This is a genomic window from Peptoniphilus sp. Marseille-Q6390 (assembly GCF_965119475.1).
Genome location: NZ_CBCPLS010000002.1, coordinates 1 through 57,671 on the forward strand (window position 1 = coordinate 1; position 57,671 = coordinate 57,671).

Below are 57,671 nucleotides of genomic sequence, written 5' to 3' on the forward strand. Positions count from 1 at the left end.
AAGTACAGATAGTAAAGACCAACTTGAATCATATAAATCGCAAGTTGATTATTACACAAATCTAATAAAAAATAATAAGAACTGGACTCTGGCTGGTATATATGCAGATGAAGCAACAACAGGAACAACTGCTACTAAAAGAGCAGATTTCATGAGGTTAATAAGTGATTGTCAAAATGGAGATATAGACATGATAATTACTAAATCTATATCAAGATTTGCTAGAAACACATTAGATACTTTGAAATATGTAAGGCTTCTAAAGGAAAATAACGTTGGTGTAGTATTTGAAGAAGAAAATATAGATACTTTGACAATGGATGGAGAGTTACTATTAACAATATTAAGTTCAGTAGCTCAACAAGAAGTAGAAAATACCTCAGCCCATGTGAAAAAAGGACTGAAAATGAAAATGGAAAAAGGGGAACTTATTGGCTTTCAAGGTTGCCTTGGATACGATTATGACCCCATAACAAAAAGCATCTCTATAAATGAAGAAGAAGCTAAAATTGTCAGATACATCTTTAAAAGATATTTAGAGGGCAATGGTGGCTCAGTCATTGGTAGAGAACTAGAAGAGCAAGGATATCCCACTCCTAGAGGTAAAACAAAATGGTCTGATACTACAGTGTTAGGAATAATTAAGAATGAAAAGTATATTGGCGATATACTAATGGGAAAGACCTTTACAGTTGATCCCATAACAAAAAGAAGATTAGCAAATTTTGGAGAATCTGATAAATATCACATTGAAAATCATCACGAGCCAATTATATCAAGAGAAGATTTTGAAAAGGCACAGGAGATTAGACTTAGGAGAGCACAAAACAGAAACACCATAGCTAACAAGGATAGAAAAAGAGAAAAACTATCAAGACAATATGCTTTTTCAAGTATGCTTGAATGTGGATTTTGTGGAGAAATACTTTCAAGAAGAACTTGGCATACAAGTTCAATTTACAAAAAAATAAACTGGCAATGTGTAAAATCAACTAAAAAAGGTAAAAAATATTGCCCTCATTCAAAGGGAATACAAGAAGCAGCAATAGAAAAAGCATTTGTTGAAAGCTATAGGCAATTATGCCATGCAGATTCAACAGTAATAGATGACTTTTTAAAGATTGTTGAAGAAGAAATAAATGATGAATCTTTAGCCAAGGATCTGAAAAAGATAGAAAATCATTTAAATAGAATCATTATTCAAGAAAGAAAGTTAGTTGATCTTCATTTAGAAGATAGTATAGACGAAGAAGTTTATGCTAAAAAGTATAAAAAACTTACAAAACAAAAAGAAGAATTACTTGATGAAAAGAAAACGCTGGAGCTAACTATCAAAGATGAAAACTCTATTAAAGAAAGACTAAAGCAATTTAAAAAGGTCTTAGAAAATAAAGAAATTATAGAGGAATTTAATAGAACAGTATTTGAAAGCATAGTTGATAAAGTCGTAGTGGGTAGAATTGATAAAGACGGAACAGTTCATCCTTATGACTTAACATTTTACTTCAAAACAGGAGTTAAAGATAGTCAAGATTCTAATAATTACAAAGATAAAAGAAAAAATGCCAAAGACAATGACAGTGATAAATTGTGCTCCCACAAAAATGACGAGGATAAAAAATTATGTTCCCAAGCAAAAGACAACGCACGCGGAATGTATTACTTTAATTTCTAGGATAGATTAACCAACTACAAAAATTTTTATTAATTAGGAAGTGAATATGGAAGGCAATTTTTTAGAAAATGTATGGATAGATTCAAAGATTATTGAAGATTGTATTATTGGTAGGGTTATGAATGTTGGTAAAATTTATGGGCTAAATAGTGCTTATGAAATATGGAATGAAGCAAATAATACTATATTAAATTGTAATGATAATAAAGAAAAGCTAAACCAGGGATTCTTATCTCTTAAAAGAGCCTTTAATGTAACGTCTATGGAGTTAAGAAAAAATTTAGGAATTGATAATATAAAATACAGCTCTAAAAAGAAAACTAAAGATTTTTTAGGAGATTTAGAATATTTTGAAATTATAAAAACGCTGACATTAAATAAGTATCTTAATCTTAGAAATCTTATAGAGCATGAAAATCATTCTCCACCTTCAGTTGAAGATTGCTTATCTTTATCAGAATATATATGGAATTATATTAGGAATACAGCTAATATTCTTAATCAATTTACAGAATATATTAGCATTACTAGAGATAATAATAAAATTTTATTTGAATATATTATAGAAGAAAAGAATAATATTTACTTTCCTCATTTGTATGTTACAGCTTTTGTAGAATCAAAATTTGTTTCATATCTCTTTAAAGAGAACTCAATAAATGTAGAAAAAATAAACTTGTTAAACAAATTTGATTTACAGAAAGAAATAGAGTTTGAAAAAGAATCTGAATATATAGACGATTTAAGGCATATTGCTATTAAAGGAGAAATTCTTGATCAAGATATCATTGCTGAGTACATTAAAGTATTGATTTTACCAGAATATGGAGGTTTAGATGACATATCAATCCAATCAATTTTCTGAAAAGTATGAGATAATTGATTTTGAAATTTTTTTAACGTCTGATTGTGAATATGATGATATTATGCTGGGAAGAATAGATTTTTTCGAATATTTATGGCAAGACGAGGTAGAAGTTAAAAAGTTTATAGCTAGTATAACCTTTTATATCTTTAATATTTATAATGTTGAAGATATGTTATTATTAGCCGATAGTATTTCTGGTGATTTAGAATATGTGGCAAGTGCTTATAACATTTACTGTAATGAAGTTGGAGGAATAGGATCCGTTGCTATAATAGATGATTTCAATCTAATAGATGATCCGAAAGATTTTTTTGAGAAAATACAAATGATTAAATACTTTTTAGAAAAAACAATAGAGAAATTACAAATAATAGGTACAGGGACATTGCTTTTTATGTCCAAGGCTTTGATTTTAGATCTTAACAAATCAGATAGAATATACTTAATAAATGAATTACTAGATATTAATTGCATACCAATATACCAAGATGAAAGTGATATTGTTTTAGCTAGGAATTTAGTTTAGACATTATAAGCTAAACAAATATTGATTAATGCTAGATATAGGGCTTAAAATAAAATTTATCATATAAAATTATCATATGAAGTGGAAAAAAGCTTAAATGCGAATATATTTCTATAAGATTAAGTTGGAATATAATTGGCAAACTTAAAGTAGCATGTAAATAATTAGGAGAAAAGATGACTAAAGAAATAAAAACAACAAAAGAAGAGATATATGATTATTGGTTTTCTAGAATTGATGAAAGCAATCTAAGTGTTGATGCATCGGAAGCATTAGAAAGATGTTGGAGATGTGGATCAAAAAGAAGACTGGAGAGATGTCATATAATTCCAAGATCTTTGGGTGGTGAAGATATTCCATCGAATTATGTCTTGCTTTGTAAAAGATGTCATTTAGAAAACCCTAATGTTTATGACCCTGAAATTATGTGGGATTGGCTTAAAGCATATAAGGAACCCTACTATGATACATTTTGGATAAACCGAGGCTTGGAAGAATATGAGAGAATCTATAAAAGTAAGTTTAAGGATGACATTGCCATATTTGATAAATTTATAACCGACAAGGAAGCTAAAGAAATTTTAGGGGAAGATATAGGTAGCTATGCTACTCATCATTTTGGACAAATGTATTTAAACTCTTCAACTATAGCTGGACTAATGAGGATTTTAATTAAAAAATTGAGAGAAAAGTATGAAATTGATTAAAATCCAATTTAAGTAGAAAAATTCCAGGGACTACTTTAGGAGTTCCTGGAATAAAATTTTTTAAAATTTGCTAATGGAAATTGTGAGATGAATATGATTAAGTATATAAAAAAACAGCCCACAATTTGTGAGCTGTTTTGAAAGTTTTAAATTTTTATAATCTTACATTAACTTTGAAACATTTCTTGCGTAGGCTATTGGGTCTTTTATTTCAAGTCCTGCAACAAGTCTTGCTCCATCGTATAGCATTTGTGTGTAAGTTTTGAATTCTTCTGAAGACTCGTCCATTTCCTTTAATTTTTTCACAGCAGGGTGGTTTGGATTTACTTCTAGGACCTTGTCTGCCTTAAAGCCTTGGTTGTTTGGCATGTGGCTAAGAGTTTTTTCCATTTCAATGGAGATTTCACCCTTGCTTGATAGGTAGGCTGCGTCATCTTTTAGATTTGGATTTTCTCTTATAGATGAAACTTCTCCCTTTAAGATGTCTTTCATCTTCTTTACATAGTCTTGTAAATTCTTTTCATCCTCTTCTTTGACTTCATCTGTTTCAGAAATAGACTTGAACTTCTTGTCGTCATATTCTTCTAGCATCTTGATGACAAACTCATCAATTGGATCTGTGAGGGCAAGGACTTCTATGTCCTTGTCAATAAAGTGTTTGATTTGTGGAAGGTCCTTAATAGCCTCGATTGATGAGCCATTTGCATAGTAGATGAAGTCTTGGTCTGGCAACATGTCCTTCCTGTACTCGTTAAAAGTAATATTTTCTCTTTTAGTAGTTGTGTAGATAAAGAGGTCCTTTAGCTTGTCCTTGTCTGCTCCATAATTTTCATATGCACCTGACTTTAGACTGACGCCAAAGTTTTTAAAGAATTCAGCGTACTTATCCCTATCGTTCTTAAGAATCTTTGCAAGTTCATCAAGGATTTTCTTTTCTATATTTTTCTTAATTAGTTGGAGTTCACGAGTTTTTTGTAGCATTTCACGTGAGATGTTAAGGGAAATATCCTCTGAGTCTACAACGCCCTTGATGAAGCTCAAGTAGTCTGGAAGTAGGTCTTCACATTTTTCCATAATTAAGACGCCGTTGGAGTAGAGTTCAAGTCCACCCTTCTTGTCTGGGTTTAAGAAGTCAAAAGGTCTCCTTGATGGAATGTATAAAATTGCCTTAAAGGAAATCATACCTTCTACAGAGATGTGGATGTGGGCAAGGGGATCTTCAAAGCCAAAGTGTCTTTGTCTGAAGAAGTTGTTGTAGTCCTCTTCCTTTAATTCATTTTTATTTTTTCTCCACATTGGGACAGAAGAGTTTAACACATCGTCTTCTCTGTAGGATTCAAACTTTGGATCATCTTCTGTTGAGTCGGCAGTTGGTCTTTTCTTTTCCACTTCCATCTTAATTGGATAGGAGATGTAGTTGGAGTAGTGGCTCACAAGTTCTCTTATCTTATATTCATCAAGATATTCATCATAATTTTCTTCTTTTGTGTTGTCTCTCAAGTGAAGAGTAATGATAGTACCGTGTTTGTCCTTTTCCGCATCTTCAATGGAATAGCCTTCTGCACCCTTGGACTTCCAAAGATGAGCTTTTTCTTCCTTGTAAGACCTAGTCAAGACAGAAATTTCATCTGCAACCATAAAGGCAGAGTAGAAACCAACACCAAACTGTCCAATGATTTCGTGGTCGGCATCTTTTTTGTTTAAGTTTTTAAAATCAAGGGATCCTGACTTAGCTATTGTTCCCAAGTTTTCTACAAGTTCTTCAGCAGTCATGCCAAGGCCACCGTCTTCTATTGTCAAAGTTCTCTTGTCCTTATCAGGAGTTATCCTAATGAAATAGTCTTCGTGGTTGAACTTAAGCTTGTCATCGTTTAAGGCGATGTAGTACATCTTGTCCATAGCATCTGATGCGTTGGAGATGAGTTCTCTTAGGAATATTTCTTTATTTGTGTAAATGGAATGAATCATCAAGTCCATTAATCTTTCTGTTTCGGCATTATATTTTTTATTTTGCATATTATCACCTTTCTTCATTAGCACTCGATATGTGCTTCTGCTAATAATATATATCTTTTTATTAAAATAGTCAAACCTTTGAAAATTATTTTGGGCTTATAGTTTTAAAATTTAAAGAGATAGAAATTTTTTTAATCTCGTGAAGTTTTTTTATTTTAAAATCAATATAAAAAAACTTCTTGACAAAATAAAATTGAAAGCCTATATTATATCTAAATAATAAACCGATAAAGAAGATTAGTAATTTTTATGGAGCTTTAAAGAGAGCGAGTCACATGGTGAGAGACTTGTAGGTGAAGTTTAAATGAATGGACTTCTGAGGGCGGGAAGAAATAAATCTTTGATTTAGAGTAATGCCCGACGGGACTTAGCCGTTAAAATAAGACCAATATGTTAGTATTGATGAGAGGGTGCTTTATGCAAATTTGGGTGGTACCGCAGAAGTTAAGACTTTTGTCCCATTAGGGATGGAAGTCTTTTTTTATTTCCATCCTTCTCTCATAGTGTGAGGAAAAGGAGAAAAAAATGAAAAAAATTTTAGTAGTATTGTCATTAGTTATGTTGTTAGTTGGATGTTCAAAGGGAAGCGGAGAAAAAACTTCTGATGGTGAGAAAGTTTATAAAATTGGAATTTTACAATTTGCCCAACATCCATCACTTGATAATTGTAGGGAAGGTTTCTTACAAGGACTTGAAGAAGAAGGATTTGTTGAAGGAAAGAATTTAGAAATTGATTACCAAAACGCCCAAGCAGATATAGGTATAGCAGCCCAAATAGCAAATGCCTTTGTGGGCAACAAGGTTGATATGGTAACAGCAATTGCCACACCAGCAGCCATGAGTGCCTACAACGCAACAATGAAAACAGACATACCAGTTGTCTACACAGCAATTACCGATCCTATTGTTGCTCAACTTGCAGATGAAAATAAAAAACCTCTTGGCAATGTAACAGGCACAAGTGACATCTTGCCAGTGGAAGCTCAATTAAAATTAATAAGAGAGATAATGCCGGAAGCAAAAAATCTTGGCATACTTCATACATCAAGTGAAGCAAACTCTGATTCAATGTTAAAAATCTACAAGGACCTTGCAGGCAAGTACGGCTTTACAATTGTTGACGAGGCTATAAACACTACAGCAGACATACCTCTAGCAACAGACAACTTACTTTCAAAAGTTGATGCAATTACAAATCTTTTGGATAACACAGTTGTGAATTCTCTTCCAACAATTTTAGACAAGGCCAATGCAAAGAAGATTCCAGTTTTTGGTTCTGAAGTTGAACAAGTAAATATGGGTTGCTTTGGTTCAGAAGGTATTGAATATGTTTCTCTTGGAAAGCAAACAGGTAAGATGGCTGCAAAAATTTTAAAAGGAGAAGCTAAGGCAAGTGAAATGCCTTTTGAAACTATTGAAAAGCCAAACCTATACTTAAACTCAAAGGTTGCTAAAGACCTTGGCATAGAAATACCAAAGGACCTACTTGATAGGGCAACAGAAAACATAACTGAAGTTATAATCCCTTCAGAAAAGTAGGTAAGCCATGGATATCTTAAGAGGAATAATTGAGCAGGGGCTGACTTATAGTTTCTTAGCCCTTGGTCTTTATATTGCTTACAGCATCTTGGACTTCCCAGACTTAACAGTTGACGGGTCCTTTCCGCTGGGAGCAGCAGTAACAGTCTTTGCAATCCTAAGGGGAGTGAATCCTGGCCTTGCCCTTGTAATGAGTTTCTTGGCTGGAGCTATTGCAGGTTCCTTGACAGGCCTTATACACATAAAGCTAAAGGTAGAAGACCTACTTGCAGGTCTTATTATGCAAACTGCCCTATGGACTATTAATTTAAAAATTGCAGGTAAAGCCAACGTGCCAATCTTTAATGAGGCAACAATTTTTTCTACTGGACTTGCAAGACTTGTGCCCGAAAATTTAAAAGATTTTGACTTGCTCCTTGTTATGATTCCTTTTGTTCTTGTGATGAAAATTATCTTAGATTATTTTTTAAAGACCAAGGCTGGATTTATTTTAAAGGCTTGTGGCGACAACGAAAGCCTCGTTAGGACCATGGCAGTTGACCCAGGCAGGGTAAAGATTTGTGGCCTTGCACTTTCCAATGGACTTGTGGCTTTAAGCGGGGCTATAGTTTGTCAAGAGCAAAGATTTTTTGAAGTTTCCATGGGAACTGGGTCCATGGTAATGGGTCTTGCGGCAGTGGTCCTTGGGATGAAACTCCTTGAGAGCCTGGACTTTATGAAGGACACAAGTAAGGTTTTAGTGGGATCAATTCTCTACAAGGCATCAATTGCCCTTGCAATTGCCCTTGGTTTTTCGGCAAATTCAATGAAACTTATAACAGCAGCAATCTTCCTTGTGATTTTAATCGCAGGAAGGGGAAAGAGAAAGAAGGTCCATCATGCTTGAGTTGAAATCAATTGACAAAACCTTTAACATTGGAACAGCTAATGAGAATAAACTTTTTTCTGGCTTTGACCTAAGCCTTCCCAAGGGACAATTCCTTAGCATCATTGGGTCTAATGGGTCAGGCAAGTCCACTCTTTTAAATATAATTTGCGGGTCTCTAAGAGAAGACTCGGGAGAAATTTTAATAGACGGAGAGAACCTAAAAAAGATTCCTGAGCACAAGAGATACGTCAAGATGGGAAGAGTTTTTCAAGATCCAAAGATGGGAACTTCGCCAAAGATGACAATTTTAGAAAATATGTCCATGGCGGAAAATAAAAACAAGTCATGGAACTTGACTCCAGGAGTAAATAAAAAGAAGAGAGAAATCTATAGGGATACATTAAGAGGTCTTGGCCTTGGACTTGAGGATAAGTTAGATGACAAGGTTGGACTCCTATCAGGTGGTCAAAGACAAGCTCTTGCCCTTATAATGGCAACTCTTGTTCCCATAGACTTTTTAATTTTAGACGAGCATACAGCAGCTCTTGACCCCAAGACAGCAGACACAGTTATGGCAATCACAGATAAGCTCGTGAGAGAAAAAAACTTGACTGCCCTTATGGTAACCCACAACTTAAATTATTCACTTAAGTATGGGGACAGGCTCATAATGATGCACAAGGGAGAAAAGATTATGGACTTAGCTGGCGAAGAAAAGAAAAATCTTAAGCTAGATTCCATCTTAGATAAATTTTATGAAATATCTATAGAGGTAGGGAATTCTCTATAAGGAAAAGAAAATAATTTTTGACAAAGAAAAAGCCATGGATAAGTCCATGGCAATTTTTTTAGATTAAATTTTTATTTATAACTTAGTTTGGAATATATTTTTTGTTTGCCTTGCCTAGCTCGTGTTGAGCCATAGTTGACACAACAGTGTAAACAAGAATTGATGCCAAGTTGGCAGTTACAGAGTCGTGGTCGAATCTTGGTGAAACTTCGCAAATGTCAAAGCTCATTGGCTTGCCAGATGAAAAGACGTGTTTTAAAAGTAGGATTACTTTTTCTGGATCAACTCCCAAGGCTTGAGGAGCAGAAACTCCTGGTGCATAGGAAGATGTGAAGCAGTCCATACAAATTGTTACATATAGGTGGTCTTGCTCATGGATATATTCGTCAAGATGTTGGACAATATCAAATAAGTTGCCGTTGATAAGGTCCTTACCTAAGACATAAGTAACGCCCAACTTTTCTGCAGTTCTAAATAGGGAAAGAGTGTTGGAGTGTTTTTGAATTCCCATTACATAGTAGGCATATTGAGTTCCCTTTTCACGAGTGTAGTCGGCGATTTGCCTAAACATAGTTCCACTTGTACCAGTTCCCTTTTCATAAGGTCTAAGGTCAAAGTGGGCATCGAAATTTAAAATTCCAAGCTTGTTGTCTTCTCTGTCGTCAAGAAAAGTGCTAATTCCCTTGTAGTGACCAAAGGCAGTTTCGTGACCGCCACCAAGGACTAGGGGGAATAAGTTTAACTCAAGAACCCTATCAACAGCCTTAGCAAGTTCGTCTTGGCTGGCTTCAAGAGTTGTGTACTTACTTGTCACGTTACCGCAGTCAAAGATCTTAACTTCTTTAGAAAATTGACATGGAAGTTTTGCAAGTTCCTTTCTTATAGCAGCAGGACCAGCAGCAGCTCCGAACCTTCCCTTGTTAAGCTCAATACCTTGGTCAGATTCAAAACCTACAATACCAAAGCCAAGCTTGCCTTCGAAAGGAGTTAAGCTTTCATCGTTTAGGTCAAGGGGTTTAACCCATTGGTGCCACCTAAAAGATTCGTAGTCGTTTTCATCGTCAACTCTGCCAGACCATATAGTCATTTCTTGTGGACTATAATAATTTATCATTTTACACCTCAGTTTACTTTGTTTTTTGGATTTTTACCATTTTTAAAGTCAATTAAATTGTCTTTTGCATTTTCGCCCATCTCAAGCCTTGCTTCAAAAGTTGCGTTGCCAAGGTGAGGGGCAAGGATTACATTGTCAAGGTCCATAAGTTTATCATTTACTCTTGGTTCAAACTCATAGACATCAAGGGCAGCTCCTGCTATTACATTTTCTATTAGTGCATCAGCAAGGGCATCTTCATCAACAATTGGACCTCTTGACGCATTTATTAATATAGCAGATTTTTTCATCATTTCAAGTTCTTTTTTTGAGATCATGTGGCGAAGGTCTGGCACAAAAGCTGTGTGAAGACTTAAAAAGTCTGCGGACCTTATTACTTCATCTTTATCTAAGTATTCTATGTCAAATTCTTTTTCAAAGTCTTCTTTTCTTGTTCGTGAATAATAAACAACCTTCATCTCAAAGGCTCTTGCCCTCTTAGCAAGATTTTTTCCAATGTTGCCAAGTCCAATTATGCCAAGAGTTTTTCCCTTAAGTTGACTTCCAAGATAAAATGTTGGTCGCCAGCCATAAAATTCTCCAGCCCTAGTAACCTTGTCGCCAGATACAATTTTTCTTGCAGCAGCAAGCATAAGTCCAAAGGCAAGTTCAGCTGTTGACACAGCAGATGCAGGAGCAGGTGCGTTTGTAACAACAATTCCTTTTTCTCTTGCGTAATCAATATCTATATTGTCGAAGCCAGCTCCGTAGTTGGCAATAATTTTTAAATTGTCGCCAGCATCAATGACTTCTTTGTCGATTTTATCTGAAAGAGGACATAGAAGGGCATCTTGTCCCTTTATCATTTCAATAATTTCTTCTTTCTTTAGTGGAACATTGGAGTCGTGGTAGCTTATTTCAAAATTTTTGTCTAGATCATCGTAAATTTTTTTTGGAATATTACTTGTAATCAATAATTTCACAAAATCACCTCTGCCTACATTTTATCATAGTGAGATTAAATGTAAAAAAATATTAGGTCACAAGTAAAGTGAAGAGAAAAATTATAAAAATTCAAATTGATTTTATTAGACTTAGAAACTTTAAAAAATTTATATCTTCCTATATAATAGTTAAGATTATAGATAGAAAGATTAAGAGGTGATTAAGTGCAAAACAATGAAAATAAATTGGGGACCATGTCAATCCCAAAACTTTTATTTCAAGTTTCCTTTCCAATTGTAATTTCTATGTTCATCCAGTCTATGTACAACTTGGTGGACTCCTACTACATTGGAAAGATTAACGAAGAAGCCTTCACTGCCATAGCAATTGCCTTTCCAATACAAAATATAATGATAGGAATTGGAGTTGGGACAGGAGTTGGTATGAACTCACTGATCTCAAGATACTTGGGAGAGAAGAACTTTGACAGGGCCAACAAGACAGCAGAGAATGGACTTACACTTGCCCTCTTATATGGCCTACTTCTATTTATCTTGTCAAGATTTTTACCAAGACCCTTTGTGTCAGCCCAAACAACAAATGAAAATATAATTAAGTATGGCGTGGACTATCTTCAAATTGTAATGGGCTTATCCATAGGCGTCTTTACACAAATATTTTTGGAGAGAACTCTTCAGTCAACGGGAAGAACAGTCTTTACTATGCTCACACAATTAATTGGAGCTGTCTTAAATATAATTCTCGACCCAATTTTTATTTTTGGTTACTTTGGACTACCAGCCATGGGTGTAAAGGGTGCAGCAGTTGCTACAGTGACGGGACAAATAATTGGAGCAATTTGCGGGGCCTTCTTCCAACATAAGTTTAACCCAGACATAACAATGAAGAAGCTTTCCCTTAATCCAAAAATTATCAAGGGCATTTACATCGTTGGAATTCCATCCATGATAACAATAACAATCCAGTCCTTTACAATATATGTACTAAACAAGATGCTATCAGAGATTTCCACATCAGCCATAGCAGCGCTTGGAGCCTACTTCAAGGTTCAGTCCTTTGTCTTTATGCCAATCTTTGGTATCAACAACGGACTTGTCCCAATAATTGCCTACAACTATGGAGCCAAAAACAAGGAGAGAATTATAAAGTCAATAAAGCTGGCAATGATAACAGTAACTGTAATGACATTAATAGTCTCAGGCTTAATAATGTCCTTCCCAAGAGAAATTTTAAAAATCTTTTCTGCATCAGGCAAGATGTTAGAGATAGGAATACCAATGCTTAGGATTTGTGCTTTGTCTTACATCTTTGCAGGCATATCCATAGTGGGAGCCAGTGTCTTCCAAGCCTTTGGCAATGGAATATTGGCACTACTTGACTCAATCCTAAGACAAATTATTATCCTACTGCCAGTTGCCTATATAGCTGTCACATATTTTACAGTTAACGAGATATGGTGGGGATATGTAATAGCAGAGATAGGTTCAGTATTTTTTATAGCATATTTTATGAATACCTTTGTTAGAGGAAAAATAGAAGCAATTTGATGTCTAAATTAGCTTAAATGTTGAAAAAAATTTGAATTTGAGGTATTATGAACTTAATTTAAATATCCAGGAGGAAAAGCATGGCAAAAGCAAAATTTGAAAGAAATAAACCACACGTAAACATTGGAACAATTGGTCACGTTGACCACGGTAAGACAACACTAACAGCTGCAATCACACTTGTAATGAACAAGAGATACGGCGGAGGAGAATTCGTAGACTACGCACACATTGACAAAGCACCAGAAGAAAGAGAAAGAGGAATCACAATCTCAACATCACACGTAGAATACGAAACAGCAAACAGACACTACGCACACGTAGACTGCCCAGGACACGCTGACTATGTAAAGAACATGATCACAGGAGCAGCACAAATGGACGGAGCGATCCTAGTAGTATCAGCAGCGGACGGTCCAATGCCACAAACAAGAGAACACATCCTACTAGCAAGACAAGTTGGTGTACCAAAGATAGTAGTATTCCTAAACAAAGAAGATCAAGTAGACGATCCAGAACTAATTGAATTAGTAGAAATGGAAGTAAGAGACCTACTAAGTGAATATGACTTCGATGGAGACAACACACCAATCGTGGTAGGATCAGCATTAAAAGCCCTAGAAGATCCAGAAGGAGAATGGGGAGACAAAATAGCAAAACTAATGGAAGAAGTAGACGAATACATCCCAACACCAGTAAGAGATACAGAACACCCATTCCTAATGCCAATCGAAGACGTATTCTCAATCACAGGAAGAGGAACAGTAGCAACAGGAAGAGTAGAACAAGGTGTAGTAAAAGTAGGAGACACAGTAGAACTAGTAGGCTTAACAGACGAAAGCAGACAAGTAGTAGTAACAGGTGTAGAAATGTTTAGAAAACAACTAGACCAAGCAGAAGCAGGAGACAACATCGGAGCCCTACTAAGAGGAGTACAAAGAGAAGAAATCCAAAGAGGACAAGTACTAGCAGCACCAGGAACAATCAAACCACACACAAAATTTGAAGCAGAAGTATACGTACTAACAAAAGAAGAAGGTGGAAGACACACACCATTCTTTAACGGATACAGACCACAATTCTACTTCAGAACAACAGACGTAACAGGAGACATCCAACTAGCAGACGGAGTAGAAATGGTAATGCCAGGAGATAACTCAACATTTACAGTAACACTAATCACACCAATCGCAATGGACGAAGGACTAAGATTCGCTATTCGTGAAGGTGGAAGAACAGTAGCATCAGGAGTAGTATCAAAGATTCTTGACTAATCCTTGGATTACAAAATAATAAAAAATTAGAGGGAGTTAATGCTCCCTCTTTTTTGTGCAAACCTTTAAACAAAAATAAACCACCTTGCATAGGTGGTTTAAAATTTTTAAAGCTACTTATAACTTGCTACGAGTTGGATTTCTACTGGGGCATTGCCTGGTAGGGTCATTACACCTAGGGCTGCTCTTGCGGAAATGCCTTTTTCTCCTAGGGCTTCGAATAGATAGTTCGATCCTAGGTCTGCTATCTTTGAGTGGGCTGTGAATCCTTCTTCGGCGTTTACATAGACTGTCATATTAATTATTTCTTCTAAGTCTTCTCCCTCTTCTAAAGTATTTATTATTGCTGTAAGAGCATTCTTTGTTGCTTGGACTACAGCTTCTTGATAAAAAGAAATTTCTTTGTCTCTTGTAACTTTTCCTTCTAAGATTAATTTGCCATCGAGTCTTGGCGTCATACCTGCTGAGTAGATGAATCCATTAGACTTTTTGGCTGGCAAGTATCTTCCTTGTGGTATTGGATTTTTTTCCATTCCTATCACCTCTCCTTCATTATAGCAAGTCTTTGACTTGTTCACTGAATTTTATTTTAAATTTCTATATGTTAGAATGAAATGATGGAGGAATTATGAATATATACAAGGGATTAGATAAATATAAATTAAGAATTGTTGTTGTCATCCTTCTTACCTTTGGCAATGCGCTTGGGGAACTTTTTCTTCCTAAGCTTATGAGTCTTGTAATTGATAAGGGGGTTGCCTATGGAGACACGGATTATGTCTTAAAGATTGGCGGCGTCATGATTATTGTCGTGATTTTTACTGTTATGTGCAGGGCTTCTGCTGCTTATCATTCTTCTAAGACTACTATGGCCTTCTCCCGAGACCTAAGGTACAAACTTTTTAAAAAAATTAATTACCTGAGCTTTGATGATGTGGAACATTTTTCTATTTCATCGCTTATCACAAGGACAACTGATGACGTCAACCAAGTTGAGCAAATGGTACTAATGGGACTTAGACCTCTTGTTAGGGGTCCCCTTATGTTTATTGGTGGTCTCATCATGGCTCTCTCAACTAACGTCAAGTTGTCGGCAGTCTTTCCCATTACAATTCCCTTTATTGGAATTGGGATTTACTTTGTCTTTAAGAAGGGCCTTCCTTATTTTCCAATTTTGCAAAGAAGGCTTGACAAGTTAAATGAACTTTTTAGGAGGAGACTAACTGGCGTCAGAGTTATTAGAGCCTTCTCAAAGGATGCTTACGAGGAAGAAATATTTGACGAAGCCAATCTTTCTTATCAAGAAATGGCAGCTAAGGTGAACAAACTTCTTGTCAATGTGAGACCTATGTTGGGGACGATTTTAAATTTTGGAATTATTTTTGTCCTCTACTTTGGTGCTAAGCTTATCGACATAAGGGAGATGGGGATAGGGGACCTAATGGCCTTCATCCAATACATCACCCAAGTCCTATCTGCCATGATAATGATGAGTTTTCTCTTGTCACTTCTTCCAAGGACCTTTGCTTCCATGGAGAGGATCAACGAAGTCTTGGAATACGAATCAACAAAAACTGGTGGAGATAAAAAATTATCTGGAGATATTTATGAGATTGAGGCGAAAAATCTTTCTTTTGCTTATCCCGATGCATCTCAAAGGGTTTTAAATGACATAAGTTTTGACGTGAAGAAGGGGGAAACTCTAGGCATCATTGGAGGAACTGGGTCAGGCAAGTCAAGCCTTTTAAGACTTTTACTTCAATTTTACGAGCCAGGTGATGGAGAGCTCTTCTTAAATGGAAGAAATATAAAGACTTTAAACAATTATGAGGTCAGGGACAAGATTTCTTATGTGCCACAAGAGAATTTCTTTTTCTCAAAAACTGTTGCAGAAAACTTATCCTATGCCAAGGAAGATGCTGAGGATGAAAAAATGATAGCGTCTTTAAAAAATGCAAGAGCCCATGAATTTTTAGGTGACAAGCCTTTGGAGAAGAAAATCTCTAGAGCTGGAAGGAACCTTTCAGGTGGTCAAAGGCAAAGACTTGCTATGGCGAGGGCTCTTACTCGTGATGCATCAGTCTACCTCTTCGACGACTCCTTCTCGGCTCTTGATTACAAGACGGACTACGAGCTTAGACAACTTTTGAAGAAGAGGCTTAAAGATAAAATTGTAATTGTTGTTGCCCAAAGGGTTGCTACAATTTTAAATGCAGATAAGATTTTAGTCTTAGAAGATGGCAGGGTGGCAGGCTATGGCAACCACCAAGACCTAATGAAGACCAACGAAGTTTATAGGGAAATCGCAATTAGTCAGGGGCAAGCTTATGAAGAAGAATAATAACACACTTTTGAGGATAATTTCATATTTAAAAGCCTATAAGTTCTTTCTCTTCCTTGCAATTTTTCTCACAATTGGTTCGTCGATTTTTGAAATTTTTTCTCCAAAACTCATGGGGAATATCACAACGAGAATTTTTGAAAATATAAAAATGAATACGAGGATTGACTTCGATTATGTTATAAAGATTTGCATTATTCTTGCGGTGGTTTACCTCTTACAAGGAGTTTTTGAATTCTTCAGGGGAAGGATTTTAGTAGATGTAACCCAAGACTTAATTGCAAAGTTCAGGAGAGAAATTTCTGAAAAGGTAAAGTACATCCCAACTTCTTATTACGACAAAAACAAGACTGGGGACCTCTTGTCCAGGATGACCAACGATGTTGAGACTCTTGGCAAGAACTTGCAACAGACAATTTCATCAATCCTTTCTTCAATTGTATTAATAGTGGGAATTTTGACAGTTATGATAAAAATTTCTCCAATTTTGACCTTGGTATTTTTATTTACCCTACCCATGACTTACTTTTCTACGAAATTTATTTCAAAGAAGTCTCAGGGATATTTTAGGAGAAAGTCACAAGGACTTGGGTCCATGGTTGGCTTTGTTGAAGAAAACTTCTCAGGATCAGAACTCATCAAGGCCTTTAATTATGAAGGAAGAGCAGAGAGAGAATTCTTGGACATCAATGAAAACCTCTATGAGGTTAGCTACCGAGCATCCTTTATGACGGGGATCATGCTGCCAATTATGACCTTTATTTCTAACCTTGGCTATGTAATGCTTTCTATTGTTGGAGGACTCCTTGTCCTATCTGGTAAATTATTTGTTGGGGACATCCAGGCGGTTATCCAATACGTTAGGAGACTGGCAAACCCAATAGAGCAGTTGGCAGAGATGGCTTCAATCTTTCAAGCATCAATTGCTGCTGCCGAAAGAATTTTTGAATTTCTAGACCAAGAGCCAGAAGAAGAAATTGTTACAGAGGAAATAAAAAGACCAGTGGAAGACATTGCCTTTGATGAGGTTTACTTTTCCTACGACAAGAAGACTCCTGTCATCAATAACTTAAACCTTCAGGTTGAGAAAAACAAAACTGTTGCCATAGTTGGGTCAACTGGAGCTGGCAAGACAACTATTGTAAATCTTTTAATGAGGTTTTATGATATTGATAGGGGAAGCATAAAAATTAATGGAGTAGACATTAAGGACGTCTCAAGGAAGAACTTGAGGTCCATCTTTGGTATGGTCCTTCAAGACTCTTGGCTCTTTAGGGGGACAATTTACGACAACATTCTCTATGGAAGGCAAGATGCCACAAGAGAAGAGGTCATTGAAGCAGCTAAGAAGGCCTACTGTCACTCCTTTATTCAGAAGCTTCCAAGAGGCTACGACACAGGCTTAAATGAAGAGGCGTCAAATATTTCTCAAGGACAGAGACAGCTTCTTACAATTGCAAGGGCCCTCTTGTCAGATCCAGAAATTTTAATTTTAGACGAGGCAACTTCATCAGTAGATACGAGGACAGAGGCACTTATTCAAAAGGCCATGAAGAATCTTTTAAAGGAAAGAACAAATTTTGTCATTGCCCACAGACTTTCCACTATTGTGAACTCTGATATGATTTTGGTCCTAGACAAGGGCGACATTGTGGAAAAGGGAAATCACAAGGAACTTCTTGCAAAAGATGGAATTTATGCAGAACTTTACAATTCACAGTTTAAAAACTAGGAGGAATTATGAAAGATTTTATATTTAATGTAAGTACGAAGATTCTTTTTGGAAGAGACCAAATGAAAAACTTGGCTTCTGAAATAAAAAAACATGGGTCAAGAGTTTTACTTGCCTATGGGGGAGGCTCAATTAAGAAAAGTGGTCTTTACGATGAAGTTGTAAAGATTTTTGAAGAAAATGACATCTTTTACAAGGAACTTGCTGGCATAGAACCAAATCCAAGAGTTGACTCAGCAAGAGAAGGAGTAAAGATTGCAAGAGAAAATAATCTTGACTTCATCTTGGCAGTTGGTGGCGGATCTGTAATCGACCTTTCAAAATTAGTTGCAGGAGCAGTCTTCCTTGACTGCGACCCTTGGGACATTGTAATTAAGAAGGCAAAAATCGAAAAGGCACTTCCAATTGGAACTATCTTAACTCTTGCAGCGACAGGTTCAGAGATGGATGCAGGTGGAGTTATAACAAACTTAGAGACAAATCAAAAGTTAGGTTTTGGTTCAGCTTACACTCTTCCAAAGTTTTCGATTTTGAATCCAGAGACAACTTACTCTGTAAATGCTAAGCACACTGCAGCAGGTATAGCTGACATTATGAGCCACACTATGGAAAATTATTTCACTCTTGGTGACGGAGCTTACATGCAAAATAGACTTGCTGAAGGAATCTTAAAAACTTGTATCCACTACGGACCAATAGCCATGGAAGAGCCAGAGAATTATGAAGCGAGAGCAAACATTATGTGGGCTTCATCTTGGGCAATCAATGGACTACTTTCAACAGGCAAGGCAACAGCCTGGTCAGTTCACGCAATGGAACACGAACTTTCTGCCTTCTACGACATAACTCATGGAATTGGACTTGCTATCTTGACACCAAGATTCTTGAACCACATCCTAAGTGAAGAAACTGTAGACATGATTAGGGACTTTGGTATAAACGTATTTAACATTGCACCATCTGATAACAAGATGAATGATGCTAAGAAGGCAATATCCTACCTTCACGCCTTCTTTGAACAAGATATGTGTATTCCAATGACACTTGGAGAAGTTGGAATTGATGATGAAAAACTAGAAATTATGGCTGAAGCTGCAGCAAGACATGCTGGCGGAACAATAAAAGGCGTAGTTGAACTTACAAAGGACGACGTCCTAGAAATATATAAAGCCTCACTATAAGAATTAAATAAAAAATAAAAAACTATTTAGGAGAAAGAATCTTAAATAGTTTTTTTGTAAAATTTATACATTTAAAGTAGAAAATATATTATAATTTTCATGATACTAATTATCAAATCACAAAAAATTAGGAAGTAGTATTCAATGAGTGACGAAAAAATTTTAAGGCAACTTAAAGCAAGCTGAACTTAATTTTATTTTCCAAGGAGAAGGTCACAAGGAAAGGAATAATAAATGACTAAGGGAATAAAAAAATCTTTAATATTTATTATAATTATTATTTTGTGGCAGGCTCTTTCCATGATGAATATATGGAGCGAATACATACTTCCATCACCAGGAAGGGTATTGGTCACAGGTCGGGAAATGTTTTTAGACGGATCAATATTCAGAGATATCTTAATTAGTCTCAAGAGAGTCTTCACAGGATTTACAATAGCCTTTATACTTGCAAGTTTTTTTGCAAGCTTATTTTTAATTTATCCCAAGACTAGCATATACTTTGAGGGGATTTTTGAGTTTTTAAAAAATGTTCCGCCCCTTAGTCTTGTCCCCATACTTATATTGTGGGTTGGGATTGGAGAAGGAACAAAAACTGTTATTATTGTTCTTGCATCCTTCTTCCCCCTATTTTTAAATATACAAAAAGGATTTATGGTAGTTGACCCCGACCTCTTAGAGGTTGGCGATGTGTTTTCCTACAACAAATTTGAGAAATTTATAAAAATTTCTGTCCCTTGTGCCCTAAAGGATATTTTTGTGGGAATGAGAATTGCCTTGGGATACAGTTGGAGGTCCATTATAGCTGCCGAGATGATTGCAGCATCAAGTGGACTTGGCTATATGATAAACTTTGCAAGGCAGATGTCTCGCATAGACAGGGTAATAGTTGGCATAATTATGATAGGTTGCATTGGATACTTGACAGACTTTATTTTTGTTAAGATAGCAACTAGGTGCTTAAAGGGAGATCTTCGCAATGAATGGTATAATTCTTAAAGATGTTTGCAAAAATTATATGCTGGGCAACGAAGAGATCCAAGTCATAAAAAACTTAAACTTAGAACTCAAGCCCAATGAGAGGACGGTTTTAATTGGGGAGTCAGGCTGTGGCAAGTCAACCCTTTTGAAATTAATTTCTGGACTTGAAGAAGTTTCATCAGGCGAGATTGACACCAATAAGCTTTCCACTTCTATGGTCTTCCAAAACACAAGACTTTTCCCTTGGAAGAATGTAAGAGAAAATATAGAGTTTTCTCTCAAAAACAAAAGGGATGACAAGCTTGTTGATGAGTGGATAAAAAAAATAAAACTTGCTGGATTTGAAGGAGCCTATCCTTCACAACTTTCTGGTGGAATGCAGAGTAGGGTCAGCATAGCCAGAGCCCTAGTTGCAAAGAAAGATTATCTATTAATGGACGAGCCCTTTGCATCTATAGATGGATTTACAAGAAAGGAAATGCAAAAAGAACTTTTAAATCTCTTCCAAGAGGAAAAAGTTGGATTTCTCTTTGTAACCCACTCAATAGAAGAGGCACTTGTAATGGGGACTAGGATATTAATAATGAAGCAGGGCAAAATCGTGGACGACTTTTATCTTGAAGATAGAAAAATGAAAAGCGATGAACTAAAGGAACATTTTAACGAGTTAATTAAAGGAGAAAAAAATGAAAAAATTAGCTAAGATAGGATTGATTTTAATGTCACTACTTTTACTTGCAGGATGTGGCAAGAGTGACAACAAGAAGGAAGAAGACAAGGGAGACAAATTATCCCTAAATGAATTAAACATAACTTATGTAACATCACCACTTAATGTGCCTTCAATAGTTGAAAAGGAAATGGGAATCTTCGAAAAGGCTATGCCAGGAGTAAAGGTAAACTACAAGGAGATAACAAGTGGAGCAGACCAAACTCAAGCACTTGCATCAGGAGATGTTGATGTATTATATGCCCTAGGTGGATCATCTGCAATTCTTGCTAAGGCAAATGGAGTTGACCTAAAGGTTTTAAATATGTACTCAAGAGCTCCTGAAGCCTTTGGACTATATTCAAAGGATGCAAGTCTAACAAGTCCTGAGTCTTTAAGGGGCAAAAAAATTGCTGGACCTACAGGAACAAACCTACACGAACTTTTAGTTGCCTACTTAAAACAAGCTAATATGTCAATTGATGATGTAGAGTATCTTAACATGTCAATTCCAGATGCAGCAGCTGCTCTTGAATCAGGTGCAATTGATGTTGCAATGTTAGGTGGACCAGCAGGCTATAAGGCTGTGAAGTCAGGTAAGCACGAAGTGACAAATGGTAAGGGCCTTATAGATGCAATAATTTGTGTTGCAACATCTGAAAAATTCTACAATGAACACAAGGATGTAATTGACAAGCTAATGGAAGGACAAAAGGAAATTGCTGACTACATGGCAAAAAATGAAAAGGAAACAAGGGATCTTGTTATGAAGACCCTATCTATTGACGAAGAAGCTTACGACACAATGTATAAGATGTACGACTTCTCAACAGAAATTACCGACAAGGACAAGGAAGGTTTCGAAAGAACAAAGAACTTTATGCTTGATACAAAGATGATTGATAAGGATGTAGATATCAATTCACTCTTTATAAAATAAAATTTTTAAAATTGGGCGAGCTTAGGCTCGTCTTTTTTTATTATTGGATTTTGAAATTTTATAATTTGCTAGTAATGAATTTAAAATTCTTATCTCGTGAATAATTTTGGATTTTCAAAAAGGCTTGTAAAGACGGATTTAAATTATTAGGGCTTTTAAAATTTTAAATAAAAATTATAAAAAATTGCAAGAAAAAAGAGCTATGATAACTTCATAGCCCTTTTATATTAAACTTAAGCTTCTACTGAGTTTTCCCAAAGTCCGTGAATGTTACAGTAGCTTAGAGCGTAAACTTCGCCGCCCTTGTCAGTCTTAACTGCTGCTTCAACACATGGAACTGTGAATAGGTCTGCTTCGCCGTGAGCAGCAAATTCATAAGAACCAACTTCAACTGGGAATTTTTCTCCTTCAGGTTTGAAGAATACTTTGATCCAAGCGATGTGGTGTTCAAGTGTGTTAGGATGTTCGATTTCTTCTCCAACTAAAGCCTTAATCTTTAGAAGACCATCAGCTCTTTCAACGTGGATTACAGGAACGTGCTTTTCAGCTTTCCAATCAGCAGTTTGTACTGTTTCAGTTAATTTCATTTTATATTACCCCCAATAAATATTTTACAAGTCTATTATACCCTAATTAAATAAATTATCACATTGATTTTAAAGTAAGGAAAAATATTTTCATATTTAGTATAATGGAAGCGAGGTGTAAAATGGAAAACATAAAATTAATCGCAACTACTAATATGGGACTCGAGGCAGTTACAAAAAGAGAACTCCTCGACCTTGGTTACGAAGACTTAGAAGTTAGCGATGGAAAAATAAAAATTTCTTGCCAGCTAAAGGACATTGCCATTTTAAATTTAAGACTTAGGACGGCAGAGAGAGTCTTACTATTAATCGACTCCTTTAGGGCAGAGACCTTTGAAGAATTATTTGACAAGGTCTTCGAGATAAGGTGGTGGGACTACATCGCAGAAGATGATCAGTTCATCATCCAGGGAAGGAGTAGGAAGTCAAAACTATTTTCTATCTCTGACTGCCAAAGAATTACAGAGAAGGCAATAATCGAAAAATTAAAAATGAAATACAAGGTCTCCTGGTTCGAAAAGTCTGGCCCAAGAGTTAAAATCGAAGTGTCACTTTTAAATGACATTGCAGAAATTACCATGGACACATCAGGCGAGGGCCTTCACAAGAGGGGCTACAGAGAAGTAAACTACAAGGCGCCACTTTCAGAAACTATTGCAGCATCTCTTGTTAAACTAACTTTTTGGAATAAGGACAGGATTCTTGCAGACCCATTCTGTGGCTCAGGCACAATTCCTATAGAAGCAGCCATGATAGAAAAAAATATTGCGCCAGGACTTATGAGAGACTTCGACTTTGTGAAATTTAAATTCTTTGACGAAGACATTTATAAAGAAGAAAAGAAGAAGTGCTACTCAGAAATAAACTACGATGAAAAATTAGAAATTCTTGCATCAGACGTCTCTCACAAGGCAATCCAAATCGCCAAAGCAAATGCAGAAATCTTGGGACTAGATGAGGACATTTCCTTTTTCCAAAAGGACATAAGGGACTTGGACCTTCCAGATGAATACGGAGTTATAATAACTAACCCACCTTATGGAGAGAGAATTGGAAAAGAAGATGTAGACGAGCTCAACAAAGAGCTTGGAGAACTTGCAAGATCACTAAAGACTTGGTCCTATTATATAATCACAGCCAACGAAAACTTCGAGAAAAACTTTGGCAAAAAAGCCGACAGAAATAGAAAATTATACAACGGAAGACTAAAGACCTACTACTACCAATACTATGGTCCAAAGCCAAGAAGATAATTGTTTAGTGGGACTTCATTTGTTATACTGAAAGCATTGATGAAAGGATGGTGACTCATGGTAGACAAAATGGAAAGAGAAAAAATTGACGAAAATGTAGACTTTCAAGTTCTAAATTCCATTGCGGACCTTGTTAGGGTCCTAGACTATAAGGAAAAAGTTGTCTTTGTTAACAAGGCCATGGAAGATCTCTTGGGTTACGATCCAGATAAAAAAGTCTGCATACTTGGGGAAGACCTCTTTGATCCAGAGATCACCAAGAGAGCCCTAATGAGCGGCGAAGTCATCCAAAGGGAAGAAAATATTGGGAGCATGGTCTTTTCTGTTAAGTGCTCGCCGATAATTAACAAGAAGGGAGAAATCCTTGGCGTTGTAGAAGTTTTTAGGAACGTGACTATGGCAAGGAAACTTCAAAAGGAACTCATAGACAAGAATAGGTTTATGACCAACGAAACTAACGCAGCTTCCCTTATACAAAAGAAGGTCCTTCCAGACAAGGGCTTTATAAAAAACTTAAAGGTCAACTACCTCTACAAACCTTCAACAATTTTAAGTGGAGACATGTTTGACGTCTTCCAAATAGATGACGATAACATAGGAATGTACATCGCAGACTCAGTGGGTCACGGCTTCGCAGCCTCTATGGTAACAATGTTTATTAAGTCAATGGTGAGGACCCTTGACAAGTCAGTCCAAAACTCTCCAAAGAAAACTTTGACAGAACTTTGTAAGAGGTTCACAGGTCTAAAGCTTGAGATCGAAAATTACTTCACATGTTTTTATGGAGTTTATAATTTAAAGAAGAGAAGCTTCACCTTCTCCAACGCAGGCCACTTGCCATTGCCCCTAAGAGTTAGGAACAGGGAGGCCATAAGTCTTGAGTCCAGAGGTTATCCAATCTCAAGATTTTTCGCAAAGCCTGACTACGAAGAAAAGGAAATAAAACTTTACGCTGGCGACTACCTCCTATTTATGACTGATGGAGTTGAAGAAGCGAGGAACCCATCCAAGGAAGCCTTTGGTCACAAGAGAGTCTTGGACATAGTTTCCAATTACAACAGCGATATACTTGATAAGATAAATAATGAATTAGAAGAGTTTACAGATGGCCCACAAGTTGACGACATATCAATGTTACTTGTTAGTGTTTGGTAAGCTATTAAGAAGTAAAAATTTATAAAATATTTTCGGCAATCTCAGGATTGCCTTTTTTATTTGTATTTTTTAGCGTTTAGTGATTAATTAATTTTTATTTTTTATTAAGTCCTAGCTTATGAAAAATTATTTTTGATTTGCTAGGGAGAAGCTCACGAAAATTTATTTATGACTTAACAAATAGTTTAAGAAAAAGATACACTCGCATAGGTTTACCTACTTAATGTTACAAAAGAATTAAATTTATTAAAAATTTGTAAATTATAATGTAATTTCAGTTGATATGGGTATAATAGAGTCAAGGAAAATGTTTTAACATTAAATATTTTAGATAGGAGGAAACTTATGAAAAATAAAAAAATATTAGGACTATTACTAGCAGGAGTAATGGTAACATCAATTCCATTTAACGTATTTGCAGATGAAAGACCTGCAGGCGATGCATCAAAAAAATCAACTGAAGTTACAGAATCAGCTGAAAAAAAACAACCAGCAGACCAAAAAGCTGGCGATCAAGCTGGTGCAGAGGTAGAAAATAGTGACGAACAAGGTGGACCAAAAGTAGGAGACCCAGAAGAAAAAGTTACTGTTAATTTCGTGGCTGTACTAGTTGAAGAAGGAAAAGAAAATTCGACAGAAGCTTTGGGTAGTGAGGTCCAAATCATTAAGGGAACTCAAATAGCCAAGGGACAATTACCACCAACAAAAAAAGTTGGTTATGAATTTGGTGGTTGGTATTCTAATAAAGAATTAACTACTGAATTTGATACTACAAAAAAATTAGAAGATGCAACTACAATTTATGTGAAATTCACTAAAAAAGCACCAGAAACTGAAAAAGTTAAGGTAACATTCGACTCTGATGGTGGAAGTAAAGTAAATCCTATAGAAGTCGAAAAAGGTAAGACAGTGAATGAACCAAGTCCTGCTCCAAAAAAAGATGGATTTAAATTTGTAGAATGGCAAAAAGATGGAAAGAAATTTGATTTTTCAAAAGCAATAAATGAAGAAGTCGAATTAAAAGCCAAGTGGGAAGAAGACAAACCAGCAGTTCCAGTTAAACAAAGTCTTTATATCTCTAACATTGAATACAATGGAAGATATGTAAGTGGTAAGGTAACAGCAGATGGAGAACCAGTTTACAAGGCTACAGTTACACTTAAAATTGATGGATCTAAAACTTCTAAGGCTAAAGAAACTGACATTAACGGTAACTTCACAATCGACTTAGGAGATTACTACAACTATTATTGGAACGACTACTATTATAGAAACGGAGACCGCTACTATAATGGCTACGAAGTTCGTAGAGACTCTGACGGAGATTACTACTACATTAAGGATGGTAAGAGAAATTATATTTGGTACTCAGATTATTATAGGAGATATAGAGACTATAAGGCTGACTTAGTTGCAGAAAAAGAAGGTTTCTATTCTACTGAAACAAATCTTTGGAAAGATGGATACTACTACAACAATGGAAGATATTATGGACGTGACTGGTGGTACAACAGATACGACGCTAGAGTTTATCCAACTGACATCTCAAGAACAAACTACTCAGCATCTGGTTACCTAAAGGGCTACAAGAACAGAACAGTTTATGTTTACGATGATGGAACTTATCTAGGATCTAGTAAAATAGATTCTGACGGTTACTTCAATGTGACTTGGAACTCTCCATACGTTTCAACTTCAAGAAGTCTTGAATACTATGTAAATGGAACTTCTACAAGTGATTCTACTTACTCAATGATTCCAGTTGTAAATGCACTTTCTGCTGGCGCAAGTTTTGTAAGAGGTAACGCAGGTGCTTACGCAGATGTTACAGTTTACGATGCAAATGGAGTAAGACTTGGTGGAACAACTGCAGGATCAACTGGTATTTATAATATCAGCCTAAACAGAGCCCTAGTGGCAGGCGAAACTATTAAGGTTGAAGCTAAGGAATCTGGAAAAGTTTCTAGATCTACTGAAGTTAAGATTGCAGGTCAAGAAGCAAAAGTTACTGCTGAAGTAAACTCACCTTCTTATATAGCAGGTTATCCTGATGGAACATTTAAACCTGGCAAGGAAGTTACAAGAGCAGAAGCTGTTAGGATGTTTGTAAGCCTTGTTAACAATGGAAAAGAACTTCCTAAGAACCCAACTACTAAGTTTAAGGATGCCAACAATAAATGGTATTCTGATGAAATCAACTTTGCAGTATCTAAGGGCTTCATCAGTGGTTACTCTGATGGAACATTTAAACCTAACCAAGGAATCACTAGGGCAGAATTTGCACAAATGATTGCTGTATTTGTTAAAGATGGTTATCCAGGATCTTCAAACTTCAAGGATGTAAAGGGTCACTGGGCATCTAATGCAATTGACCAACTTTACGGCAACAAGACAATCAAGGGCTTCCCTGATGGAACATTTAAACCAGATCAAAAACTTACAAGAGCTGAAGCTGTTACAGTTCTAAACTCTGTATTTGGAAGAAACACTAAGGCAACTTCCTTTGCAAATGTAAATACAAGCAGCTTGAGAAAATTCTCTGACGTGCCAATGAGCCACTGGGCATACTATGAAATCATAGATGCTTCTAATGGACACAATGCAGTTAAGGGCGACAAGGCTGAAGACGTAAGTGTTTGGCAATAAATTAAAATATAAATAGGACGGCTTATGCCGTCTTATTTTTTTGCTCTTGTATAGTGAACTAAAAATTTGAGAGAAAATTAAGTGAATAGAAGAAGTGAAAATTATAATAGAAAGCTATTAGCCAAGGCAAAATGGCACAAAAAAATCTGCTGGTCTCCCAACAGATTATTTTTATTTATTAAGCTTCTTTGACTTCCCTTGACCTCAAGGCACTTGTGCCAAGGAGGATAATGGAAATTGTGAGAAGAATGTGACCTATGCCGCTGATAGAAACAAGTCCAATCTCAGTTAGTCGCAATGGAATGTGTGAATCCACGAGGCCGTGAATAATCATTGAAGTGAAGGCCAAGTAAATTCCAAAGTTATAAAGATTAAATAATTTTTTAATTTTTTCATCGGCAAGGTCTGAATTTTTTATCAAGAGATAGAAAAGACCTGGAAGGACAAAGCCCAAAACAATTAAGTGGGTGTGGGCAAGGGACATGTACTTTGTCACATCAAAGACCTTGCTCAATTCCCTGTAGGATGCTCCGACAAGAATTCCTGAAAGGAGATAGGCGAAGGCATATTCCATTAGGTCCCTCTTAACAAAGTCCCTTTGCAAATTTTTGTAAAGCTTTAGGACAATCAAAACATACATGACAGTCTTTGGCATCATAAGCATCCCAACACTTGGATAAGTTTTTTTAAATAAAACTACTGGGATGTAGAAGAGGAAGCTAAAGAAGACGTAGATGTAAAGTCCCTTAAAGGCTTTAAGATTTCTATTCTTAAACAAGAGGACAATATCAATTATTCCCATGATAACAAAAGGAAGGTTTGAAATGAGATCCATCTTGGCGTCACTCTTAAAGGACATGAGAACTGTAACAAGTCTTGCTACAAAGAGGCCAAGCATTGTGAGGTCAAGTCCCTTATTCTTTAAGTCCTTTGTTTTCTTGATGTAGAAGTAAAACAAGAGATAAAAGACTGACATTGTAATAGAAGAAACCCTAGTCCCAATAAAGAGTGAAGTTGAATTAAGAACAAAGCCATTGTCCATGACGTTGGCAATAATTCTTGGGATTAGGTGGAAGGAGTCGCCAAGTCCAAGTAGTAGGGTCATTGCTCCGAGAGTCTTGCTGTCCTCGTGATTTATCAAAAGCATTCTTATGCCGAGAAAGATGACTAGACTTAGATAAAGTCCGTCAAAAAAAATTTCAAATTGATTCATTATTTATACCTCCTAACAACCATTTGATGTAGGTGTCACACACTTCTAAAAATTCTTCCTTTGAATAGTCTCTCGTTATGGACTCCTTTAGAAGCTGGTGGAAGATTGCCATGGTGAAGACCATGCGGTGGTAGTTTTCCTTTGACAAGTTTTTCATCAAAAAGTTTTTGCCGTGAGAGACAAAGGAATCTTCAAACAAGAAAAATTTTGCCACGTACAAGTTTTTTAAATTTTTGTCGTAGAGTTCTTCTGCCAAATAATCTCTGTAGGTCCAAAGAGTTTTCTCAAGGTCGCCCTTGTTTTCCTTGTAGAGAAAATAAAACTTGTGGTGGACCTGACCAGTTTCCCTTTGCAAGAGACTGTCATAGCAGTCCTCTAGGCTTTCAAAGTATTGGTAGAAGGATCCCCTTGCTATATCAAGTTTTTTTACGATGCCCGATACGCTAATCTTTTTGAGATCTTCTTCCTCGAAGTATTCCTTGAGGCTCTTATAAATTTCTTCTTTTCTCTTTTCGTCTAAGTTATTAAAAGTGTTTTTTGCCATGTTACCTCCAAAGTGACACCATGTCACTTGACCTAATAATAAATCTATTTATTATATTTGTCAAACTTTTTTATAAGTCTTTGTGAATTAAAATCTCAGGGCTTTGCATAAAATTTCTACTTAGTGAAAGGAAGGAAAGTCATAAAATCTTATAGCTTGATAAAAACTTATGAAGTTGTAAGAAAATGGAACTTAATGAAATAAGATAAAGTTGAAAGATAATATAACTTGATGAAAGCATATAAAGCTGTAAGATGTTAGGACTTAGCAAAGAAAAACAAAGCCATAAAAAGTATATCTTAATAAAACAAAAACAAAATCCTTGCACTTTAATTATATAAAGAAGTAATCTGATATGTTAAATGTTCCATTCTTAGGGTATAATATAATTAGAAAAAATATATTAAATAAATAGGAGGCAAGAGATGAAAATATTAGTACCAATTGACGGATCAAAGAGTTCAAAAAAATCAATTGACGTTGCAAGAGACATGGGAGAAAAGTTAGGTGCTGAACTACTTATCCTCACAGTGACACCAGAAACTTCTATTTTTGAGCAATATCCAGCAAACTTCAACTTCACACTTGAAATTGACAAGGCAAATGTTGAGAGAGCTGAAATGATACTTAAGGATGCAGAAAGTGATTTAAAGGGGTACCCATACAATGTGGAAACTTTTTACACTTCAGGCAATCCAGGCGAACAAATTTGTAAGTTCGCAGACGAAAAAGATGTAGACTTTATTATCATGGGTAACAGGGGACTTGGTGCTTTCTCAAGAACTCTACTTGGCTCAGTATCAAATAAGGTTATAAATCATTCAAAGAAATCTGTACTTGTTGTTAAGGCAGATATTTAAAATAGGGACGGGTATCCGTCCTTTTTATTTTGCAAAAAATTAGTCAGGCATCTCCTGACTTTTTCTTTGGAAGAAATTATAGAATAAGAGATCTTGATTGCAAATTATAAGCTATGAAATTTATAAAAACCTTGTCACAAAGTCTCGTGACTTTATAAGGACCTAGGACTTAATAAAAAACCATTAAGTTAAAAGACTTCATAAGTTAACAAATTTTACTAAATTAAGATAATATTCTTACTAATAGTTTTTGTTTTTATGAAAGGGGAAATTGTTTTAAACAAAGAGTTTTTAATTAAATAAAGTCTTGAAAAACAAAGACATAATGATATAATAGAAATAACGTATGTTAATTAAATAACATTCTTTAAATTATTGTTAGGGGGATTTTAAATGGATTTAAAATTGGATAAGGAACATCTATTATTACAACAAATGTATCGTGCTTTTGCTGAAAATGAAGTAGAACCAGTTGCTGCTGATGTAGATGCAACTGAAGAAGTTCCTATGGAAAATGTTAAAAAAATGGCCAGATACGGTTTCTTTGGAATACCATTTCCTAAAGAATACGGTGGACAAGGTGCTGACTACCTAGCTTATGCTATGGCAGTAGAAGAACTTTCTAAGAAATGTGCTACTACTGGTGTAATTGTTTCAGCTCACACTTCACTATGCTGTGCTCCAATTTACGAAAACGGAACAGAAGAACAAAAGAAAAAATACTTACCAGATTTACTAGCAGGTAAAAAATTTGGTGCTTTCGGACTTACAGAACCAGGCGCTGGTACTGACGCAAGTGGACAAAGAACAACTGCAGTACTTGATGGAGACGAATATGTACTTAACGGTTCAAAGATCTTTATCACAAACGCTGGATTTGCTGATGTATTCATCGTAATCGCAATGACAGACAGATCTAAGGGTAACCACGGAATTTCAGCTTTCATAGTTGAAAGAGGAACTCCAGGCTTTACTGTTGGAGAACCAGAAGACAAGATGGGTATCAGAGGATCTTCAACTTGTGAACTTATCTTTGAAGACTGTAGAATACCAAAGGAAAATCTTCTTGGAAGAGAAGGTAAGGGATTCGCTATCGCTATGAAGACACTTGATGGTGGTAGAATTGGAATCGCATCTCAAGCACTAGGAATTGCTGAAGGTGCAATTGATGAAACTGTAAAATACACTACTGAAAGAAAACAATTCGGCAGAAGAATTTCTCAATTCCAAAATACTCAATTTGAACTTGCAGATATGAAGACAACTGCAGAAGCAGCTCAACTATTAGTTTATAGAGCAGCAGATGCTAAGCAAGCAGGCCTTCCATATGGACACTTTGCAGCAATGGCTAAACTATTTGCAGCTAATGCAGCTAGTGATATTACTAGAAGATGTCTACAATTATTCGGTGGATACGGATACACTCGTGACTATCCAATAGAAAGAATGATGAGAGATGCTAAGATCACAGAAATTTACGAAGGTACATCTGAAGTAATGAAGATGGTTGTATCTAGCTGGATGGGCGTTAAATAATCGGAAGGAGTAATATAAATGAATATAGTAGTATGTATTAAACAAGTACCTGATACTAATGAAGTTAGACTTGACCCTGTTACTAATACACTTATTAGAGACGGTGTGCCAAGTATTATAAACCCTGATGATAAATCAGGTCTAGAAGTTGCACTTAGACTTAAAGATGAAAATCCAGATATCCACGTAACAGTATTATCAATGGGACCTCCACAAGCTCAAGAAGCACTAAGAGAAGCACTTGCAATGGGCGCTGACGAAGGAATCTTAGTATCTGATAGAGCTTTCGGTGGAGCTGATACATGGGCAACATCTTGTACAATCACTGCAGCACTTGAACACCTAGATTTTGACCTAATCATTTGTGGTAGACAAGCAATCGACGGTGATACAGCACAAGTTGGACCACAAATTGCAGAACACATTGGAGTTCCACAAGTATCTTATGTAGAAGAACTTGAACTTGACGATGACAAAAAAGGTATCACAGTTAAGAGACAATTCGAAGACAGATACCACACAATTAATATTAAATTCCCATGCTTAATTACTGCAATCGCAGAATTAGCAGAACCTAGATATATGACAATTGGTAAAGTATTTGAAGCTTACCAAAAAGAAATCAGAGTTTGGGGTCTAGAAGATATTAAAGACAAACTTGACATGGCAAACATAGGACTTAAGGGTTCACCTACAAAAGTTAGAAAATCTTTCCCTAAACAAGGTAAAGGTAAGGGCGTACTTTTAACTGACTTAACTGCTGACGAAGCAGCTCAAGCTATCGTTGCTAAACTTCAAGAAAAGTATATTATCTAATTGGGGGTTTAAAAATGAGTAAAGATGTATTTGTATTTATAGAACAAAGAGACAATAAACTTGAAAAAGTTGGAATAGAACTTCTAGGAAAAGCAAGAGAACTTGCTGACGACCTAGGACAAGATGTTGTTGGTGTTTTACTTGGCGAAAAAGTAAAAGATCACGCAGACGTTCTTATTAGACACGGTGCAGACAAGGTTATCGTAGTAGAAGATCCTATGCTAAAAGAATATGTTACTGAACCTTACGCAAAGGCAATAACAAAAATTATCAAGGACAAAGAACCAGAAATCGTAATCTACGGTGCATCATCAATAGGCCGTGACCTTGCTCCAAGACTAGCAGCAAGAATCCACACAGGACTTACAGCAGACTGTACAAAACTAGAAATAGATCCAGATTCTAAAAACCTTATGATGACAAGACCTGCATTTGGTGGTAACCTAATGGCAACTATCGTTTGTGAAAACTTCAGACCACAAATGGCTACAGTAAGACCAGGCGTAATGCAAGCACTTGACAATGACACATCAAGAAAAGGCGAAGTTGAAGAATTCAAAGTTGACTTCACAGATGCAGACATGAATGTTAAAATTCTTGACATTGCAAAAGAAGAATCTCACAAGAAAGATATCACAGAAGCTAAGATCCTTGTATCTGGTGGACGTGGAATCGGTGGACCAGAAGGATTCAAACCACTTCAAGAACTTGCTGGCAAGCTAGAAGCAGAAATCTCTGCATCAAGAGCATCAGTAGACTCTGGTTGGATCACAAAAGATCACCAAGTTGGACAAACTGGTAAGACAGTTAGACCAGAACTTTACTTCGCAATGGGTATCTCTGGAGCAATCCAACACGTTGCAGGTATGGAAGACTCAGACCTTATCATAGCTGTTAACAAGGACCCAGAAGCAGCAATCTTTGAAGTAGCTGACCTTGGAGTAGTTGGGGACATCAACGCAGTTGTTCCAAAACTAATCGAAGCTATTGAAAGAGAACAAAGAATTAAAGCAGAAATTTAATCTAAATTAAATTTTAATTATAAGAAGAGGCTACAAATGTAGTCTCTTTTTTGTTGCAAAGAATTATGGACCCTGTAAAGATTAGGGGATGAGATAGTTTTTATGGCTTATAAATAAAGGGGAAGTTATAAGAAAGAAAAATTAAAAAACTAGAAAGCCATATAAATTTATTAAGTAGCAAGCTAGGACCAAGTCATAAAGAACTAGGAATTTATAAAAAGCTATGGACTAGTGAGAGCTTATAACTTTATAAAAAATTATAGGGAAGTAAAAAATTTTTGACTCATAAGCTAATAGAGCCTAGTAAAAATTAAAAAAAGAAAATTACTAGGTCAAAATAAATCCATGGAATCAAAAAATTTTTATAAATAAAGAATTTGAAAAAAGAAAAAAAGACAAATAAAGTTTTTTTAAAATACTAGAATTTTGCACTTAAAAGTGGTAAAATATCATTTAATATTTTTAAGTAGCATGATAAAGAAAAAGCAACTTAAAAATAAATAAAAATTAAAGAGAGGGAAGAAAGATGAACCAATCATATGTATTTTATAATGGTGAAATAGTAGAAGAAGAAAAGGTGTCTATAAGCATTAGGTCCAAGGTTGTCAACTATGGACTAGGAGTATTCGAAGGAATTCGTGCCTACTGGAACGAAGAAGAAGAACAATTATACGCCTTCAAACTTGTAGAACACTATGAAAGATTTTTACAATCAGCAAAAGTTGCCAATCTAAAAGTAGGATACACAGCAGAAGAACTAGCAGACTACACAATCGAACTTCTAAGAAAAAACGGATTTAGAGAAACAACTTACATCAGACCGATTGCTTACAAGGACGGAAAAACAGTTGGCATTAGTCTACACGGACACGAAGATGACTGCGTTGTTATCTACCTACAACCTATGGGAAAATATATAGACAAAGAAGCCTTCAAAGTAAAGGTATCATCTTGGGTTAGAATAGCAGATAACATGTTGCCACCTAGAACAAAGGCCACAGCAGGCTACCTAAACTCAGCCCTAGCATCCTTTGAAGCAACAAAAAATGGTTACGATGAAGCAGTCCTACTAAACAGAAATGGCTTTGTATGTGAAGGACCAGGAGAAAATATCGTCCTATACAAGAAGGGAAAACTAATGACTCCTCCAGCATCAGATGATATCCTAGAAGGAATCACAAGAGACCTTGTAATGAAACTTGCAAAAGAAGAACTTGGAATCGAATGTGTGGAAAAATCTGTTGCGAGAACAGAACTTTACAACGCAGACGAAGTATTCTTCTCAGGAACAGCCATGGAAGTTGCACCAGTAGTTGAAGTTGACGACATCAAAGTTGCCGATGGCAAACCAGGCAAGGTATGTCTAGAACTTAAAAAACTTTTCGCAGACCTAACACATGGTAGAAATCCAAAATACATGGATTCCTTGAGACCAGTTTACGAAAAATAAATTTTAATCTTATAAGAAATGAGTCAGTGGATCAGTCCACTGACTTTTTTATTGCAAAAAAATTTAAAGAAAAAATCTTGTAATATGACAATACAAAATAAAAATAAATATTTGATGTGGAATTAGCTTGAACAATTTTACACTGACTTTTATATACAAAATTAAATTAGTATTACAAAAAATTATTAATTCAAGCAGTCTAGAGATAAAATTAAAAAGATTTTCGAAAAGTAAATAAAAAATAAAAATACAATCTTAGGTTTAATAAAGTATAGTTTAATAGGATATAATAAAGTTAACAGAGAAAATAAAATCCGATAAAATAGGGAAAGAAGAAAAAATAAAAGTTCAAAAAAGAAGAAATAAAAATAATTATTTATTAATATAACGGGGCATATAAAAGAAGAAGATACAATAAACTTATAAAAAACCAGAATTAATTAAAGAAATCATATTAAATTTTCGTAAAAATGCTTAGATTAGGGATTCAATTGGTATAATATAGAATACGAGACAATAGAGGTAAACTATAACCGTAAATTTGAAGTCTTAAATTATACGGATTTTTTTATTGTTTGAATTACTTATTATTTATAAGTTTTATAAAGATATTTTAAAAAGGAGATTTTATAAGAATGAAGAACCCAATAAAGAATGGTAAAGAGGTCTTTGCTGTACTTTCTATGGCGACAGTAATGTCAATATCCATGTCTGTAAAAGTAGATGCAGCATCAGGAGCTGAATCTAAAATAGATACAGCTGCAGCAAGTGCTGCACATGCTGTAGTAGAAAACGTGGATAATGCACCTAGTGCAAATAAGGTTGAAGAAACTATTGCAGCTAAGGAAGATAGAGCAAGCCTTGAGGATACTAAAAAAGAAAATCTTTTAGAAGATGATAAAGCTATAGACCCGGGAAGTACTGGAGTAACTGGAGAAAATTCTGCATCAAAAGCTGACGAAGTATCTGGGCTTGAAGTTGCAGGTGACGAAAAAGCTGAATCAGCGAGACCAGCAGAAGAACAAGCTACTCAAGCTGAAACTACACAAGATAAAGCAGCTGAAGAAAATAAAGAAGACAAACTTGAATTAGGAGAAGAAAGAGAACCTCAAGCTCAACAAGCTGGGGAAACAGAGGTTAAAGCTTTTGAATTAAAAAATCCAACCCCAGTAGGAGTATATGATCCTAAGAATTTGACAGAGGAAGAAATTGAAAATGTCAAAAAGGCTGTAGTTAAAGCAAATCCAGATGTTAAAGCTAACTCTATAACAGTTTCAAATGATGGAAAAGTTATCTTTACTGACCCTGATGGTAAGGAACAAACTTTAGCTCCGGCTGAGACAGTGGTCAAAGATTACAGCATAGATGAATCAAAAATCAAAGACTTCGATGAATTTAAGCGCTATAGAGAAACCCAACTGGAACAAGGTAATGGTCCTGTTGCATCTTTTGATAATCTTGATCAAGAAAATAGGTTTATAGACGGCTATCGCTATAAGACCCTAGAACCAGGTGCAGCTAGCCCTGACAAGAAAAAATGGGGATATGAGATTGAGATAGACAAGGAAAAAGGTCAAAGGACCTATACCGATTTTGTATTTACAAATTCTGGTCTCCTTGGAGGAGTGCTTGCTACTGGAAATATTCCTGCAAAGTCACCAGAAGATGGCAAACTTGCAGAAGGATTTAAAGACCCTAACTATAAGGCTAATACAGAGGTTGTTATTGATAAAGCTGGTCGTCAATTAAACCTAAACGCTAATGCAACTGAAGAAGATCTTAAGTATATCAATAACCAAGATAATAAGAATATTGTCATGGCTTGGGAAGGAAAATATAAGGTAGATAATCCTAATGGTCTAAAAGCTACCGAAGGAGGTAGTGCCGCCTTCAACTTTACAGTCAACCCATGGCCAAATGAAAATGATAAGTTAAGTCTAATTAAGCTACAAGGTGAGTATAAGGATAAGGTCTTTGTACAAGGTCAAAAAGTAAACACAGGTGTCAAAGTTCAAAATCTTGATGAAAATGCCAAGAAAAGACTCGTTGGACAAGTCTATAATCCAAACACTGGTAAGGTTGTTCCTGGAGCAAAAGCTTATATCGACGAAAATGGAATTGTTCAAGTCGAAATGCCAGAAGGAGTAATTAACGAAGATGGTACACTAAACAAAGATTCTGTTTTCTATAAAGATAATGACTACAAAGGCATTCAATCCCTAGATGTTAAATTCTTTGCTCGTCCTAGAACAGAAGCAGAGTTTAGAGCAGTCGGTAAAGAAGCAAACTACGGTGAAGATAAATACACATCAACAGGTGCTGGTACAAAGACAATAAACCACAATGGTAAAGACGTTGAAGTAGATTTACAAGGTATAGACCGCTACGACCACTACAACCTTATCGGTAATTTGAAATTAAATCTTGATGATACAAGGTACTACGACCAAGGTTTCATGGATGGTAATGATAAAGATACATCTAAGCACACATCTTCTGAAGTAAAACCAGGTGAAGAGTTTGAAGTAAATCTTTACGTACCAGAAGATAAAAAAGATAAAGATGGAAATATTGATAAAGAATTATTCCCAAATCAAAAGTCACCAGAGGAAATGAAAGCTGCTAAGGATGCTAAACAAGCTATAGGTACTATTGATAGGAAGTTTATAGATAAGATTAATGAAGGCAAGAAAGAAAAAGATAAATGGAAGCTTGAATATGATGAAAGCACTCTTCCGACAACCTTCAAAATAACTCCACCACAATCCGCCAAGGCAGGAGATTTCGTAGCTGTACCATTAACTTATACCTACACAAATGGTTCAACAGACACTCATTGGTTCCACTTTGTAGTTCAAGAGTCTACTTATATAAGACCAGACTATGGAACAGAAGTTAACTTCCCATCTATAGAACAATCATTGCCTGCTAAGGTTGCAGATGATCCTAAGAGGATAGCGCCAGATAGTTATGCCCTTCCAGATACATTACCATCAGATGACCAAGGAAATAAGATTATTAAGGATGCTAAAGGTAATGACTGGGCTGTATCTGTTGATAAAAAGACTGGTAAGGTCAATGCTAAACCATTAGTTCCAACAAATTTCAATGGTGGAGAAAAGCTTACAGTACCAGTAATTGCTCACTATGTAGATGAACAAAAGCCAGGAGAAGACATAACTAGAGAGGTTGAAGCTTATTTCGTAATTGAAGAAAGAGCCAACATGACTCCTCGTTATAATGCTCAGGCAGGTAAGTCAGGAGATAAGCTTTCTTCAGATGTAATCCTAAATACAGAAGATAAATACAACAGAAGACCAGGCAAGTACACCCTAGATTCTCCAACATACACAGATGATAAGGGCAATACTTGGAATGTCTCTATAGATGAAGATACAGGTAAAGTTACAGCTACAGTGCCAAATGCAGAAGAAGGCAAGAAGATTGACGGAGCCTTATTAAACGTACCAGTTACAGCTCATTATTATGAAGAAGATGACAAGGGTGAAAAATTTGAAGTAGGCACAAAGAAGACAGAAGTCCAATTCGTGGCTTATGGTACTAACGGAAAAGTTGAAAAAACTGAAGAGATTCCTTTTGAAACAAATAGTAGAAAAAGATCCAAAGCTTAAAAAAGGCGAAATCAAAGTCATCACTGAAGGTAAAAAAGGATCTAAGAAAGTAACTTATACAATCGAAGATTCAAAAATTACAAAAGAAGAAGAACAAGAAATAGAAAAACCACAAGAACGTCTAATCCACGTTGGCGAAGGTGTAAATGATGGTACTCACAAGATTGAAGAAAAGGTTGAAGTAGGATTTGAAACTGAAATCCAATTTGACGATAGCCTTGCTCCAGGCGAAACCAAAGAAATTCAAAAAGGTGAAGCTGGAGAAAAGAAGAGAGACATCACTCTTACAATTGAAGATGGCAATGTAACAAAGACTGAAACAGGTGAGTTTACTGAAACTAAGGCTCCTAAAAAGAGAATAATCAAAGTAGGTAGAAATACCGAAGGCAAGGTAGAACACAAGGAAGAACTACCATTCAAATATAAGGTTGAAGAAGTAGATACACTTAAAAAAGGCGAATACAGAATTGTAAAACCAGGTAAGGTTGGAACAAAAACAACAACTTGGACAATCAAAAACTCCAAAGTCGATGGAGAGCCAACTGTAACAGAAGTTGCTGCAGAAGATGCAATTATCCAAGTAGGTAAGGGAACAAATGAAGGTACTCATGAAATAGTTGAAAAGAAAGCCTTAGATTACAAGACAGTAATCGAATACGATGAGAACCTAGATGCTGGTCAACAAGAAGTTGTCAAAGAAGGAAATCCAGGAGAACAAGAAAGAACAAACACTCTTGTAATCAAGGATGGCCAAGTAACTGAAACTAAAGAAGGCGAATTTAAGACAACCAAAGAAGCAACTGACAGGGTTGTAAAAGTTGGTACAAAACCAGTTACAAAAGTAGTAGAAAAACCATTCAACACAGAATATGTTTATGACGAAAACCTTGAAGCTGGAAAGACTGAAGAAGTAACTCCAGGTAAGAACGGCAAGGTTACTATCACAACAACTTATGACAAGGACCAAAAGAAGGTTGTAACTTCTGAAACAGAAGAAGCTGGCCAAAACAGAGTTGTTAAAATCGGTGGAAAGACTAACGGAACTGAAAAAGTTAAGGAAGAAATTCCATTTGAAGTTGAAGTTAAAAAAGATCCATCACTTAAGAAGGGCGAATGGAAATACGCCACAGATGATGAAGGAAATGAACTAAAGGGTGAAAAGGGCGAACAAGAAAAGACCCTAACTATCGTTAATTCAAAAGTAACAGAAACATCTGATCCAACAGTAACTAAACAACCAAAGAAGGCAGTTGTTTTAGTTGGCGAAGGAACTAATGACGGTAACCACGAAATAAAAGAAAAGAAAGAATTACCATTCGAAACTAGAATTGAGTACGATGAAAGTATAGAAGCAGGGAAAGAGGTAGTAACTGAAGGTAGTCCAGGAGAACAAGAACGAACAAACACTCTTGTAATCAAAGATGGTAAAGTAACTGAAACTAAAGAGGGCGAATTCAAGACAACTAAAGACCCTGTAGATAAGGTTATAAAAATTGGTGTAAAGCCAATTGTTACAGAAGTTGAAAATGGGTACGATACAGAGTATGAATATGATGATACCCTTGAAGCTGGAAAGATGGAAGAAAAGACACCAGGTAAGAATGGAAAGACAACTATCACAACATCTTATGACAAAGACCAAAAGAAACTTGTAACAAAAGAAGAAAAAACAGATTCAACAAATAGAGTAATAAGGGTTGGTATAAAACCAATAGTTGAGAAAGAGTCTATTCCACATAATACAGAATTTAATCACAATCCTGAACTTGAAGCTGGTACAAAAAAGAAAATCAAAGATGGTACTCCAGGCGAGTATACAATTACAACTACTTTCAACAAAGAAACAAAAATGCTTGAAACAAAAGTTGTAAAAACTAAAGAGCCTACTAATGAAGTGTGGGAATATGGTACTAAGACTGAAAAAGAAGTTACTAATGGAAGTGTTAAAGTTAAATCTGATCTTCCTTATAAAGTCATAATAAAAGAAGACAACACTATGGATGCTGGAACTTATAAGGTTGAACAAGAGGGAGAAGTTGGCGAAAAAATAACTACTATTAAGATTAAAAATAGTGAAGAAGAATCCAGAAGTGAAGAAATTACTAAAGAAGCTAAGGATAAGATTATAGTAGTAGGTACAAAACCAGCTACATGTCCAATTCCAGAAGATCCAGAAAAGCCAGGCAAAGAAGATCCAGAAAAACCAGGCAAAGAAGATCCAGAAAAGCCAGGTAAAGAAGATCCAGAAAAGCCAGGCAAAGAAGATCCAGAAAAGCCAGGCAAAGAAGATCCAGAAAAGCCAGGTAAAGAAGATCCACAAAAGCCAAGTAAAAACACACCTAACAAACCAGGGGAAAATACTCCATCAGAACTAGGTAAGAAGACACCTAATAAGCCAGGAGAAAATCCAAGTGAGGATCCAAAGAATCCACCGCAAGAATCTCCTGAAAATCCAAAGCTTGAAAAAGAAAATGATCCTAAAGTTTCTGAAGCTGAAAAGGTAAAGGAAGCTGAAAATGTAAAAGAAGCTGATGAAGAAATAGAAACTGAAGAAGCTAAGGTTCTTGCTCAAGTTGAACAAGAAGAAGATGAGGAAGCAAGTCGTGTAGGCAATGAAGCTGGCAAAGCTAATCTTGCTGGCGATGACAAGGCTCCTAAGACAGGCGACGCTGGTCTTGCACTTGAAACTGCATCAGCAGGTCTTGCATCAGGTTTATTACTTCTATTAGGTAGATTTAAGAGAAAAAAAGAAGATGAAGAATAAAAAATAATTTTTTGAGACAGTCCATGGGGCTGTCTTTTTTTATGACTTTATAAGAAGGTGGGACTAAATCAAAGAAAAGTATTTGATGAAAAGTTAAAAAGTCCTAAGAGCTTGTGACTTGATAAATATTTAGGACTTAGTGAGAAATAAGAGGTTCGCAAATTTTTATAAACTTATAAGAGAAGACAGGTCAATAAATTTTCACAAGCTAATGGTGGGAGATAGACTTATAAGTTCTTATGGCATTATGAAGGATGATAGACTTACAAATTTTTATAACTTTATGAAGGATGATAGACTTATAAACTTTTATGACTTTATGAAGAGTGATAGACTTATAAATTTTTATAAACTGCCAATAAATAAGAGAAAAAATTTTGATAATGACTTCCTCGACATATAAAATTTAATTGCCATAAATTAATTAAAAATCGTTAAGCATAAATCATTTATTCTATAGAAGAAAAAAATTATATTATGTAAAGAAAATTAAGATAAGCCTTAGACTTCTCCAGCTTAAATTTGTTGAAAAAACGGCGTCTTAAATGGTATTATAGAGAAAGGTGATATTATGAAAAAAACTTTATTGGCACTAAGTCTTAGCGGTCTTTTAATTTTATCTGGCTGCAAGGACAAGAAGGCTGAAAACATAAAAAATGAAAACTTAAATACAAACAAAAATGTGGCATCTGTCGAAGTCAACAAGGATGGGGACAAGCAAGAGATTGAATTTTATGACACCTTTGACACAGTAGTCCACATTGCCATCTACACTGATGATGATAGCTTTGCCAAGGAAAACTTGGTTTATGCCAAGGAAAGATACGAAGAACTTCACAAACTTTTTGACAACTACAAGACCTATCCAGACCTTGTAAACGTAAAGACAATTAACGACAATGCAGGCATCAAGCCAGTGACTGTTGACGACACCTTGTTTCAACTTATAAAGTCTTCCATTGACGACTACAATAACATTTCTCACAATACAAACATTGCCTTGGGACCTGTGACTAAGCTATGGAATGAGTATAGGGAACTTTACGAGGGAGGCAAGACTAAGGAAGAAGTTATTGCCCTAAAGGGTGAGGCCCTTCCAAGCGATGCAGAACTTGAAAAGTTACGTCCTCTTGTAAACATTGATAAGATTAAGTTAGATGATGAGAAACAGACAGTTTCTCTTGAAAAGGGAATGGAACTTGACCTTGGTGCAACTGCCAAGGGTTTTGCAACTGAACTTGTTGCAAAGGAACTTGAAGATAGGGGAGTTAAGTCCTGCGTAATTTCTGCTGGCGGTAATGTTAGAATTATTGGCAAACCAACAGATGGTAGGGACAACTTTAAGATTGGAATCCAAAATCCAGATCTTGAAAGCCATGACCAAGTTTTAGCATCTTTAAATGTTGCCAACACTTCTATTGTTACAAGTGGCGACTACCAAAGATATTTTGATCTTGATGGTGTGAGATACTGTCACATCATTGATCCTGATACTTTGAAGCCAGCCCACGAAATCAAGTCTGCAACTGTAATCAAGGAGGACTCTGGACTTTGTGACTTCTTATCAACTGCTGCCTTTAATTCCACTGATGATGAAATAAAAGAATTGTCAGATAAAACTGGAGCAGGAATTGTGTGGGTAGACAAGAACATGAATGTTAAGTCCACAGAAAACGCAAGCAAGTTTTTAGATAAGTAGGACCTGAGATGAGAAATAACACTCGAGCTTTAATTTTTCACATCTTAATAGTTTTTATAACCTTCGCTGTTGCTAGCTTGATTAACTTGTCTAGCCAGGTGAGGAACCTTGTCTATGGCAACCTTGCCTTCAAAGTTATCTTAGTGGGACTAATCCTTATCCTCTATTTTAATTTTGGCAAGGGACTATCAAAGAAGAATGCAAGGAGCTTGGACTTTTTTGCAGGCAATTTAATCTGGCTAATTGGACTAGTTTTATTTGCCTTTGCCTTTGTGGGCCTGGGAAGAGAAGTCTTTACAAGGTCAGTGGGAGGCTCCTATTGGAAGTTTCCATTGGAATTCTTTTTGATGCCTCAGGTTTATGCTATTAAGATTTTGGGAATATCCTACAATCCCCTAAGCCTTTTTGTGGCAAGTCTTATACCTGGTTTTATCTATGGGATTTCCATTAAGATATCAAGAGCTAAGATGATAAGAAGGAATAGGGCAAAAATGAGAAGAAGATAGGAGGACCTATGAAGGACAAATTATATAAATATGACATGGAAGAACTCTACCAGCTTACTGTTAAGAGGTTAGAGGACTTTGGAATAGAGTTAATAGAAATTGCAAAGCTTGTGCAAAAGTTGCAAGGAGATTATATTGATGACTTGAGCCTGGAAAGATGCCTTGAGAGTGTGGAAAGTGTTGTTAGGAAGAGGGAGTCCATCCACGCAATCCTAACGGGGCTTGCCCTAGACGACTTGGCAAATGAAGGCAAGTTGCCTGAACCACTCCAATAAATTATAAGAGATGACGAGGGCCTTTATGGAATCGATGAGATCCTTACTCTTGGAATTGTAAATATGTATGGGACAATTGGTCTCACAAACTTTGGTTATCTGGACAAGAAAAAAATTGGCATAATCAAAGACTTAGATGAAAAGAAAAAAGTGGAAAGAGTGACTACTTTTGCCGACGACTTGGTGGCAGCCATAGCTGCGGCAGCCTGTGCAAGAGTAGCCCATCAAAATAAAGAATAAATTTGCAAATCAAAATTTTAAATTGCAAAGAAAATAAAATAAACTTATAAAATACGGAAGGTCTTATTGTGATAATCAATGAGGCCTTCTTTTTTTAGTTTCGAAAGTTCACGAGATAGGGAAGAGCGATTTAAGTTCATAAACTGTGCCAGCTCGCTAATGTTAAAATCGATTGTAAAATATTTTGACTTCCTCTTGCGTGCCTCACTAGAAAGAAAATATAAAATTTTGGCACGAGATGAAGGCAGACTAAGTAGGTTTAACTTGTCACGCATAAATAAATTTTTCCCAGCCAAGATTTTTATGAGATTGTCTTGGACCTTGATAAGAGACCTTGAGTCTGATGACTTGTAGGCCTTGTAGTCAAAGAAAACAACCTCTGAATCACAAGCTGCCACAACAGATAAAGGGATCTCCCCCACATCTTTAATTAGGACTGACTCGGCAAAGAGGGCTGGGCCAGTTAACTTTGACAAGATTGCCTTGTTGCCAAAGACGTCTTCAAGAGACAAGTCCACTTGACCCCTTAAAAGTATTCCAAAATAATTTATCTCATCCCCAATAGTAAAAATAATTTCTTTAGCCTCATAAGTTTTCACATCTGACAAATATTTTTCTATTTCTATTAATTCTTCATCATCAAGACCCTTAAAGAGGGCCAGATTTTTTAAAGTTTCAATGTCTTTCATGTCACACCTCTCCTATATTTTAGCATTTTTAATATAATTATCATAAATTAATTATAATGATTGAAGAAATGATTGTTAAATGTTAAACTATCCTTATAGAGTGATGAGGAGGATATATGAAAGTTACTATTTGTATGGGTGCTAGATGCACTCTTATGGGAGCTAATGCTATTTATGATGCAGTAGAGTACTTACAAGATCATTTGTGCGGACCAGAGTCCGAACTATGTTCTGCTGAAAACTTAGAAGTTGAATTTGCACATTGTCTAAACTATTGCAAGATTCACAACAACGAAGCATCACCTGTTGTCATCGTAGACGACGAGATAATGCTAAAGGCTACTGCACAAGAAGTTAGTGCAAAAATAATTGATAAATTAAGAATATAAGTAATAAGGGGAAACGATGAAAGAAATTTATGGAACACTTGTCGACATCAGAAGAAAAGTTTTTGCTGAAGTTGCAAGAATTGCCTACAATGATTTAGATATATCTGCCCTAGAAGAGTCCAGTTACAAGATAGTACCTGGCGAAGTGGCAAGATATAGATCTGATATCTTTAGAGAAAGGGCAGTTGTCGACGAAAGACTTAGACTAGCAATGGGGCTAGATGTTAGAGAGATTGGCGTATTTAAAAATGTGACTGACGGTTTTGACAAGGTTGATATTGATACAAATGCTTACGAGAAACCACTAATAAATGTTATAAAGTTTGGTTGCGAAGCTTGTCCAACTAAGGCTTATTATACAACAGATAACTGCAGGAAATGTCTTGCACACCCTTGTATAAATGTTTGTCCTGTAAATGCCATTTCAATGGGTAAAGATAGAACAATTATCGACAAAGATAAATGTGTAAGATGTGGAAGATGCCATGACGCTTGTCCATATTCTGCAATAGTGAAGTACGAAAGGCCATGTGCAGCTGCTTGTGGGGTAGATGCCATTTCATCAGACGAATTTGGCAGAGCAGAAATAAATCATGACAAGTGCGTAGCTTGCGGGAGATGTATAGCAGAATGTCCTTTTGGAGCAATCTCAGATAAGACACAAATCTTCCAACTTATAAAAGCAATCAAATCAGGCAAGAGAGTATATGGAGCCATAGCACCATCCTACATAGGACAATTTGGTGCCAACGTAAGTGCAGAACAAATAATAGAAGCAATAAAACAACTTGGTTTCGAAGACGTACTTGAAGTTGCCCTTGGAGCCGACTTAACAACTCTACACGAAGCAAAAGAATATCTAGAAAGAGTGCCAGAAGAGATCCCATTCATGGGTACAAGCTGTTGCTTCTCATGGACCCTCATGATAAGAAATGAATTCCCAGAATTCTTTGAACAAGTATCAGACTCAGGCTCACCAATGAGATACACAGCCAACCACATAAAGGCACAGGACCCAGATGCAGTAGTAGTATTCATAGGGCCTTGTACATCAAAGAAGCTTGAAGCCATAGATACAAAAGTAAAATCAGACGTAGACTTCGTAATAACTTTTGAAGAACTAATGGGAATGTTCGTAGCAAAGAACATAGAACCATCAGAAATAAAAGTAGAAAAAGTTGTAGATGACGGATCAGCCCTTGGTAGAGGTTACCCAATAGCAGGTGGAGTTGCCGAGTCAGTAAAGGTAGTGGCAGAAAAACTTGCACCAGAAAAAGACATCCACATCCAAGGAGCACATACCCTAGCAGAATGTAAGAAGATGTTAAAAATCGCAAAGGCAGGCAAGCTTAACGGCTACCTACTAGAAGGTATGGCATGCCCTGGTGGATGTGTAGCAGGTGTGGGAACAATAGCTTCAGTAAACAGAGTTAAGAAGCAAATTGAAAAATTCAAGAAGGACTCAGCTTATCCAACTCCACTTGAAAATGTCCACATAGAAAAAGAAAGAGAAAGTATTTAAGAAAAATCCCCATAAATATTGACAAGATAGACTTTATAGTCTAAAATATATGTCATGTTTAAAAAGCCCCGGAATAATTTTTAAACTATTTAGGAGGAAAATTCATTGAAAAGCTACATGGCTAAAGCAAATGAAATTGAAAGAAAATGGTATGTTATCGACGCCGAAGGTAAAGTCCTTGGTAGATTAGCATCAGAAATTGCAAGTGTTTTAAGAGGAAAGAGAAAACCTATCTTTACACCACATGTGGACTGTGGAGACTTTGTTATTGTAATCAATGCAGACAAGGTTGTATTGACAGGCAACAAACTAAACCAAAAAATTCACGCATATCACACTGGATACCCAGGTGGAAGAAAAGAAATTGTATACGCTGAAATGATGGAAAAGAGACCAGAAAAAGTTATCGAACTAGCAGTTAAGGGAATGCTTCCTAAGAACAGACTAGGCAGAAAGATGATCAAAAAACTTAAAGTTTACACTGGTAGCGAACACCCACACGCAGCACAAGCACCTGAAGTTTATGAATTTTAATTGGAGGTAAGAATGGAAACTATACAATACAGAGGTACTGGAAGAAGAAAAAAATCCATCGCCCAAGTTAGACTTCTACCTGGCAATGGAAAATTTATTATCAACGGTAAAGATATCGAAGAATACTTTAACTTTGAAACACTAAGAATAGTTGCAAAAGAACCACTAGAACTTACAGAAACAGGAGCATCTTTTGATGTAATCGTAAAAGTAATCGGTGGAGGATACTCAGGACAAGCAGGAGCTGTTAGACACGGCGTAGCTAGAGCCCTACTAGAAGTGGATCCTGAATACAGATCAGTTCTTAAAAAAGCAGGATATCTAACAAGAGATCCAAGAATGAAGGAAAGAAAGAAATACGGTCTTAAAAAGGCTAGAAAATCTCCTCAATTCTCAAAAAGATAATATTATCGTTTATACGAGAACCCTTGCAAGAGGGTTCTTATTTTTTGTTTAAAATTTCTTTATAGATTTGTAGCTAGCAGACATTTGCTAAGAATCGAAGTTCGCTTTGCTTCTTCTCTTCGGCAAATGATTGCAGCTGACCTACCAGCAATTTGTTTCACAAATTGCTGGTAGGTCAAGCATGTCTGCTCTTGACTAACATTATTTGCTAATTCAGGAGTTTTTGTAAGTCGTAAATTCTTATAAACTTGTAAAAATTTGTTAAGTCGTAAAAGTTTATTAAGTTGTAAAAGCTTATTAAGTTGTAATTATTTATGAAGCAGTAAATAATTATAAACTTGCAAAACTATATTAAGTAATAATAAATTATAAAAATTTTTAGGGACCCTTTGAGGTCCTTATTTTTATTGGCCAATTCTTTACTCTTACTTCTACACTTTAGTCTGTATTTGTTGTATAATATCTAAAACTAAAAGGGAGGAAATTATGAAGAAGTTCAAAAGAATTTTAGTTGCTAATCGTGGAGAGATTGCCATTAGAATTTTCAGGGCAGCAAGAGAAATGGGGATTCGCTCAGTTGCCATTTATTCTGAAGAGGATAGGCTGGCACTCTTTAGGACTAAGGCTGACGAGTCTTATGAGATTGGCAAGGGGAAGTCACCTCTTGATGCCTACCTAGACATTGACGAGATAATTAGTCTTGCAAAGAAGAAGGGCGTTGATGCCATCCACCCTGGCTACGGATTTTTGTCAGAAAATCCTGAGTTCGCAAGGAAGTGTAGAGAAGAGGGAATTACTTTTATTGGACCAAGCCCAGAGGTTATGGAAAAGCTTGGGGACAAGATCACTTCAAAGATTGTTGCAAAGGAAGCTGGTGTTGCAACTATTCCTGGAATTGAAAAACCTATTCGCAATGAGGAAGAGGCTCTTCTCTTTGCAAGGTCTTGTGGCTATCCTGTTATGATTAAGGCTGCTGCTGGTGGTGGCGGTAGGGGCATGAGGATTGCCCAGAGCCAAGAGGAACTTTTGGATAAGTTTCAATCTGCCAAGAACGAAGCGAAAAAAGCCTTTGGCGATGATTCCATGTTTATTGAAAAGTATCTTCACAAGCCAAAGCATATTGAGGTGCAAATTTTGGGAGACGAGTATGGAAATATTGTTCACCTTTATGAAAGGGACTGTTCTATCCAAAGACGTCACCAAAAGGTTATTGAATACACTCCAGCCTTTTCTCTTCCAGTGGAACTTAGGGAAGAAATTTGCCAAGACGCCCTAAAGATTGCAAGGTCTATTGGCTATTCTAACGCAGGTACTGTTGAATTTTTAGTTGACTCCAAGGGAGACCATTATTTTATAGAGGTTAATCCAAGGGTCCAAGTTGAGCACACTATTACAGAAATGTGCACTGATATTGATATTGTTCAGTCGCAAATTCTCGTTGCCATGGGCTACAGGCTTGACAGTGAGGAAATTGGAATCAGGGGTCAAGATGCCATTGACCACAGGGGTTTTTCTATCCAATGTCGTGTTACAACAGAAGATCCTCTCAACAACTTTATGCCAGACACTGGGCAAATTAATTTATACAGGTCATCTTCTGGTTTTGGGGTAAGACTTGACGGTGGCAACGGCTTTACTGGTGCAGTGATTTCGCCTTATTATGACTCTCTTCTTGTAAAGGTAATTACCGAGGCAAGGACTTGGAAGGATGCCATAAGAAAGGCAAAGAGGTCTCTTTCTGAACTAAAGGTTGGTGGAGTTAAGACTAACATTGGCTTCTTGTTAAATGTTTTAAACACCAAAGAGTTTGAAGAGGGAACTTGCGACACAGGTTTTATTGAAGAGCATCCAGAGTTGTTCGAGATTAAATCCTCTAAGGACAAGGAACTTAGGCTCATGAAAATTATTGGAGAGAGGGTTGTCAATGACACTAAGACTCTTGAGAAAAATTTTGATGTTCCACAAGTTCCAGATTTTGAGAGAAAGAACTTCAGGGGTTACAAGCAAATTTTTGATGAGCTGGGACCTGATGGAATTAAAGATCACATCTTAAGGGAAAAGAAGCTCCTCTTAACTGATACCACTATGCGTGATGCCCACCAATCTCTTATGGCTACAAGGATGAGGACTATTGACCTTGTGAAGATTGCTGAGGCTATGAACTACAACATGGATAAATTATTCTCTGTAGAAATGTGGGGCGGGGCAACCTTTGATGTTGCTTACAGGTTCCTCCACGAAGATCCATGGGAAAGGTTGAGGCTCCTTCGTGAAAGGATGCCAAATATGCTTTTGCAAATGTTAATTCGTGGCAACAACACAGTGGGTTACAAAAATTATCCAGACAATGTGGTTGTAAAGTTCATCAAGGAGTCTGCAAAAAATGGTGTTGACCTCTTTAGGGTATTTGATTCACTTAACTGGCTTGATGGTATGAGGCTTTCCATTGACCAAGTTCTTGAAAATGGAAAAATCGCTGAGGCGACAATGTGCTACACTGGGGACATACTTGACGAGAAGAGGGACAAGTATTCTATTAAGTATTATGTTGACTTTGCAAAAGAACTTGAAAGGACTGGTGCACAAATTCTTGGCATCAAGGACATGTCAGGTCTATTAAAACCTTACGCAGCTAAGAAGTTAATCAAGAACTTAAAGGAAGAAGTGGGTCTTCCAATCCACCTTCACACTCACGACACAACTGGCAACGGGGTTGCAACAATCTTGCAGGCAACTGAAGCTGGGGTTGATATTGTTGACACAGCAGTTAACTCCATGAGTGGACTAACTTCCCAACCTGCCCTTAACTCAGTTGTAGCTGCCCTTAAGAACACTGAAAGGGATACAGAAATAGATTTAGATAAGGTAGAGGACATTTCAAAATATTGGGCTGCAGTTAGACCAGTTTACTCAAACTTTGAATCTGATTTGAAGTCAGGTACTACAGAAATTTATAAGTATGAAATTCCTGGAGGCCAATATTCAAACCTAAAGCCACAAGTTGAGTCCTTTGGACTTGGTCACAAGTTTAAGGATGTTAAGGAAATGTACAAGCGTGTCAACGAAATGGTGGGCGACATTGTCAAAGTAACTCCTTCATCAAAAATGGTTGGGGACTTTGCAATTTTTATGGTGCAAAATGAGCTCACTCCAGAAAATATTTTGGAAAAGGGTAAAAACTTAGACTATCCTGACTCTGTCATGACTTACTTTAGGGGAATGATGGGTCAACCTTATGGAGGCTTCCCTAAAGACTTACAAGAAATGATTCTTAAGGGAGAAAGTCCAATTACAAAAAGACCTGGAGAACTTTTAGAAGATGAGGACTTTGATAAAATTAAAAGGCATTTGGAAGACAAGGGAATAAGTCCAAGTGAAGAAGATATAATTTCTTCAGCCCTATATCCAAAGGTCTTTGATGACTACCTTGACTATATAAAAGAAAATGGGGAAGTGACAAGAATTGGGTCAGACGTATTCTTCCATGGACTAATGGAAGGCGAGTCAACAGAAATTTCTCTTGAAGAAGGCAAGACTTTAATTGTAACTTTAATTGAAGTTGGAAAACTATTAGAAGATGGAACAAGAAACTTAACTTTTGAAATAAATGGATCAAGAAGGACTATTAAGATCAAGGACGAAACTGTAAAGGCAGGAGAAAGTCTCGGAGAAGAAAAAATTTATGCCGATCCAAAGAATGAAAGGGAAGTTGGTTCATCAATACCGGGCAAGATTGTAAAAGTTCTTGTTGCTGAAGGCGACGAAGTTAAAAAGGGAGACAGCCTCTTTGTGGCTGAAGCCATGAAGATGGAAACAAATATTGTCGCAAACATTGATGGAAAAGTTAAAGACATCAGGGTAAGAGAAGGCGACATGGTGGAAAGTGGCCAGCTATTATTGTGCTTTGAATAAAAAATTTTCTCTGGGGTAATTTATTATTAGCTTATGAAATTTATAAAGGAAGTGTGAAATGAAAAAGTTATACAGGTCGAGAAATGATAGGTTTTTTGCAGGAGTTTGTGGCGGGATAGCAAAGTATCTTGGCATCGACTCTACACTTGTGAGACTTATAACTTTTCTGTTAATTGTGCCAGGAGGACTTAGCATTTGGGTCTACATTGCCCTTGCTATTATTATTCCAAGCGAACCAATCGGGAGAATAGATGAGTCCTATGGCGAAAAGTTTTCTGATCCATTCAAAGATAGTTACGGAAATTATAGGGATGAGTACGAAAGACAAAAGAAGAATGACGAAGATTTTTATTGAGAGAGGGGTCCAAGGGGACCTCTTTTTTAATGCTCATAAGCTGGCAAATATTTCTGTATAATCTCTCCATTACTTGATACAATATTGTCGAGGTGTTTTAATTGATTAGTCTTGAAGGTCTTGTGGAGAAAATAATTTTTAGAAATGAAGACAACGGCTACACTGTTGCAAAAATAATTTCAAGTGATGGCGACCTTGTAGTTGTTGGATCGGCCACAATTTTTAAAGAAAACTTAAAATACAAATTTACTGGGGACTTCACCTACCACAATAAGTATGGAGACCAGTTTGCCTTTACAGACCTTGAAGAAGTTATGCCTGAGGGGGAAGCTGCCATTGTTTCCTATCTATCTTCTGCCATGATCCCCCACGTTGGAGAAAAAATGGCTGAAAGAATTGTTGATGAGTTTAAGGACCAGACTCTTGATGTTATAGAAAATCATCCTGAAAGGCTCCTATCTATTAAGGGCATCGGGAAGAAAAAATACAGGGACATCAAGGAAGTCCTGGACAAGCAGTATGCCATGAGGAAGATCTTCCTTCACTTCTCCAAGTACAATCTTCCAGCTTCTGTGATTTTAAAAATCTACAAGGAGTATGGGGATGAGTCCATAGATCTTGTAATGAAAAATCCCTACGACTTGATAGGAAGAGTGAGGGGACTGGGCTTCAAGAAGGCGGATGAAATTGCTGAGTCCATTGGAATCGCAAAGGACTCTGACTTTAGGAGGCTGGCTGGACTTAAGTACGCCCTTATGCTTGCCAATAGGGATGGTCACACTTACTTGCCCCTTGACAAGTTAATCAAGGCAGGAGAAAAAATTCTTGGGACAAGCTTTGAGGACCCAGATGAGATTGCAAGGACTCTAACTCTTGAGAAAAACTTTTTTGTTGAGAGAGATGGAGAAGACTACAACTGCTACATAGCTAGATACTTGGCAGCAGAAAATTATGTTGCAGGCAAGTTAATTGAATTAAATAATTCCTTTGATGAAAATTTTGATATTGATGAAAAAATTAAAAATACTGAAAAATTTAGAAATATTGAACTTTCAAAAACTCAGAGAAGGGCAGTCAAGGACGCCATCAACAAGGGTGTCTTTGTCATAACTGGAGGACCGGGAACAGGTAAGACCACAACCCTAAAGGTCTTAATAGATATTTTTGAGTCCATGGACAAGGAGATAAAGTTGGCTGCTCCAACGGGAAGGGCTGCCAAGAGGATGAAGGAACAAACAGGAAGAGATGCCTTCACCATCCACAAGCTCCTTGAGATTGGTTTTGGCGGCGACTTTGCCAATGTGGAAGAGCTTGAGTGTGACGTCTTAATTCTTGATGAGGTTTCCATGGTGGACATCCTCTTAATGGAAACTCTCTTAAAGTCCATTGAGTCCCCAACTCGCTTGATCCTAGTTGGCGATAAGGACCAACTTCCATCTGTTGGCCCTGGTAATGTCTTGGCAGATATTTTGGAATCAGGAGTTATTGAGTCAGTCAACCTTGAAGAAATTTTTAGGCAGTCTGAAGAGTCCATGATTGTAAAAAATGCCCACTTGATCAACAAGGGGGAGGCTCCAATCTTAAATCGTGGAGACTTCTTTATGATTTCTGAAAGGGGAGAGGCCAAGGGACTTGAAATTATTAAGGACCTTGTGAAGACTAGGTTGCCAAATTATTTTAATGTGAGCCAGGCTGACGTCCAAGTCCTAACTCCAACTAAGAAGGGGGTCCATGGGACAGAAAACTTGAACCTTGCCCTCCAAGACCACTTAAATGACAGCGACGAATTTATAGAAGTCCTTGGCAAAAAATTTAAGTTAGGGGATAGGGTCCTACAGACAAAAAATAATTATGAGTTGGAATCCAAAATAGAAAATGAATTTTATGATGACAAGCAAAAGGGAGTCTTTAACGGAGACCTTGGTTATATTTCAAAAATTGACAAGGAAAATAAAAAGCTAACAGTTGTCTTTGATGACGTGAGAAGTGTTGAATACAAGTCTGATAATCTTGATGAGCTTGCCCTTGCCTATGCCATGACCATCCACAAGTCTCAGGGAAGTGAGTTCCCCGTAGTTGTTATTCCAATTTACAGGGCTGCTCCAATGCTCTTAACAAGAAATTTGATTTACACAGCTATAACGAGAGCATCAAAGGCAGTTGTCCTTGTGGGCATAAGCGACTATCTCATGAAGATGATTGAAAACAATAGGACTCGCAAGAGGTATTCCAAGCTTGAGAAAAAGTTGAGGGACCAAGATGAAATTAAAAGAGGATAAGTGCCCCTTATGTGGGAGAGTGGTTGAAGACTATGGCCTTTGTCACGAGTGCATAAGTCTAATAAATAAGGACCCAGCCTACTATTATGACGTTGAGGGTCTTGATGACTTAATAGTTTCTTCCACTTACTCTGGCATTATGAGGAGGCTCATTATTGATTTTAAATTTAAGGGAAAGCTTTCTTATGGAGAAATAATTTCTGAAATCATGACGGAAAAGATTTTGGAGAAAAACTTAAAGGACCAAGTCATAGCCTATGTCCCCATGCACAGGAAGAAGGAAGGGGAAAGAGGCTACAACCAGTCCAAGATTTTGGCGGAGAAAATTGCAAGGAACTTGGACCTGCCCTGCCAGGATGTCTTTGAAAAAGTTATAGATACCAAATTTCAAGTTGGCTTAAAGAAGTTTGACCGTGAAGAGAACCTACGAGATGCCTTTGAAGTGAAAAATTATGCTGAAGAGATAATTATCGTTGATGACGTAATAACAACTGGGGCAACAATATCTGAACTCACAAAAATTGCCAAGAAGGCAGGCATAAAAAAAGTGACTGCACTAATTGCAGCCACAGAAATTGCTTAGCCTTGTAAATTTTTAAAGATTGAATCATGTCTTGGCCAGTTGTTAAGACTTTTAAAGTTCCTCATGGAGTAGAGGGTGGAGTTTATCTCTGCTCCAACTAAAGTTATAGTTGATAGGAGGTAGAGCCAAATCAAAAAGACTATGATACCTCCAAGAGATCCATAAGTTATGGAATACTTGCCGAAGCTGGATACATAAAAGTTAAATCCTGATGAGGCAATTATTAGGCCAAGGGTTGCGAAGATTGAACCTGGCAAGACGGACTTTATTGTAATCATATTTTCTCTAGACTTTGATGGAGAAAATTTGTACAAGAGGATAAAGGTAATAAGCATGTAGGCAAGGGGAATTGCATTTTTTGCAATGGACCAAATCTTGTCGAAGGATGCATTCTCAATCCCCAGGTAGGACATGATGTTTACATAAATAATTTGTCCAAAGATTTGTGTGAGGACAAGAAGAAAAATCATGAGGATTAGGGCTAGGGTAAAGAAGAGGGCCATTAGCCTTTGAGCTAGGAAGCCTCTTGACTCAACAAAGCCATAGGATTGATTTATTATCTTCATGAGCTTAAAGACTGCAGTTGATGCAGTGAAAAGACCTGCCACGAAGGAGATTGTTAAAAAGGATCCCGATGATGACATGTGAAGCTCATTTAAAAAGTTTCTTATAATTTCTTGGATTTCACCAGGAAGGACATCGAGAAGTCCGTAAAGATATTCTGGATCAAGAATCCCTGAAAAATTAATAGCATTGATTAATGATATTAAGAAGGGGAAGATGGATAATATTAAAAAATATGTTAGACTTCCTCCATAAGATAGGGTGTCGTGGTCCAAGACCCTGTAAATTAGTTTATCAAAAAAAGTAAAGGCCTTTTTGTCTTTGACCTTATCTATAAAATTATTCATATTTTCTTTAACACCTCTTGAGTATTATATAGTAAATGTCATATGATAACAAATCATTAAATGATAAAATAGGATTAGGTGATACTATGAACTACAATATATTAGTTTGCGACGACGAGAGAGATATCTTAGACGCAATAAAAATTTATTTGAAAGCCGAGGGCTACAAGGTCTTCACAGCAGAAGATGGGGCTAGAGCTCTTGAAATTATTAAGGAGAATGAAATTCACCTTTCGATCATTGACATAATGATGCCTGTTATGGATGGAATTACCCTCATAATGAAGATGAGGGAGAAGACAAATATTCCAATAATTGTTTTATCGGCTAAGGGTGAAGTCACAGATAAGATTGTGGGCCTAAATGTTGGAGCCGACGATTACATCACTAAGCCCTTTAATGCAGTTGAGCTTACAGCGAGAGTCAACTCTCTAATAAGAAGGTATTTTTCTCTTGGTGCATCAGACATAAAGACTGGAGACTTAAAAATTGGCAGAGTTTCAATTTTTGACGACTCAAAGGAAGTTCGTGTTGAAGATGATATTGCTAACCTAACTCCTTATGAATACAAGATTCTTTACTTGCTTGCAAAAAATCCTGGGAGAGTTTTTTCTTCTAATGAGATCTATGAAAGAGTCTGGGAAGAAGAAGCTATTGATGTTAGAAAAATAATTTCTGTTCATATTTCCCACTTGCGTGACAAGATTGAAATCAATCCAAGGAAGCCTGACCTAATTAAATCTGTCTATGGGATGGGCTATAAGATTGAGGTCAAGTAATGTTATCTGATTTTAAAGTTTTTATGAGAGACCTATTTCTCGATTTAATGGACAGGGTCTTTCTTGAAAATATTTTTGTGTCTTCAGTAATTATTTTTGAGCTCTTTAACATCAACAAGCACTTTATCCTAGCGTGGACTGTAACTTTAATCTTTGCCCTCTTAAAGATCAAGAGGAAGAAACTCTTGGATACAATTTTTACCTACAACCTCTACAAGTATAGGCGTTTTAAAAATTTCAGACTCTTTGGGACCTTGAATGTTACTCTGATAATTATGTACATAATTTTTTACAGCTTGATAAAAAGTGATATAGTCCTTTTAAACGTCCTACTCTTTATGATCCTAAGGGCGGTTATTATTGTGGAAGTTCAGTTTGCTCAAAATGCTCTTTCCATTGAGCTCATAGAATCCATCCTCTATGGCTATGAATTTGAAATCCCAAGCCCCTTTGAGAATGAATACCTGGACAAGATTACTGTCTTAATGGAAGACTTTAAGGTCCGTGACAGGTTAAGGCTGGAAGAAAACTTTAGGTCCGAGAGGTTTAAGGTTGATTTGATTACAAATATTTCTCACGACTTAAAGACTCCTCTCACTTCTATAATAAATTACGCCGACCTCTTGTCTAAGAAGGAAGTCCTTGATGACGAGGCGAAGAATTTTGTTGCAATACTAAAGAGGAACTCAACGAGGTTAAAGGACTTAATCGTTGACTTGGTCTTTGCATCCAAGACAAGCACGGGCAACCTTTCTATTGAGAAGTCCTTAGTTGAATTAAACGAGATGATTTTACAAATCTATGGAGACTACGACTCCCTCTTCGAGAAGAGGGACTTGGAATTCTCTTACAAGTCAGCAAGTGATGAAATTTTAATTTACACTGACGTCAATCTCTTTGTGAGGATAGTGGAAAACTTATTTTCCAATGCAGCCAAGCACGCAAGACCTGGCACAAGAGTCCTCGCTGGTGTAATAGAAAGAGAGTCAACCATAGAATTTTATGTGAAGAACATAGTAGATGAAAAACTAAATATGAATTCTGATGAACTTTTTGAAGAACTCTTAAAGGCTGACAGGTCACGACACTCTGAGGGATCAGGACTTGGTCTTAACATAGTGAAGAACTTGGCAGAGCTTCTCGGTGGAGAAGTCAAGGTGTCAATCCACGGTCAGTGGTTCGAGGTCCACGTCCTCCTCTTAAGGGATTCTGATTGACTATATTTTATTGACAAAGTTTTTAAATTGAAATAAAATAAAAAGAAACCACAGGTTTTTCATAATGGCAATTTTAATTAATTGCCATTTTTTTGTTTTTATTTTTAATAGGGGGAAGTATGATAGAAGAATTTGGGATAAAAAG

48 protein-coding genes, 1 pseudogene and 1 other annotated feature (1 of these 50 running past the window's edge) are annotated in these 57,671 nt (G+C 36.4%); of the genes and pseudogenes, 40 read left to right on the forward strand and 9 right to left on the reverse strand.

The window, feature by feature from the left end; translation table 11 throughout:
- From ACWPVO_RS05880 to ACWPVO_RS05895, 4 genes are all read left to right on the forward strand, one after another.
- Positions 1-1,675 (forward strand): recombinase family protein (locus ACWPVO_RS05880; RefSeq protein ID WP_454207201.1); only part of this gene is annotated, 1,675 nt, incomplete at its 5' end.
- A gap of 46 nt (positions 1,676-1,721) precedes the next feature.
- Complete coding sequence (locus ACWPVO_RS05885) at positions 1,722-2,540, forward strand: hypothetical protein (RefSeq protein WP_454207203.1); 819 nt, start codon at positions 1,722-1,724, stop codon at positions 2,538-2,540.
- Entirely contained in the window at positions 2,512-3,069 is a 558-nt protein-coding gene (locus ACWPVO_RS05890; protein WP_454207205.1) for a hypothetical protein, read from the forward strand. Before ACWPVO_RS05885 ends, ACWPVO_RS05890 begins: the two co-directional genes overlap by 29 nt.
- A 176-nt stretch (positions 3,070-3,245) precedes the next feature.
- Positions 3,246-3,776, forward strand: coding sequence for an HNH endonuclease signature motif containing protein (locus ACWPVO_RS05895; protein WP_270675687.1), 531 nt, complete (start codon positions 3,246-3,248; stop codon positions 3,774-3,776).
- A gap of 162 nt (positions 3,777-3,938) precedes the next feature.
- Here the strand turns inward: ACWPVO_RS05895 and htpG are convergent, their stop codons facing one another.
- On the reverse strand, positions 3,939-5,792 hold the full coding sequence (gene htpG, locus ACWPVO_RS05900) for a molecular chaperone HtpG (protein ID WP_454207207.1): 1,854 nt from the start codon (positions 5,790-5,792) through the stop codon (positions 3,939-3,941).
- A 218-nt stretch (positions 5,793-6,010) separates the two neighbouring features.
- Positions 6,011-6,256: a binding site (T-box leader), on the forward strand.
- Positions 6,257-6,317: 61 nt separating this feature from the next.
- Here htpG and ACWPVO_RS05905 point away from each other — a divergent pair.
- From ACWPVO_RS05905 to ACWPVO_RS05915, 3 genes are read left to right on the forward strand one after another with little or no spacing between them, the layout of a single operon-like run.
- Positions 6,318-7,331, forward strand: coding sequence for an ABC transporter substrate-binding protein (locus tag ACWPVO_RS05905; protein WP_454207209.1), 1,014 nt, complete (start codon positions 6,318-6,320; stop codon positions 7,329-7,331).
- A gap of 7 nt (positions 7,332-7,338) precedes the next feature.
- Positions 7,339-8,217, forward strand: coding sequence for an ABC transporter permease (locus ACWPVO_RS05910; protein ID WP_454207211.1), 879 nt, complete (start codon positions 7,339-7,341; stop codon positions 8,215-8,217).
- Positions 8,210-8,989 (forward strand): ABC transporter ATP-binding protein, encoded by a 780-nt coding sequence (locus ACWPVO_RS05915; RefSeq protein ID WP_454207213.1) that lies wholly within the window; start codon positions 8,210-8,212, stop codon positions 8,987-8,989. Before ACWPVO_RS05910 ends, ACWPVO_RS05915 begins: the two co-directional genes overlap by 8 nt.
- Positions 8,990-9,071: 82 nt before the next feature.
- Here ACWPVO_RS05915 and hutG read toward each other — a convergent pair whose 3' ends face one another.
- Both hutG and ACWPVO_RS05925 read right to left on the reverse strand, forming a co-directional pair.
- On the reverse strand, positions 9,072-10,103 hold the full coding sequence (hutG, locus tag ACWPVO_RS05920) for a formimidoylglutamase (protein ID WP_454207215.1): 1,032 nt from the start codon (positions 10,101-10,103) through the stop codon (positions 9,072-9,074).
- A gap of 8 nt (positions 10,104-10,111) precedes the next feature.
- Positions 10,112-11,065 carry a 2-hydroxyacid dehydrogenase family protein gene (locus tag ACWPVO_RS05925; RefSeq protein ID WP_454207217.1) on the reverse strand — a complete coding sequence of 318 codons (954 nt, stop codon included), beginning with the start codon at positions 11,063-11,065 and terminating at the stop codon, positions 10,112-10,114.
- Between the two features lie 186 nt (positions 11,066-11,251).
- Between ACWPVO_RS05925 and ACWPVO_RS05930 the strand changes: the two genes are divergently transcribed.
- Complete coding sequence (locus tag ACWPVO_RS05930; protein WP_454207219.1) at positions 11,252-12,595, forward strand: MATE family efflux transporter; 1,344 nt, start codon at positions 11,252-11,254, stop codon at positions 12,593-12,595.
- Positions 12,596-12,675: 80 nt separating this feature from the next.
- Positions 12,676-13,869 (forward strand): elongation factor Tu, encoded by a 1,194-nt coding sequence (tuf, locus tag ACWPVO_RS05935; RefSeq protein ID WP_454207221.1) that lies wholly within the window; start codon positions 12,676-12,678, stop codon positions 13,867-13,869.
- Positions 13,870-13,982: 113 nt separating this feature from the next.
- Here tuf and ACWPVO_RS05940 read toward each other — a convergent pair whose 3' ends face one another.
- Positions 13,983-14,402, reverse strand: a complete 420-nt coding sequence (locus tag ACWPVO_RS05940) for a RidA family protein (RefSeq protein ID WP_454207223.1) — start codon at positions 14,400-14,402, stop codon at positions 13,983-13,985.
- Between the two features lie 95 nt (positions 14,403-14,497).
- On the opposite strand from ACWPVO_RS05940, the gene ACWPVO_RS05945 reads away from it, so the two are divergent.
- From ACWPVO_RS05945 to ACWPVO_RS05970, 6 genes are all read left to right on the forward strand, one after another.
- On the forward strand, positions 14,498-16,210 hold the full coding sequence (locus ACWPVO_RS05945) for an ABC transporter ATP-binding protein (RefSeq protein ID WP_454207225.1): 1,713 nt from the start codon (positions 14,498-14,500) through the stop codon (positions 16,208-16,210).
- Positions 16,197-17,942, forward strand: coding sequence for an ABC transporter ATP-binding protein (locus ACWPVO_RS05950; protein ID WP_412428354.1), 1,746 nt, complete (start codon positions 16,197-16,199; stop codon positions 17,940-17,942). The genes ACWPVO_RS05945 and ACWPVO_RS05950 overlap by 14 nt, the downstream gene beginning before the upstream one ends.
- 8 nt (positions 17,943-17,950) lie before the next feature.
- Positions 17,951-19,123 (forward strand): iron-containing alcohol dehydrogenase, encoded by a 1,173-nt coding sequence (locus ACWPVO_RS05955; RefSeq protein ID WP_413013745.1) that lies wholly within the window; start codon positions 17,951-17,953, stop codon positions 19,121-19,123.
- 234 nt (positions 19,124-19,357) lie between these two features.
- The gene (locus tag ACWPVO_RS05960; RefSeq protein WP_148464731.1) at positions 19,358-20,122 is read left to right on the forward strand and encodes an ABC transporter permease; all 765 of its coding nucleotides are present in this window, start codon (positions 19,358-19,360) and stop codon (positions 20,120-20,122) included.
- Positions 20,103-20,807, forward strand: coding sequence for an ABC transporter ATP-binding protein (locus ACWPVO_RS05965; protein ID WP_454207229.1), 705 nt, complete (start codon positions 20,103-20,105; stop codon positions 20,805-20,807). Before ACWPVO_RS05960 ends, ACWPVO_RS05965 begins: the two co-directional genes overlap by 20 nt.
- Positions 20,791-21,753, forward strand: a complete 963-nt coding sequence (locus tag ACWPVO_RS05970; RefSeq protein WP_148464729.1) for an ABC transporter substrate-binding protein — start codon at positions 20,791-20,793, stop codon at positions 21,751-21,753. Before ACWPVO_RS05965 ends, ACWPVO_RS05970 begins: the two co-directional genes overlap by 17 nt.
- A gap of 233 nt (positions 21,754-21,986) precedes the next feature.
- Here ACWPVO_RS05970 and ACWPVO_RS05975 read toward each other — a convergent pair whose 3' ends face one another.
- Positions 21,987-22,340: a class II SORL domain-containing protein gene (locus tag ACWPVO_RS05975; RefSeq protein ID WP_005957250.1), complete on the reverse strand. Its 354-nt coding sequence runs from the start codon at positions 22,338-22,340 to the stop codon at positions 21,987-21,989.
- Positions 22,341-22,462: 122 nt separating this feature from the next.
- On the opposite strand from ACWPVO_RS05975, the gene ACWPVO_RS05980 reads away from it, so the two are divergent.
- From ACWPVO_RS05980 to ACWPVO_RS05990, 3 genes are all read left to right on the forward strand, one after another.
- Entirely contained in the window at positions 22,463-23,593 is a 1,131-nt protein-coding gene (locus ACWPVO_RS05980) for a THUMP domain-containing class I SAM-dependent RNA methyltransferase (RefSeq protein ID WP_195445533.1), read from the forward strand.
- Between the two features lie 57 nt (positions 23,594-23,650).
- On the forward strand, positions 23,651-24,748 hold the full coding sequence (locus ACWPVO_RS05985; RefSeq protein WP_454207233.1) for a SpoIIE family protein phosphatase: 1,098 nt from the start codon (positions 23,651-23,653) through the stop codon (positions 24,746-24,748).
- A 345-nt stretch (positions 24,749-25,093) separates the two neighbouring features.
- Positions 25,094-27,394, forward strand: coding sequence for an S-layer homology domain-containing protein (locus tag ACWPVO_RS05990; RefSeq protein WP_454207235.1), 2,301 nt, complete (start codon positions 25,094-25,096; stop codon positions 27,392-27,394).
- Positions 27,395-27,572: 178 nt separating this feature from the next.
- Here ACWPVO_RS05990 and ACWPVO_RS05995 read toward each other — a convergent pair whose 3' ends face one another.
- Both ACWPVO_RS05995 and ACWPVO_RS06000 read right to left on the reverse strand, forming a co-directional pair.
- The gene (locus tag ACWPVO_RS05995) at positions 27,573-28,607 is read right to left on the reverse strand and encodes a DUF2871 family protein (protein ID WP_454207237.1); all 1,035 of its coding nucleotides are present in this window, start codon (positions 28,605-28,607) and stop codon (positions 27,573-27,575) included.
- Entirely contained in the window at positions 28,594-29,151 is a 558-nt protein-coding gene (locus ACWPVO_RS06000) for a TetR/AcrR family transcriptional regulator (protein WP_005957278.1), read from the reverse strand. Before ACWPVO_RS06000 ends, ACWPVO_RS05995 begins: the two co-directional genes overlap by 14 nt.
- Positions 29,152-29,576: 425 nt before the next feature.
- On the opposite strand from ACWPVO_RS06000, the gene ACWPVO_RS06005 reads away from it, so the two are divergent.
- The 11 genes and pseudogenes from ACWPVO_RS06005 (at position 29,577) to ACWPVO_RS06055 (ending at position 43,951) form a co-directional block, all read left to right on the forward strand.
- Positions 29,577-30,011 (forward strand): universal stress protein, encoded by a 435-nt coding sequence (locus ACWPVO_RS06005; protein WP_005957295.1) that lies wholly within the window; start codon positions 29,577-29,579, stop codon positions 30,009-30,011.
- A 393-nt stretch (positions 30,012-30,404) separates the two neighbouring features.
- Positions 30,405-31,547 carry an acyl-CoA dehydrogenase gene (locus ACWPVO_RS06010; protein WP_148464724.1) on the forward strand — a complete coding sequence of 381 codons (1,143 nt, stop codon included), beginning with the start codon at positions 30,405-30,407 and terminating at the stop codon, positions 31,545-31,547.
- An 18-nt stretch (positions 31,548-31,565) separates the two neighbouring features.
- A complete protein-coding gene (locus tag ACWPVO_RS06015; RefSeq protein ID WP_412445995.1) occupies positions 31,566-32,363 on the forward strand; it encodes an electron transfer flavoprotein subunit beta in 798 nt (265 codons plus the stop codon).
- Between the two features lie 14 nt (positions 32,364-32,377).
- Positions 32,378-33,385, forward strand: a complete 1,008-nt coding sequence (locus ACWPVO_RS06020; protein WP_454207240.1) for an electron transfer flavoprotein subunit alpha/FixB family protein — start codon at positions 32,378-32,380, stop codon at positions 33,383-33,385.
- A 526-nt stretch (positions 33,386-33,911) separates the two neighbouring features.
- Positions 33,912-34,835, forward strand: coding sequence for a branched-chain amino acid transaminase (locus ACWPVO_RS06025; RefSeq protein ID WP_454207242.1), 924 nt, complete (start codon positions 33,912-33,914; stop codon positions 34,833-34,835).
- A gap of 635 nt (positions 34,836-35,470) precedes the next feature.
- Positions 35,471-38,467 carry an adhesin domain containing protein gene (locus tag ACWPVO_RS06030; RefSeq protein ID WP_454207244.1) on the forward strand — a complete coding sequence of 999 codons (2,997 nt, stop codon included), beginning with the start codon at positions 35,471-35,473 and terminating at the stop codon, positions 38,465-38,467.
- A complete protein-coding gene (locus ACWPVO_RS06035) occupies positions 38,433-41,231 on the forward strand; it encodes a G5 domain-containing protein (RefSeq protein WP_454207246.1) in 2,799 nt (932 codons plus the stop codon). The genes ACWPVO_RS06030 and ACWPVO_RS06035 overlap by 35 nt, the downstream gene beginning before the upstream one ends.
- Before the next feature lie 139 nt (positions 41,232-41,370).
- Positions 41,371-41,634 (forward strand): hypothetical protein, encoded by a 264-nt coding sequence (locus ACWPVO_RS06040; protein ID WP_412594368.1) that lies wholly within the window; start codon positions 41,371-41,373, stop codon positions 41,632-41,634.
- A gap of 168 nt (positions 41,635-41,802) precedes the next feature.
- The gene (locus ACWPVO_RS06045) at positions 41,803-42,930 is read left to right on the forward strand and encodes an FAD:protein FMN transferase (protein ID WP_454207248.1); all 1,128 of its coding nucleotides are present in this window, start codon (positions 41,803-41,805) and stop codon (positions 42,928-42,930) included.
- Positions 42,931-42,938: 8 nt separating this feature from the next.
- On the forward strand, positions 42,939-43,436 hold the full coding sequence (locus ACWPVO_RS06050) for a hypothetical protein (RefSeq protein WP_412277304.1): 498 nt from the start codon (positions 42,939-42,941) through the stop codon (positions 43,434-43,436).
- An 8-nt stretch (positions 43,437-43,444) separates the two neighbouring features.
- Positions 43,445-43,951, forward strand: a pseudogene (locus tag ACWPVO_RS06055) (phosphatidylglycerophosphatase A family protein).
- 44 nt (positions 43,952-43,995) lie between these two features.
- Here the strand turns inward: ACWPVO_RS06055 and ACWPVO_RS06060 are convergent.
- The gene (locus ACWPVO_RS06060) at positions 43,996-44,640 is read right to left on the reverse strand and encodes a Crp/Fnr family transcriptional regulator (RefSeq protein WP_454207250.1); all 645 of its coding nucleotides are present in this window, start codon (positions 44,638-44,640) and stop codon (positions 43,996-43,998) included.
- Positions 44,641-44,756: 116 nt separating this feature from the next.
- On the opposite strand from ACWPVO_RS06060, the gene ACWPVO_RS06065 reads away from it, so the two are divergent.
- From ACWPVO_RS06065 to ACWPVO_RS06100, 8 genes are all read left to right on the forward strand, one after another.
- On the forward strand, positions 44,757-45,029 hold the full coding sequence (locus ACWPVO_RS06065) for an NAD(P)H-dependent oxidoreductase subunit E (RefSeq protein ID WP_005957852.1): 273 nt from the start codon (positions 44,757-44,759) through the stop codon (positions 45,027-45,029).
- A 16-nt stretch (positions 45,030-45,045) separates the two neighbouring features.
- Positions 45,046-46,551: a 4Fe-4S dicluster domain-containing protein gene (locus tag ACWPVO_RS06070; protein ID WP_454207252.1), complete on the forward strand. Its 1,506-nt coding sequence runs from the start codon at positions 45,046-45,048 to the stop codon at positions 46,549-46,551.
- 105 nt (positions 46,552-46,656) lie between these two features.
- Positions 46,657-47,085, forward strand: a complete 429-nt coding sequence (rplM, locus tag ACWPVO_RS06075) for a 50S ribosomal protein L13 (protein ID WP_060799316.1) — start codon at positions 46,657-46,659, stop codon at positions 47,083-47,085.
- Between the two features lie 12 nt (positions 47,086-47,097).
- Positions 47,098-47,490, forward strand: coding sequence for a 30S ribosomal protein S9 (rpsI, locus tag ACWPVO_RS06080; protein WP_454207255.1), 393 nt, complete (start codon positions 47,098-47,100; stop codon positions 47,488-47,490).
- Positions 47,491-47,976: 486 nt separating this feature from the next.
- Positions 47,977-51,402 (forward strand): pyruvate carboxylase, encoded by a 3,426-nt coding sequence (locus tag ACWPVO_RS06085; RefSeq protein ID WP_454207257.1) that lies wholly within the window; start codon positions 47,977-47,979, stop codon positions 51,400-51,402.
- 58 nt (positions 51,403-51,460) lie between these two features.
- Positions 51,461-51,757: a PspC domain-containing protein gene (locus ACWPVO_RS06090; protein WP_005957865.1), complete on the forward strand. Its 297-nt coding sequence runs from the start codon at positions 51,461-51,463 to the stop codon at positions 51,755-51,757.
- A 101-nt stretch (positions 51,758-51,858) separates the two neighbouring features.
- Positions 51,859-54,036 carry an SF1B family DNA helicase RecD2 gene (gene recD2 / locus ACWPVO_RS06095; protein ID WP_454207260.1) on the forward strand — a complete coding sequence of 726 codons (2,178 nt, stop codon included), beginning with the start codon at positions 51,859-51,861 and terminating at the stop codon, positions 54,034-54,036.
- The gene (locus ACWPVO_RS06100) at positions 54,017-54,619 is read left to right on the forward strand and encodes a ComF family protein (protein WP_454207262.1); all 603 of its coding nucleotides are present in this window, start codon (positions 54,017-54,019) and stop codon (positions 54,617-54,619) included. The genes recD2 and ACWPVO_RS06100 overlap by 20 nt, the downstream gene beginning before the upstream one ends.
- Here ACWPVO_RS06100 and ACWPVO_RS06105 read toward each other — a convergent pair.
- Positions 54,616-55,530, reverse strand: coding sequence for a YihY/virulence factor BrkB family protein (locus ACWPVO_RS06105; RefSeq protein WP_060799751.1), 915 nt, complete (start codon positions 55,528-55,530; stop codon positions 54,616-54,618). The two genes, ACWPVO_RS06100 and ACWPVO_RS06105, sit on opposite strands and share 4 nt — an antisense overlap.
- Before the next feature lie 86 nt (positions 55,531-55,616).
- Here ACWPVO_RS06105 and ACWPVO_RS06110 point away from each other — a divergent pair, with 86 nt between their 5' ends.
- The 3 genes from ACWPVO_RS06110 to ACWPVO_RS06120 all read left to right on the forward strand — a co-directional run.
- Positions 55,617-56,309 carry a response regulator transcription factor gene (locus ACWPVO_RS06110; RefSeq protein ID WP_454207264.1) on the forward strand — a complete coding sequence of 231 codons (693 nt, stop codon included), beginning with the start codon at positions 55,617-55,619 and terminating at the stop codon, positions 56,307-56,309.
- A 23-nt stretch (positions 56,310-56,332) separates the two neighbouring features.
- On the forward strand, positions 56,333-57,526 hold the full coding sequence (locus ACWPVO_RS06115) for a sensor histidine kinase (protein ID WP_454207266.1): 1,194 nt from the start codon (positions 56,333-56,335) through the stop codon (positions 57,524-57,526).
- Between the two features lie 119 nt (positions 57,527-57,645).
- Positions 57,646-57,671: the beginning of a glutamine synthetase III gene (locus ACWPVO_RS06120; protein ID WP_454207268.1), read on the forward strand. Its footprint extends 2,047 nt past the window's final position; only the first 26 of its 2,073 coding nucleotides appear in the window; it begins with the start codon at positions 57,646-57,648; its stop codon lies beyond the right edge, outside the window.

Excerpts from the sequence above, each read along its gene's own strand:
- ACWPVO_RS05885 (WP_454207203.1), top strand. The coding sequence starts at position 1,722 with ATGGAAGGCAATTTTTTAGAAAATGTATGGATAGATTCAAAGATTATT.
- ACWPVO_RS05890 (WP_454207205.1), top strand. The coding sequence starts at position 2,512 with ATGACATATCAATCCAATCAATTTTCTGAAAAGTATGAGATAATTGAT.
- ACWPVO_RS05895 (WP_270675687.1), top strand. The coding sequence starts at position 3,246 with ATGACTAAAGAAATAAAAACAACAAAAGAAGAGATATATGATTATTGG.
- htpG (WP_454207207.1), bottom strand. The coding sequence starts at position 5,792 with ATGCAAAATAAAAAATATAATGCCGAAACAGAAAGATTAATGGACTTG.
- ACWPVO_RS05905 (WP_454207209.1), top strand. The coding sequence starts at position 6,318 with ATGAAAAAAATTTTAGTAGTATTGTCATTAGTTATGTTGTTAGTTGGA.
- ACWPVO_RS05910 (WP_454207211.1), top strand. The coding sequence starts at position 7,339 with ATGGATATCTTAAGAGGAATAATTGAGCAGGGGCTGACTTATAGTTTC.
- ACWPVO_RS05915 (WP_454207213.1), top strand. The coding sequence starts at position 8,210 with ATGCTTGAGTTGAAATCAATTGACAAAACCTTTAACATTGGAACAGCT.
- hutG (WP_454207215.1), bottom strand. The coding sequence starts at position 10,103 with ATGATAAATTATTATAGTCCACAAGAAATGACTATATGGTCTGGCAGA.
- tuf (WP_454207221.1), top strand. The coding sequence starts at position 12,676 with ATGGCAAAAGCAAAATTTGAAAGAAATAAACCACACGTAAACATTGGA.
- ACWPVO_RS05940 (WP_454207223.1), bottom strand. The coding sequence starts at position 14,402 with ATGGAAAAAAATCCAATACCACAAGGAAGATACTTGCCAGCCAAAAAG.
- ACWPVO_RS05945 (WP_454207225.1), top strand. The coding sequence starts at position 14,498 with ATGAATATATACAAGGGATTAGATAAATATAAATTAAGAATTGTTGTT.
- ACWPVO_RS05950 (WP_412428354.1), top strand. The coding sequence starts at position 16,197 with ATGAAGAAGAATAATAACACACTTTTGAGGATAATTTCATATTTAAAA.
- ACWPVO_RS05955 (WP_413013745.1), top strand. The coding sequence starts at position 17,951 with ATGAAAGATTTTATATTTAATGTAAGTACGAAGATTCTTTTTGGAAGA.
- ACWPVO_RS05960 (WP_148464731.1), top strand. The coding sequence starts at position 19,358 with ATGACTAAGGGAATAAAAAAATCTTTAATATTTATTATAATTATTATT.
- ACWPVO_RS05965 (WP_454207229.1), top strand. The coding sequence starts at position 20,103 with ATGAATGGTATAATTCTTAAAGATGTTTGCAAAAATTATATGCTGGGC.
- ACWPVO_RS05970 (WP_148464729.1), top strand. The coding sequence starts at position 20,791 with ATGAAAAAATTAGCTAAGATAGGATTGATTTTAATGTCACTACTTTTA.
- ACWPVO_RS05975 (WP_005957250.1), bottom strand. The coding sequence starts at position 22,340 with ATGAAATTAACTGAAACAGTACAAACTGCTGATTGGAAAGCTGAAAAG.
- ACWPVO_RS05980 (WP_195445533.1), top strand. The coding sequence starts at position 22,463 with ATGGAAAACATAAAATTAATCGCAACTACTAATATGGGACTCGAGGCA.
- ACWPVO_RS05985 (WP_454207233.1), top strand. The coding sequence starts at position 23,651 with ATGGTAGACAAAATGGAAAGAGAAAAAATTGACGAAAATGTAGACTTT.
- ACWPVO_RS05990 (WP_454207235.1), top strand. The coding sequence starts at position 25,094 with ATGAAAAATAAAAAAATATTAGGACTATTACTAGCAGGAGTAATGGTA.
- ACWPVO_RS05995 (WP_454207237.1), bottom strand. The coding sequence starts at position 28,607 with ATGAATCAATTTGAAATTTTTTTTGACGGACTTTATCTAAGTCTAGTC.
- ACWPVO_RS06000 (WP_005957278.1), bottom strand. The coding sequence starts at position 29,151 with ATGGCAAAAAACACTTTTAATAACTTAGACGAAAAGAGAAAAGAAGAA.
- ACWPVO_RS06005 (WP_005957295.1), top strand. The coding sequence starts at position 29,577 with ATGAAAATATTAGTACCAATTGACGGATCAAAGAGTTCAAAAAAATCA.
- ACWPVO_RS06010 (WP_148464724.1), top strand. The coding sequence starts at position 30,405 with ATGGATTTAAAATTGGATAAGGAACATCTATTATTACAACAAATGTAT.
- ACWPVO_RS06015 (WP_412445995.1), top strand. The coding sequence starts at position 31,566 with ATGAATATAGTAGTATGTATTAAACAAGTACCTGATACTAATGAAGTT.
- ACWPVO_RS06020 (WP_454207240.1), top strand. The coding sequence starts at position 32,378 with ATGAGTAAAGATGTATTTGTATTTATAGAACAAAGAGACAATAAACTT.
- ACWPVO_RS06025 (WP_454207242.1), top strand. The coding sequence starts at position 33,912 with ATGAACCAATCATATGTATTTTATAATGGTGAAATAGTAGAAGAAGAA.
- ACWPVO_RS06030 (WP_454207244.1), top strand. The coding sequence starts at position 35,471 with ATGAAGAACCCAATAAAGAATGGTAAAGAGGTCTTTGCTGTACTTTCT.
- ACWPVO_RS06045 (WP_454207248.1), top strand. The coding sequence starts at position 41,803 with ATGAAAAAAACTTTATTGGCACTAAGTCTTAGCGGTCTTTTAATTTTA.
- ACWPVO_RS06050 (WP_412277304.1), top strand. The coding sequence starts at position 42,939 with ATGAGAAATAACACTCGAGCTTTAATTTTTCACATCTTAATAGTTTTT.
- ACWPVO_RS06060 (WP_454207250.1), bottom strand. The coding sequence starts at position 44,640 with ATGAAAGACATTGAAACTTTAAAAAATCTGGCCCTCTTTAAGGGTCTT.
- ACWPVO_RS06065 (WP_005957852.1), top strand. The coding sequence starts at position 44,757 with ATGAAAGTTACTATTTGTATGGGTGCTAGATGCACTCTTATGGGAGCT.
- ACWPVO_RS06070 (WP_454207252.1), top strand. The coding sequence starts at position 45,046 with ATGAAAGAAATTTATGGAACACTTGTCGACATCAGAAGAAAAGTTTTT.
- rpsI (WP_454207255.1), top strand. The coding sequence starts at position 47,098 with ATGGAAACTATACAATACAGAGGTACTGGAAGAAGAAAAAAATCCATC.
- ACWPVO_RS06085 (WP_454207257.1), top strand. The coding sequence starts at position 47,977 with ATGAAGAAGTTCAAAAGAATTTTAGTTGCTAATCGTGGAGAGATTGCC.
- ACWPVO_RS06090 (WP_005957865.1), top strand. The coding sequence starts at position 51,461 with ATGAAAAAGTTATACAGGTCGAGAAATGATAGGTTTTTTGCAGGAGTT.
- ACWPVO_RS06100 (WP_454207262.1), top strand. The coding sequence starts at position 54,017 with ATGAAATTAAAAGAGGATAAGTGCCCCTTATGTGGGAGAGTGGTTGAA.
- ACWPVO_RS06105 (WP_060799751.1), bottom strand. The coding sequence starts at position 55,530 with ATGAATAATTTTATAGATAAGGTCAAAGACAAAAAGGCCTTTACTTTT.
- ACWPVO_RS06110 (WP_454207264.1), top strand. The coding sequence starts at position 55,617 with ATGAACTACAATATATTAGTTTGCGACGACGAGAGAGATATCTTAGAC.
- ACWPVO_RS06115 (WP_454207266.1), top strand. The coding sequence starts at position 56,333 with ATGAGAGACCTATTTCTCGATTTAATGGACAGGGTCTTTCTTGAAAAT.